We start from the raw sequence: 56,186 nt of genomic DNA on the forward strand, positions 1-56,186 counted from the left end.
GAAGTTCTTGTCCCGGTTGTTCACGGCCTTGAACTTGGATCCGTCGATGGCGACACAATCCCCCTTCAGCACCCCGATCCGGCGGCAGAGTTCGACGAACTGAGCACAGGTCCGCCGAATAGCGGGGCCGTTATTGCGGCGAAATTCGGCGATTGTCTTGTTGTCCGGGGCCAACCGCCCGGTCAGCCACATCACCTCGACGCTACGCACAGCCTCCCGCTCCAGTGCGCGGCTGGAGGGGCCGCGATTCAGATAACCGTAGATGAAGAGCTTCAACAGGACCGAGGGGTGATAACCTGGCCGCCCGGTCCGCGCCGGCGCCGTCCGATGGAAACCAATTTCCCCAAGATTGATCTCGTCCACGAAGAGGTCAATCACGCGGACCGGACTGTCCTCGTCGATCCAATCTTCCAGCCAGTCCGGAAAAAGCGTCGCCTGACTGCGATCCGCGCCCTCGATATATCCCGACATGCCCGCCTCCGGTCTTTGCCGAAAAGCATACAGCATCTGGGGTTTTCACACAGCCTCGGTTCACAGCAGCCATTCCCAACACAGACAGAGACCTATGGCTTGAGATGAGTGTGCCGATTTGCAACGCAAAGACCAAGTCTGTCTAACGCCCAATACCCCCAACTATCGATACACGGGCAAAAATGTCCCCGGATGCATGATGATGTCGAAATGCTGCATCCCCTTTTTCAGATCGAAACTGACCGAATGCCCGCCCTTGCGCAACAACTCGGCATAGTCCCGGCTCTGACGGATGAACTCAGGCGTGTCTCGGTCTGCCACGGTCACGTGATAGCGTGGGCCAGGCCGGGGCAGGTGACGGATCGGAGAGAGGTCGTTCACCTCGACCGGGGTCAGTTGTAGCGGATCGTTGACTGGCGTCAGGCTGATCGGTTCCAGATCGTAGACGCCGCTGATCAGGATCACATCGCGGACCCGCACTCCGGCACGGGCCAACGCATCGGCCGAACCCGCCATGACCATACTGACCAGATGAGCACCGGCACTGTGGCCGGACAGGGTGACGCGGGAGGGATCGAAGCCCAGGTTAAAGGCGTTCTCCGCCAGCCAAAGCAGGGCGTTGCGGCATTCCTCGATCATGTCGCCAATGCGCGCATCCGGGGCGAGCGTGTAGTTCAGAGTGGCAAAGGACTGCTCGGCCGCAACCAGCGCCGGGGCCATCACCGCCGATTCGCTCTGGCTGAGGGCCTGCCAGTAGCCGCCGTGGATAAAGACATGCAGCGGCGCACCTGCGCCTTTTGCGGGAAAGAAGTCCAGCACCTGCGTTGGGCTGGCGCCATAGGCCAGATTCTCTTTCACCTTCATCTGCGCCCGGTACTGTGCGCTGAGCGCGGCATAGCTGTCGACATAAGGGGTCAGGTCACCGCCGATCATCGACCGGGGCGAATACTCCTGATCCAGTTCGTCCTGAGTGAAACCCCGGTACAGCATCGCCTACTCCTGCTCGGTATACATCAGTTCGGTGCGCATATCGTAGAGATCATGGAAAAAGCGCAAATCCAAGGCCTTGCGCAGGAATGAAACGCCGCTGGACCCGCCGGTGCCGGGCTGGTTGCCGATCACCCGCTCGACCGCCGTGACGTGATCGAACCGCCAGCGCTGGAACAGCGATTCCACGTCCATCAGCTTTTCCGCCAGCGCGTAGAGGTCCCAATACCGGTCGGTGTCGCGATAGACCTGCACCCAGATTTTCACCACGCGCGCGTCACCGGAATAGGGTTGTGCAAAATCCCGCTCCAGCAGGTCCTGCGGCACGTCAAACCCTTGGCGCGCCAGCATAAACAGCACCTCGTCATAGAGGGACGGCTTGGTCAGCGCGGCGTTCAGCATCTCCATGACCTCAGAGTCATGTTCGTGCACTTTCAGGGTCGAGGCATCCTTGTTGCCCAGAATGAACTCGATCTGGCGATAGCCATAGCTTTGGAACCCCGACGAATTCCCCAGCGCCTGCCGGAAGGTCAGGTAATCGGCAGGCGTCATGGTCAGCAGCGTTTCCCATGCCGTGATCAACTGCCGCTGGATTGCCTTGACCCGATCGAGGTTCTTCATCGCCGGGCCGAACGCGTCCTGCTGCAGGAAGTGGCGTGTCTCGACCAGTTGATGGTGCATCAGTTTCAGCCACAGCTCGCTGACCTGATGGATGATGATGAACAGCATCTCATCGGGTTGGGCGGGGTCCTGAAAGGTTTTTTGCAGGTTCAGCAAGGTTTTGAGCTGCAGGAAGTCGCCATAGCTCTTGCGATGGGTCTGCGCGAAATCGGTGACCAAAGAATTCTCGATCCCGCGTTCCAAATACCTGTCTTTATCGCCCATGTGCTCCTCCAAACGCGCGGGTTCTTCCCTGTTTAGGGTCAAAACCCGCGCGGTGCCAGAGCGTTAGGTCCAGTCGAGCACCACCTTGCCGGACCGGCCCGATTTCATTGCGGCAAAGCCTTCGGTAAAATCGTCGATCTTCATCTGATGCGTGATAACCCGGCTGACATCCAGGCCGTTCTGCAACATGGCGATCATCTTGTACCAGGTCTCGAACATCTCGCGCCCATAAACGCCCTTGATGGTGATCGCCTTGAACACGATGCGCGACCAGTCGACCGGGGATTTCCCCGGCGGAATACCCAGCAAAGCAATCTTGCCGCCCATCACCAGTGCCTCGACCATCTGGTCCAGCGCAATTTGCGAGCCCGACATTTCCAGACCCACGTCGAAGCCTTCCTTCATACCCAGTTCGGTGATGACATCCTGCAACTCTTCTTTAGATACGTCGACGGTGCGCACGGTCGGCACCACATGTTCCGCCAGTTTCAGGCGATCCGGGTTTATATCGGTGATCACCACGTGCCGGGCGCCTGCGTGACGGGCGACGGCGGCAGCCATGATGCCGATGGGGCCTGCGCCGGTGATCAGTACATCCTCACCCAGCAAGTCGAAGCTGAGCGCGGTATGCACGGCGTTGCCCAGCGGGTCGAGGATAGCGCCGATCTCATCCGGCACGTCATCCGGCAAGGGCACCACGTTGAAGGCAGGCAGTTTCAGATATTGTGCAAAAGCCCCCTGTTCATTCACGCCGATGCCCCGCGTGCCGGGGTCCAGGTGGAACTTGCCCGCTCGGCTCTGGCGGCTGTCGGTTCCGATCAGATGCCCTTCGCCCGAGCAGCGCTGGCCGATCTCAAGCCCGGTCACGTTGCGCCCGATCTCGACGATCTCACCGGCGAATTCATGGCCGGTGATCATCGGGATTGGCACCGTGGCCGAGGCCCATTCGTCCCAGTTCCAGATATGGATATCTGTGCCGCAAATCCCGGTCTTGTTGACGCGGATCAGAACCTCTTCCGGGCCGATCTCGGGCACCGGGGCCTGAACCATCCAAAGGCCTTCTTCGGGTTTGGATTTCTCAAGTGCTTTCATGGTGTTGGGTCGCATGAGGTTACTCCCACAAATCGGTAGACAGATATTTCAAACCGCTGTCACACATCACAATCGCAACGCAGCCGCCTTTTTCCGACCCGCGCAACAGGTCGATGGCCGCAGCAAGGTTGGCACCCGCCGAAAAGCCCGCGAAAATGCCTTCGGTGCGGGCCAGCAATCGCGCGCTGTCCCGTGCTGCGTCACCCGAAACCGACAGATGCCCGGCCAAGTTCGTTCCGTTCAGGTGGACCAGATCGCCCATGGCATAGCCGCCGCCCTGAATTGGGTGATCGGGGTTGCTGATGGCTTCTCCGGCGATTGCGCGCGCGCCTTCGGGTTCGACCGCATAGCAGCGCACGCCCAACGGGGTCAGGTACTCTGCCGCTCCGGCCAGAGTGCCGCCGGACCCTGCAAAGTCGCAGAACGCCGTCACCGACCCGCCGGACTGGTTCCAGATTTCAGGCCCCGTGCCGGCGGCATGGGCTTTGGGGTTGCCGGAATGACCGAACTGGTCGGCGCGAAACGCGTTGCGTTCAGCGGTGATGCGCTGCGCGGCTTCATCCACCAAGGCCAGATCGGCCCCCGAAACCTCGCCGGGTTTGCTGCCCTCGGCTTGTGGGACGATCACAACCTCGGCCCCCAGGGCCCGCATCATGCGCGCGCGTTCGACCGAGTTTCCGGCGCTCATGACCGCGACGAAGGGGTGCCCCAGAATGCCGCAGACAATCGCCAGACCCGTGCCCATATTGCCCGAAGTCAGTTCAACAACCGTCTGCCCCGGGGCCAATGTGCCATCGGCCCGGGCCAGTTCGATGATGGACTTCGCGGCCCGGTCCTTTTTCGAAAACCCCGGCAGCAGGTAGTCCAGCTTGGCCAGAATACGCCCGTCCAGATCAAGCCGCCGGCATACGCGCGATAGCTCGACAAGCGGCGTGTCTCCGATTGCGTCGATGACAGAGGGCAGGATCAAGAGATCACTCCCAGCTCCTTGCCCACCTTGCCAAACGCGGCCAGTGCGCGGTCCAGTTCGTCCTTGGTCAGAGCCGCATTCATCTGTGTTCTGATCCGCGCCTGACCGCGCGGGACGACGGGGAAGAAAAAGCCCGAGACATAGACGCCCTCGTCAAACAATTTGGCGGCCATATCCTGTGCCAGTGTTGCTTCACCCAGCATCACCGGGATGATCGGGTGTTCGCCGGGCAACAGATCAAAGCCCAGCTCTTCCAGACCCGCGCGCCAGTATTTGGCATTGCCGAACAGTTGCGCGCGCAACATCTCGCCCTCTTCGACCAGACGGATCGCTTCCAGACCGGCAGCGACGATGGACGGCGGCAGCGAGTTCGAGAACAGATAGGGCCGCGCGCGCTGCCGCAGCAGATCGATCACTGGCTGCGGCCCGGCGATATAACCGCCGATTGCCCCCCCAAGTGCCTTGCCCAGAGTTCCCGTCAGAATGTCCACATCGACGCCGAAATGATCCGGCGTGCCCGCGCCGTTTGGCCCCATGAAACCGGTGGCGTGGCAGTCATCGACCATGACGATGGCGTCGTACTTGTCGGCCAGCTCGCGAATCTTCGGCAGGTTGGCCAGATAGCCATCCATCGAAAACACGCCGTCGGTGGCGATCATGATATGCCGCGCGCCATCCTCGCGCGCCTGTTTCAGCCAGGCTTCGAGGTCGTTCATGTCGTTGTTCATGTAGCGATAGCGCTTGGCCTTGCACAGCCGCACGCCGTCGATGATCGAGGCGTGGTTCAGGCTGTCCGAGATGATGGCATCCTCAGGCCCCAACAAAGGTTCGAACAAACCGCCATTGGCATCGAAACAGGCGGCGAACAGGATTGCGTCGTCTTTATTCAGGAATTGCGCCAGCTTCTGTTCCAGCTCGCGGTGGATGTCCTGCGTGCCGCAGATGAAGCGCACGCTTGCCATGCCGAACCCCTTGGGCTCCATCGCGCCCTTGGCAGCGTCGATCAGTGCCGGGTGATCGGCCAGACCCAGATAGTTGTTGGCGCACAGGTTGATCACCTGCTTGTCGCCCACCGTAATCTCACCGCCCTGGGGCGAGGTGATCATTCGTTCGCTTTTATACAGGCCCTCCGCCCGAATCTGGCCGAGCGTTTCGGTGACGTGGTTCAGGAAATCTTTAGGCATCGAATCCTCCTTGCGCGGGACATTGTCTATCATAGCGGAATAGATTCCGGAATACGGGAATTTTTATATTGCGGAATAAAATCCGAAATATTGGAAAAACAAGGGGTGCGTCTACTATGCGTCCCTAACTAGTTTTTATCATTTAGCTCTTTCTGAAATTCTTTAGAGGAATTGGTTAGCGGATAAGGCTCGTCAGGGGTGTCGACGCCAAGAAAAGCGCATAGTGGCTCCCAACCGCTCCCGGTTTCATAGGTCAGTAGCCGGTCGGCCGGAATTGTCTGGCGGACGGCGTCGGTATGTGCCTTGAACACGCGCGTTGCGTGGTCGCGGTCATTCAATTGGCCACCAAAGATATCCTGCGCAATGAACTTGCTGCACATTTCGGAAATAGCATTCAAATGCGGTTGATCGTGTTTGCCCCGCATTGTTGTCATGAACGGGCCAATCGTGGCCTGCACGCTGTCAAACCACGCGTTAGGGTCGCGGACACTCAGGATAACTTTGGCGTCGGGATAGTGCGTGGCCAGTTGCCGCCAATAGGCTGCGCCGGGCCAGTCGACCTGCGCGCGATACCCCTGGAACATGGCATCCCAATCCGACGGCTCGCCCCGCGCGGCGGCTTCCCACGCGGGCAGTTGACCGGGATTGTCCCGAACTTCGAACATGTGATGACAGGGGCCAAAGCCCAGCCGTTCCAAAGCGATTTTTAATGAATTGGTTCCCGTGCGGCCAAAACCGGCCCCTATGACTTCAAGCCCCATCCGAGTGCCCCCAATGGTTGAGAAAGCCCCAAGCTAGCACGGAATCGGTGGCTTTCCCAATTCCACGTCCGAACAGGTCAGGCGTTCTTAACGATCAGGAACACGCGCGCCGGGCTGTCGGCCACAATCGAATGGGCCACATCCGCCGCGTAGCGGGCCGTATCGCCCTGTTTCAGATCGCGGGACGCGCTGCCCGAGGTCACGCGGACCGCGCCCTCCAACACCGTCAGTTGTTCCCTGGCGCCGCGCGCATGGGGTTGGCTGGTCAGGGCGCCATCGGTGTCGAACTCGATATCATAGACCTCGTGCCCGCCGGCCTCTTCGGGCGGAGAGAGGATACGGATACGGCAGTTCTGGCCCATATTGTCGATGCTGGGCACCTCGACCTTGCGCAGGACCTCGATCTGATCCGCGGTGTTCGCCTCTTCCAGCAGGCCCGCGAAATCCACCTGCAGGGCGCGGGTCAGGTTCCACAGTGTCGAGATGGTGGGGCTGCTTTCGCCGCGTTCGATCTGGCTGACCATGGAACGGGACACGCCGCTGAGATTGGCCACGGCTTCAAGCGACAGACCCTTGGCCCGGCGCGCCTCTTTCAGGCGGGCGGGCAGGCGTGTCAGGATATCGTCAGTGTTGTCCGTCATGACGGAATTTCATGCGCCTTGCGATGATGGATGTCAATTCCAACCGTGACGGGACGTCTCATGGGACAGGTCTATGCTGCAGGTGCATACTGCTGCCGAATCCCGGAGGAGACTGACATGACTGATATCGTATTGCTGGACGGTGCCCGTACCGCAATTGGAACCTTTGGCGGCGCTCTGGCGTCAACCGCGCCCATCGACCTGGCGACCGTTGCCACCGAAGCCGCGCTGGAGCGGTCGGGAGTCGAGGGTGCGCAGATCGGGCATGTGGTGTTTGGGCATGTGATCAACACCGAGCCGCGTGACATGTACCTGTCGCGTGTTGCCGCGATGCAGGCGGGGATACCGAACGGGACGCCTGCGATGAATGTGAACCGGCTGTGTGGATCGGGCGCGCAGGCGATTGTTTCAGCGGTGCAGTCCCTGATGCTGGGCGACGCCGAGTTTGCCGTGGCAGGCGGGGCCGAGAGCATGTCGCGCAGCCCATACATCGTGCCGCAGGCGCGGTGGGGGGCGAAGATGGGCGATGTGTCCTCACTGGACATGATGCTGGGTGCGCTGAACTGCCCCTTTGGCACCGGCCATATGGGCGTGACGGCAGAGAATGTCGCTGATGAGCATCAGATCAGCCGCGCGCAGATGGACGAGTTTGCGATCACCAGCCAGACCCGCGCAGCAGCGGCGATCGAGGCGGGGTATTTCGACAGCCAGATCACGCCGGTGCAGGTCAAGGTCAAGAGGGACATGGTGGACTTCAAGGTCGACGAACACCCCAAGGCCACCACGGCCGAGGCGTTGGCCGGGTTGCGGCCGGTGTTCAAGAAAGACGGTCGTGTGACGGCGGGCAATGCCTCGGGCATCAATGACGGTGCGGCGGCGATGGTTCTGGCCACGGCAGAGGCGGCTGAGAAAGCCGGGTTGAAGCCCAAGGCGCGCATTCTGGGCTATGCCCATGCAGGTGTCCGCCCCGAGGTGATGGGGATCGGGCCGGTTCCGGCAGTGCGGAACCTGATGGACAAGACCGGCTTGTCGGTGGACGACTTCGATGTAATCGAAAGCAACGAGGCGTTTGCGGCGCAGGCTCTGGCGGTCAATCAGGAGCTTGGCTTGGATGCGGCAAAGGTGAACCCGAATGGCGGCGCAATTGCGTTGGGTCATCCGGTGGGGGCGACCGGCGCGATCATTACGCTGAAGGCGCTGTATGAACTGGAGCGCACTGGTGGGTCCAAAGGGTTGGTGACCATGTGCATCGGTGGCGGACAGGGGATTGCCATTGCCATCGAGCGGCTCTGAGCCGAAGCCGGGGCAGGGGGGCTGTCTGCCCCCCATCGCGCGGGGCGCGATTCCCCCCGAGGATATTTCTGGCCAGATGAAGCGGGCGGGATGGCTTTAGCTGAGCGCGTTGAGCAGCAGAACCAGCGCGGCGCCAACTGCGGCACCGATACCAGCGGGCAGAGCCGCAGACCAAAGAGGTGAAGTCGGGGGATCATCCTTCTGGGTCTGGGCGATCAGGGCGTTCTCGACCAACCCCGGCAGGCGGGGGCCGAAGCGGGCCAGAACCCAGGCGGTTTTGCCGAAGTCACGCAAGGCGGCACGCGGGCCGATGGATTGCTTGATGTAATCCTCGACCACGGGGCGGGCGACCTCCCAGATATTCGTATGTGGGTCAAGTGAGCGTGCGACGCCCTCGACCACCACCATCGTACGTTGCAGCAGGATCAGTTCCGTCCGGGTTTCCATGCCGAACCGTTCGGTGACCTCGAACAGGTAGTTCAGCAGGCGGCCCATCGAGATATTCGAAGCGTCCATGCCGAAGATCGGCTCACCCACTGCGCGCAGGGCGCGGGCGAATTCATCGACATCCTGATTGGCGGGGACATAGCCGGCCTCGAAATGCACCTCGGCCACGCGTTTGTAGTCGCGGCGGATGAAGCCGAAGAGGATCTCGGCATAAACCCGGCGGGTGTATTCATCGATATGGCCCATGATGCCGTAGTCATAGGCGATAATATCGCCATTGGCGGCGACCTTCAGGTTGCCCTGATGCATGTCGGCATGGAAATAGCCGTCGCGCAGCGCGTGCAGCAGGAACAGGCGCAGGACCCGTTCGGCCAGATCGCGGCGATTGTGACCTGCGGCATCAAGCGCTTCGTTTTCGCCCAGTGGAATCCCGTCGGCCCAGCTGAGTGTCATCACCCGTCGCGCCGACAGAGACCAGACCACAGGGGGCAGCCAGAACCCGGCGTCATCCTTGGTGTTGGCGGCGTATTCCGAGGCGGCGGCGCTTTCCAGACGCAGGTCCAGCTCGCCGCGCACGACGCCGTCGAAATGTTCGATCACTTCCATCGGGCGCAGGCGGCGCGCGCCGGGGGCGAACAACTGGGCGATGCGGGCGGCGAAATAGAATGCGTCTACGTCCTTGCGGAACGCGCGTTCGATGCCGGGGCGCAGAACCTTGACGGCGACATCCTCACCCGTGCTGGTCAGCTTGGCCTTGTGGACCTGTGCGATCGAGGCTGCGGCGATGGGTTCGCTGAACTCCGAGAACACCTCCTCCACCGGCTGGCCCAGTTCCTTGGACACTTCGGCCATTGCCTCGGCGCGCGAAAAGGGGGGCAGCTTGTCTTGCAGCACACGCAGCTGGGCGGCCAGTTCATTGCCGACCACGTCCGGTCGGGTCGAGAGCACCTGGCCGAACTTGATATAGGCCGGGCCCAGCGCCGTCAGCGCCCGGGTCGCGGGCGGCATGTCGGGGTCACCCTTGTAGCCCAGCCACTGAAACGGTTTGCCCAGGGCATGGGCCACGAAACGCAGGGCGCGGGGTGCTTCGAAGGCGTCCAGCACCACGTTCATGGCGCCTGTGCGTTCCAGGGTGGCGCCTGTGCGGATCAGGCGGATGATGTTGTGAGGGCCTCGCATGGATCAGATCTTCCAGCCGGAATGCAGCGCGGCGATACCCATGCTGAGGTTGCGGTATTTGGCGTTTTCGAACCCTGCGGTACGGACCATGTTCAGGAAGGTCTCCTGATCGGGGAACTTGCGGATCGATTCGACCAGATACTGATAGCTGTCATAATCATTGGCGATCAGCTTGCCCATGCGCGGGATGACGTTGAAGCTGTAGAGGTCATACAGCTTTTGCAGCCCGTCATTGGGCAGTTGGCTAAATTCCAGCACCATCAGGCGGCCGCCGGGTTTCAGAACGCGGAATGCTTCGTTCAGGGCTTCTTGCGGACGGGTAACGTTCCGGATGCCGAATGAGATCGTGTAGACGTCGAAAGTATTGTCCTCGAAGGGCAGGGACATTGCGTCGCCCACCACCCAGTTCAGGCTGTCGGACATCTGGTCAGCTTCGGCACGTTGGCGGCCTTCGACCAGCATCGGCTCGGTCAGGTCCAGCACGGTGGCATGGCCATAGCCGGCGCGTTTGAGAAAGCGAAATGAGATATCGCCCGTGCCGCCCGCCACATCCAGCAGGCGTTGACCGGGGCGTGGGGCCAGCCAATCCATCATCGCGTCTTTCCAGACCCGGTGGATGCCCATCGACATGACATCGTTCATCACGTCGTATTTCGAGGCGACCGAGTTGAACACGCCCTGCACACGCCCGGCCTTGTCGGCCTCGCGCACGGTTTCGAATCCGAAATGAGTGGTCTTGTCGCTGTTGTCGGACATGAAAGGATGCCTTTGCCTGAGTTGCTCATCCTTATAGGCCGCGCAGCCGGGAAGACAATCGCGCGAAAAGGTAGCAGGGGGCGGCGAATTGACAGATGCGCCACAGATTTTCCTTAGTCGCAGCCTATGACGGGATCAGATATTCCTGACCTTCGGAGATGTCCTGTTGGCAAGCCTTCTTGCAGCTTTGCTGTCCATTGTTTTGGTCTTCCTGTTTTTCGGCTGGCGGATCAGGGCTGTCTTTCGCACCGCGCAAAGGGTGTGGCGTGCCGATGGGCTGGGCGACAAGGTGGATGCGTTGGCCCGTCACTATCCGAATGACGTTGTTCACGAGGCGATGCTGCGCGCGGGCAGCGACCGGCCCGCGCAGCAAACGCTGACGCGCAGAACCTTTCGCACGGCACCCGGCGCGATTGTGGTGACGATTCTGGTTCTGGTCGCTTATTTCTATGTGGGGTTCGTTCGGCCCGATCTGGGCGAATTCGATGAGGCCATCCCGCTGCAGAACCCCGAAGCGATTGTGGCGGTCAAGCTCGCGTTGCTGGGTTTGGTGATCTACACACTGATCTTTCATCTTGCCAATGCCATCACGATTGATGGGAGTGAACTGGTCATGACAGGCCCGCTGTTTCAGCGGCGTCATTTTGATCTGACCAAACTGACCAGGATCAGCCTTCGGCACAGTGGGATTTATGTGTTGCGTTTTTCAGATGGGAAGACGGCGCGGATTTTGAAATATGTTACCGGACATGATGAAATGGTACAGGCATTTGAAAGCGCGCTGGCAACAAATCAGGAGAGTACATGCCAGAACTTCCCGAAGTCGAAACGGTCCGCCGCGGGCTGACGCCTGCGATGGAGGGTGTGGTGATCGAACGGGCGGATGTGAACCGTCCCGATCTGCGCTGGCCCTTCCCTGACCTTATGGCCGAACGGCTGACCGGGCGACGGGTCGACCGGCTGCGGCGGCGCTCGAAATACATTCTGGCCGATCTCAGCAGTGGGGAAACCTTGCTGATCCATCTGGGTATGTCCGGGCGGATGACGGTGTCGGGTGATCCGCTGGGGCAGTTCGTGCATGACCACCCGATGCCGGAAAAACATGACCACGTGGTGTTCCACATGGCCAATGGCGCGCGGGTGACCTTCAACGATCCGCGTCGGTTCGGCGCGATGGACCTGCTGCCGACCGCCACCGCCGAAGCGCACAAGCTGCTGTCGGTTCTGGGACCGGAACCGCTGGGCAATGACTTTCACGAACAGCACCTGATCGAGGCGTTCAAAGGCAAGAACACTCCGGTCAAGTCGGCGCTGCTGGATCAGGGAATCGTTGCCGGATTGGGCAATATCTATGTCTGCGAGGCGCTTTATCGCGCGGGCGTGTCGCCACGTCGCAAGGCGGGACAGATTTCTGAGGCGCGCGTTGCCGCACTGGTTCCGATCATCCGGCAGGTGCTGCAGGACGCCATCGAGGCAGGCGGATCATCGCTGCGCGATTTCCGCCAAGCCGATGGAGAACTTGGATATTTTCAGCACAGCTTTGACGTTTACGGACGCGAGGGCGAACCCTGCCGCACCGAGGGCTGCGGCGCGGTCATCAATAGAATCACCCAGTCCGGTCGCTCATCCTTCTATTGCGCGCAATGCCAAAGATAGCTTGATCCGACGAAATCGCGTGGTAAGGACTCATACCTGAACGGAACAACCGGAAGCTTACACCTCATGGCTTTTGAGACGATCATCGTCGAAATCGAAGACCACGTCGCCCTAATCAGACTCGACCGACCTGACGCGCTGAACGCGCTGAACACCCAACTGCTGGGTGAGCTGTGTGACGCGCTGGAAGATGCCGACAGGAATGACAAGGTGCGCTGCATCGTGATTACCGGCTCGGACAAGGCATTTGCCGCTGGCGCGGACATCAAAGAGATGTCCGAGATGAGCTATGTGGACGTGTTCAACATCAACCTGTTTGCAGATGCCAATGACCGGATCTGTGCGATCCGCAAACCTATCGTTGCTGCCGTTTCGGGCTATGCGCTGGGCGGCGGGTGCGAACTGGCGATGCTGTGCGATTTCATCATTGCCGCCGACACTGCCAAGTTCGGCCAGCCCGAGATCAACCTGGGTGTCATCGCCGGGTTGGGGGGCACGCAGCGCCTGACCCGCTTTGTCGGCAAGTCCAAGGCGATGGATATGAACCTGACCGGCCGTTTCATGGACGCCGAAGAGGCTGAACGCGCCGGTCTGGTCAGCCGGGTGGTTCCGGCCAAAAAGCTTGTGGAAGAAGCGATCGGCGCCGCCCAGAAGATCGCCGAGAAATCGCAGCTCAGCACGATGGCCGCCAAAGAGGCCGTCAACCGCAGCTATGAGGTTACGCTGAGCGAAGGCCTGTTGTTCGAACGCCGTGTCTTTCATTCCATGTTCGCGACCGAAGACCAGAAAGAAGGCATGGCCGCGTTCCAGGAAAAACGCGCCGCCCAGTTCCGCGACAAGTAATCCGCGCGCCGGGGACCGGGATCAGGCGGGCCTAGCCCGCCTTTTTCATGCCGGCCATGCCCTGTGAAAGAATCGGCTTGGCAAAGCGCGCAATCTTGGATAACTAGCGCCGCTATACATGCGCGTGCGGCCCGCTTGGCCCGACTCACACCCGTGATTTCTGATCCGGTGCGGACAATCCGTGACGCGTAACCGAATACAACCGTACCGAACGAAGGTCAGAAACACATGGCAAATTCGCCCCAGGCTAAAAAACGCGCGCGTCAGAACGACAAGCGTTTCGCAATCAACAAAGCGCGCCGTTCGCGCATCCGCACCTATCTGCGCAAAGTCGAAGAAGCGATCGCATCCGGCGACAAGGACGCAGCGACCGCAGCCCTGCGCGCAGCTCAGCCCGAACTGATGCGCGGCGTCACCAAAGGTGTCTTCCACAAGAACACCGCCTCGCGCAAAATGTCGCGCCTGTCGGCCCGGGTCAAAGCTCTGGGCTGAAACTTTGGTTGACCCAGGGTCAACAATTCACGACTGAATTGTTCATAAAAGCGTCACAATTCGTGGCGCTTTTTTTGTGCTGTTGCCGGAAAGCCGCGTCTTCACGAAGCCGAGAGATTCTTTCGGCCAAAGACCCGAGTCAATATCAGAGTTTCGTTGCCGTACGCCTTGGCCTCTTGTTACCACTAAGTCAGCGATTCACTCGCTTGGGGGGACAGGCTGTTTCATTGATCAAACTGACGGGCATCAGGATGATCGCGAAACGAATGTTGGCAAACGGGCAAGGCCCGTTTGTTGATCTGCTATAGGTTTTCGGGTGACCGAAGATCTGAGCCCTGTCTAAAAAAATGTTTGCGATGCGCAACCCTGCACACGGGGCGCCCTGTTTTTGGGTGTCCACCTGTCAGGCTGCGCTGAGTTTTGGGGACAGCCTCGCCAGATCCACGTGGTTTGGCGTGTGGGTATCCTATTGCGAGTGAAAAGCAAAATAACCGGGTAACCGGAACTGGGTAATTGGGTAATAAGGCCGTCAGGCCAATAAAGAATGGGATGCGTGAGGCGCTTGATGACACAAGAAAAATGGGGACAACTGCGTAACAAATTGCTCAAGGCGGTCGGCAAGAACAACTACACCACCTGGATCGAACCTCTTGAATTTCAAGAGCTGCAGGATGGGGTTGCGGTGTTCTCGGTACCGACGAACTTCATGGGCAACTATGTGAGCCAGAATTTTGCGGATCTCATTTTATATGAGATGAACACCGCCGGGGAATCAGTGCAGCGTCTGGCCTTTCGCGTCGCCGCCAATTCGCCGGTACGCCCGTCCAACGAACCCGCACCCGCGGTTGTTCAGGACACGCCGCAACCCCAATCTTTGTCGCAACAGGCCGAGTCGGCAAACGATGCCCTGGAATCGATGCAGGCCGCGCCATTGGATGCCCGTTTCACCTTTGACAGCTTTGTGGTCGGCAAGCCCAACGAACTGGCCCACGCCGCCGCGCGCCGTGTGTCCGAAGGCGGTCCCGTCACATTCAACCCGCTGGTTCTGTATGGCGGTGTCGGCCTGGGTAAAACCCACCTGATGCATGCCATCGCGTGGGAACTGAAAACCAAGCGGCCCGAGCTGAATGTCCTGTACCTGTCGGCGGAACAGTTCATGTACCGTTTTGTGCGGGCCCTGCGCGAACGTCGGATGATGGATTTCAAACACCTGTTCCGCTCGGTCGATGTGCTGATGGTCGATGACGTGCAGTTCATCGCCGGCAAGGATTCAACCCAGGAAGAGTTCTTTCACACCTTCAACGCGCTGGTGGACCAGAACAAGCAGATCATCATCTCGGCCGACCGCGCTCCGGGCGAAATCAAAGATCTGGAAGATCGCGTGAAGTCGCGCCTGCAATGCGGTCTGGTCGTTGACCTGCACCCGACCGATTACGAACTGCGTCTGGGTATCCTGCAGAACAAGGTGCAGCAGTACAGCAGCACCTATCCCGACCTGACTATTGCCGATGGTGTGCTGGAGTTTCTGGCTCATCGCATCTCGACTAATGTGCGCGTGCTCGAAGGTGCCCTGACCCGTCTGTTCGCTTTTGCCTCGCTGGTGGGGCGCGAGATCGACATGGAGCTGACCCAGGATTGTCTGGCTGACGTACTGCGCGCATCCGAGCGCAAGATCACGGTCGAAGAGATTCAGCGCAAAGTGTCGGACTATTACAACATCCGCCTGTCCGACATCATCGGCCCCAAGCGCCTGCGGTCTTATGCCCGCCCGCGTCAGGTGGCGATGTATCTGTGCAAGCAACTGACCAGCCGCTCGCTGCCCGAGATCGGCCGCCGCTTTGGCGGGCGTGACCACACCACGGTCATGCACGGCGTCAAGCGCATCGAAGAGCTGAAAACCACCGACGGCCAGATTGCCGAAGATGTGGAAATGCTGCGCCGCGCGCTGGAAGCCTGAGACTTACCTCAAGCCTCTCAGGAATTGCCCCGGACCTTTGCGCCCGGGGCTTTTTTGTGCGCAATTATCCACGGTTGCCGGTGAACTGTGCCCGCCGGGCCACGCGCCCCTTGACGCAATGGGTGTTCCAACCCAGAAAACCGTAAAAAATCCTTGTGCCTCAGGGTGGAACCGCTAACGTGCCAGTCCCGCCCATGTCGGTACGCAAGTCAGAGGAACTGAGGGTATGAAGATCAGCATCGAACGAGGCACCCTTCTTAAGGCCGTTTCCCAGGCCCAATCTGTTGTCGAACGTCGCAACACCATTCCCATACTTGCCAATGTGCTGATTGAGGCCGAAGGCGATCAGGCCATGTTCCGTGCCACCGATTTGGATATCGAAGTGGTCGACAAGGCCCCGGCGCAGGTGGAAAAGGCGGGCGCGACGACTGTCGCGGCGACGACCCTGCATGAGATCGTGCGCAAACTGCCCGATGGCGCGCTGGTGACCCTGAGCGCCGACAGCGCCGCAGGCCGTCTGACGGTTGAGGCGGGCCGGTCGAACTTCTCGCTGGCGACCTTGCCGAAAGAGGATTTCCCGGTAATGGCTTCGTCTGAGTATCAGTCGAACTTTACCGCCTCGGCGGCGCTGCTGCGGCGGTTGTTCGACAAATCGAAATTTGCCATCTCGACCGAAGAGACCCGATATTACCTGAACGGTGTCTACATGCATGTGGCTGATGGGTCCGAAGGCGGCAAAGTGCTGCGCTGTGTGGCCACCGATGGCCACCGTCTGGCCCGCATCGACGCCGATCTGCCGGATGGTGCGGCGGACATGCCGGGCGTGATCGTGCCGCGCAAAACCGTGGGTGAGCTGCGCAAACTGCTGGACGATGATGAGATGGACATCGCCGTTTCGGTCAGTGAAACCAAGGTGCGTTTCGCAACGCCTGACATCACGCTGACCTCGAAAGTGATCGACGGCACCTTCCCCGATTACACGCGGGTTATTCCGCAGGGCAACACCCGCCAGTTGGAGGTGGACGCCGCCGAATTTGCACAGGCTGTTGACCGCGTTGCCACCGTCTCGTCCGAACGCTCGCGCGCAGTCAAGCTGCAATTGGATTCGGACAAGCTGGTTCTGTCGGTCAACGCACCCGACAGTGGCGCTGCCGAGGAAGAACTGGCCGTGGCCTATGGTGATGAGCGGTTGGAGATTGGCTTTAACGCCAAGTACCTGTTGGAGATTGCCTCGCAGGTGGATCGCGAGAACGCGGTGTTCCTGTTCAACTCGGCCGGTGATCCGACCCTGATGCGCGAAGGCGGTGATCAGAGCGCTGTCTACGTGGTCATGCCGATGCGCGTCTGATCGCGCTGGCGCGCGATGCCTCCGGCGGGAGTATTATTCAAAAGATGAAGGGAGGGGTCATGGGATTGGCCCTGACCGAGCTTACGGTCTCGCATTTTCGGTCTCATATGCTGGCGCGGTTGTCCTTGGATGGGCGACCGGTGGCGATTCATGGGCCGAACGGGGCGGGGAAGACCAATATCCTTGAGGCGGTTTCCCTGTTTTCGCCCGGTCGCGGGATGCGGCGGGCCAGTGCGGCCGAGATGACCAGGAGGCCCGAGGCGCTGGGCTGGAAACTGTCCGGCTTGCTGAGCGCGCAGGGGCAGAACTATGAGATCGAAACCTGGTCCGAGGGCGGCGCCGCGCGTCAGGTTCGGATTGACGGCAAGGCGGCCAGCCAGATTGATCTGGGCAAATTGGCGCGGATAGTTTGGTTGATCCCGTCGATGGACCGGTTGTGGATCGAAGGGGCCGAGGGGCGGCGGCGGTTTCTGGATCGCATCGCGCTGAGTTTCGACCCCGCCCATGCCGAGGCATCTTTGACCTATGAGAAATCCATGCGCGAACGGAACCGCCTGCTGAAAGAACAGGTGCGCGATGCGCACTGGTATGCCGCACTTGAAGGGCAAATGGCCGAGACCGGTCATCGCATTCACGCAGCGCGTTTGGCGGCGTTGGATCACCTTCGTGCGGCGCAGGAGCAGGCGGAAACTGCTTTCCCTTCGGCTGATCTGGAACTGGTTCAGACCGAAGGGGAGATGCCGGAGACGGCCGAGGACCTGCGTGAGGCGCTGAACGAGAGTCGAGCTCGCGATCTGGCGGCGGGGCGTACTTTGGTCGGGCCGCATCGGTCTGATTTGTACGGGGTGTTCGCAGCCAAAAGGGTTCCGGCCAAGGACTGCTCGACCGGAGAGCAGAAGGCGCTGCTTGTGTCCCTGATCCTGTCAAACGCACGGGCGTTGGCGGGGATGGTGGGGGCACCTCCGATCGTGTTGTTGGATGAGGTGGCCGCGCATCTGGATGCGGGGCGGCGGGCGGCGCTTTATGATGAGATTTGCGCGCTGGGGGCACAGGCCTGGATGACGGGCACCGGGCCTGAACTGTTTGCGGAACTGGGAGAGCGAGCCCAAACGCTGGTCGTGACTGAAGGCGATGAGGGCTCGGTCGTGGCAACTTAGGCCGGTTCGCTGACTTTCCGTTCCCACAGGAAGCCGCGCATAACCTCATCGACCGGGGTTTTGGCCATGTGATTCACGTAGTTCGACATGGTTTTCTGCGCCAGACCTAGTACGACGTCCAGAACAGCGCGGTGCGAATAACCGGCATCGAAGAACGCCTGCAACTGATCCTCGGTCGGGTTGCCGCGGGTTTCCATCACTTGCAGGGTGAAGGTGCGCAGCGCCTCAAGCTTGGCCGAGGGCAGCGGGGTTTCGTTGCGCAGGGCCTCGGTGATCTCGTCCGAGACCTTCATCATCTTGGCGATGCCGGTGTGGGCGGGCACGCAGTAGTGGCACTCGTTTTCCACGTTGATGGTCTGCCAGACGACGGTTTTCTCATCATTGTCGAAATCGGTCTGCAGGAACAGGCCGTGCAGAAGCTGATAGCCTTCCAGATGCTGCGGGCTTTCGGCCATCACCTTGTGCAGGCCGGGCAGGCGACCAAAAGCGGCCTGAGATTTCTCGAGCAGCGGTTTGGACCCTTCGGGTGCTGTTTCGAGGTCATGAGACGGGAAATTGGCCATGTCGGAACTCCTGTTTCTGGCGCGATGAGTCGTATTTAGGGTTTCTTGAGTGATCGCTCAAGTATATATTTGAGCGGACGTTCAAGAACTGGTGAAGTTGATGCCCCGCAAACCCTCATATGACCGCGACGCGCTGATCGCGCAGGCCCGTGACATTTTCTGGCGTCACGGTTGGGCCGGGACGTCGCTGAAGGATCTGGAACGTGAGCTGAAACTGAAGCCGGGCAGTTTCTACGCGGCGTTCGGGTCGAAAGATGCGCTCTATGCGCTGGCGTTGGAGCGGTATGCGAGGGATGGGGTCGCAAACATGAAGGCGCTGGCGCAGGAAATGGGTCCGCTTGGTGCGCTCAAGGCGCAGCCGCATCGTGTGGTTGAGGCGTCGGGCCTGCCGACGAAAGCCTGCATGTTGGCGAAGACTTTTGCCGAATTGCAAGCCAAGGATCACGATCTGGCCGGACAGGCGCGCACCCATATGGTCGAAATGAAAACCTGTTTCGCAGATCTGTTTCGCCGGGCGCAAGAGGCCAAAGAGATTGGTCCCGGCTGCGACCCGGATCGCCTTGCAGCGCGCTATCAGTCCGACCTTCTAGGGCTGCGATTGTCGGCCGAACGAGATGATGTGAACGCCGCGGAAATCGCCGAGGATATCGCGGCAGATCTTGATCGGCTTTGATCCGCAAATAAAGCCGATCAGGACCACAAAATCTTGGGGGACCGCGTGACATTCCCCACCAGAAAACGTATAAGGTACCAAAATAATATAGGTACTAACGGCATGTCCGAAGACGCACAGGCACCACAGGAATACGGCGCTGATTCCATCAAAGTTCTCAAAGGTTTAGAGGCGGTTCGCAAGCGCCCGGGTATGTATATCGGTGACACGGACGATGGTTCGGGTCTGCACCATATGGTGTATGAGGTTGTCGACAACGGAATTGACGAGGCCCTGGCCGGTCATGCCGACCATGTGACCGTGAAAATCCACGCCGATTCCAGCGTCTCGGTCAGCGATAACGGCCGAGGAATTCCGGTGGACATTCACCCCGAAGAGGGCGTCTCGGCCGCCGAGGTCATCATGACCCAACTGCACGCGGGCGGTAAATTCGACAGCAACTCTTACAAGGTGTCGGGTGGTCTGCACGGTGTGGGTGTTTCGGTCGTGAATGCTCTGTCGGATTGGCTGGAACTGCGCATCTGGCGTGCGGGCAAGGAACATGTCGCACGCTTTGAGGGCGGTGAGACGGCGGAGCATCTGAAAGTCGTGGGCGAATGCGGGGATCGCACCGGGACCGAGGTGCGCTTTCTGGCCTCGACCGACACGTTTTCGAACCTGGAATACTCGTTTGAGACGCTGGAAAAGCGCCTGCGCGAGCTGGCCTTCCTGAACTCGGGCGTGCGGATCATCCTGATTGACGAACGCCCCGCTGAACGGTTGGAGACCGAGCTGTTCTATGAAGGCGGCGTCAAGGAATTCGTCAAATACCTCGACCGGTCCAAGACCCCGGCGATGCCCGAACCGATCTATATCAAGGGCGAACGCGACGATATCGGCGTCGAGATCGCGATGTGGTGGAATGACAGCTATCACGAGACGGTTTTGCCCTTTACCAACAACATCCCGCAGCGCGACGGCGGCACTCACGTGGCCGGCTTCCGCGGCGCCTTGACCCGGACAATCAACAACTATGCGCAGTCCAGCGGGATCGCGAAGAAGGAAAAGGTCAATTTCACGGGTGATGATGCGCGCGAAGGTCTGACCTGCGTGTTGTCGGTGAAAGTGCCTGACCCGAAATTCTCGTCCCAGACCAAGGACAAGCTTGTCAGCTCCGAGGTTCGCCCGGCGGTCGAAGGTCTGATGAATGAAAAGCTGGCCGAGTGGTTCGAAGAGAACCCGAACGAGGCCAAGGGCATCGTCGGCAAGATCATCGAGGCCGCTTTGGCACGTGAGGCCGCCCGCAAGGCCCGCGAACTGACCCGCCGCAAAACGGCGATGGATGTGAACTATCTGGCCGGGAAGCTGAAGGATTGTTCCGAGAAAGACCCGTCCAAGACCGAAGTCTTCCTGGTCGAGGGGGACTCGGCCGGTGGCTCTGCCCAGACGGGCCGGGACCGGCTGACACAGGCTGTTTTGCCCCTGCGCGGCAAGATCCTGAACGTCGAACGTGCCCGGTTCGATCGGATGCTGTCGTCTCAGGAGATCGGCAATCTGGTGATGGCGCTGGGCACCGGCATTGGCCGCGATGAGTTCAACATCGAGAAGTTGCGCTACCACAAGATCGTCATCATGACCGACGCGGATGTGGATGGCGCGCATATTCGGACGCTGCTGCTGACTTTCTTCTATCGGCAGATGCCGGAGCTGATCGAGGGCGGGTATCTCTATATCGCGCAGCCGCCGCTTTATAAAGTTTCCCGTGGTAAATCAGAGGTTTATCTGAAGGACCAGGCCGCGCTGGATGATTATCTGATCAACCAGGGCGTCGAGGGCGCGGTGCTGAAACTGGGCTCGGGCGAGGAAATCATCGGTCAGGACCTGACCCGTGTGGTCGACGAGGCGCGCCAGTTGAAACGCGTTCTGGACGCCTTCCCGACCCATTACCCGCGTCACATTCTGGAACAGGCCGCCGTCGCGGGGGCCTTCGTACCCGGCGCGGTGGACGCCGACCTGCAAGGCGTGGCGGACAAGGTTGCCGCCCGTCTGGACCTGATCGCGCTGGAATACGAGCGCGGCTGGCAAGGCCGCATCACGCAGGACCACGGTATCCGCCTGGCCCGTATCCTGCGCGGGGTCGAAGAGGTGCGCACACTGGACGGCCCGATGCTGCGCTCCGGTGAGGCGCGTAAGACCGGCAGCTTCACTCAAAGCCTGCAAGAGGTCTACAACACCCCCGCCACGCTGGTCCGTCGTGACCGCAGTCAAGTGATCCACGGTCCGCTGGACCTGTTGCGCGCAATTCTTGACGAAGGTGAAAAAGGCCTGTCTTTACAACGGTATAAAGGTTTGGGTGAGATGAACCCGGATCAGTTGTGGGAAACCACGCTGGACCCGGACGCCCGCACGCTGCTGCAGGTGCGCGTGGACGATATGGTCGAGGCGGATGATCTGTTCACCAAGCTGATGGGCGACGTGGTGGAACCACGCCGCGAATTCATCCAGCAAAATGCACTGAGTGTCGAGAATCTGGATTTCTAGCCCGTTGTAGTTTCAGACTAACGTATCTTCAGATAAAGGTTGAAATTTTCCAACCAGAATGCACTTTTGATTGAGCAAGAGTGCTTCAAAGTTGACGAAATCGCACGGCATAAACCATCAATTGAGTAGGTCTCTTGAAAAGCGCAAAGTTATGGGCAAATCGCGCAATGTTATAGGCAAATGTCGCGAAAAATTATGGGCGAAGACATCCGAATTTTCTGAATGAAATCAAAGATTGAGATGCAGCGTTGTGGGCACACCTACACCCGTTGTAGCTTTCGATGCACTGGACCATCCCGGCCTCAATTACGCCATCAAAGGGGTTGGCGCCGCGGAAGCCGGGGTGATGCAAGGGTACCCGGATGTCATTCGCGGTTACTGCTATACTGTGCTTGGCCTGCACTCGCGCGATTGGAGGCAAGCCTGTTCGCGCAGAAGCTCAAAGAAGCATTTCGGCAAGATTTATCAGCCTATTGGGTTTGCAACCATCTTGAGAATGCAGCGGCGCAGTCTTGGAACGCGGCATTGCGCGGGCGGACCAGAAAATAGCCGTAGTCCTGCAGCGCGTGCTGAGACAATCGGAACAGCTTCTTCTCTTCCATCTCCCTTTCGATCAGCGTGTCCATCAGAGCGATCCCCTGACCATCAGTGACCGCCTGAACCCGCACGTTGGGGTCAGGGATGATCAGTGTGTCCCGTCGGGTCTGATGCGGCAGCCCCGCGGCATTCAGCCAGTCTGTCCAAGCATCGCTGTCGTCATGATCACGCAGCAGCGTAAAGGTTGAAGCCGCTTGTTCCCAGCCGAGCCGCTCCACCGTTTCCAGTGCTGCAGCGTTGCCTGCGGGAAAAGCCGGGCACGGCAGGAATGGCGTAACGTCGCCATCCCCCCAGTGCCCACTTCCCCAGCGGATTGCGATATCAACGCCTTGGGCTTCCAGATCGAATAGCCGGATCATTGGCTGCAGCCGCAGCTGGATATCCGGATAGTCCTGCATGAAGGACATCAGTCGGGGAGAAAGCCAGCGGGCGGCGAAATAGGTGGAAACACCCACCGTCAAGGTTCTGCTGGACAGCCCCTTGAGAGCCAGGATTTCGGCCTCGATTACTTCATAGTGGCTTTGGCAAGCCGCCAGCAGCTTGAGCCCGCCTGGCGTCAGCTCTACCCCGCGGGCGCCGCGCTGAAACAGGTCCAATCCCAGATCCATCTCAAGCGTTTTCACCTGATAGCTGACCGCGCCTTTGGTCATGTTCAGCGCCTCGGCTGCATCGGAAAAACTCCGGTAGCGGGCGATCTCGGCAAAAAGGCGCAGGCTGTCATGGTGGCGGAATTCTACGGGCATGGCCAGAGCGTATAAATTTCTTGAACGCACAGGGCAAATAAAATCGATTGTTGAACTGGCAATTTCCTAAAATATGGACTTGGCAACACTGTCGGGGAGGCATTCCGTTGGGAAAAATGAACGCCCAGACCCATATTGCCCAACGCGGCAAGCCGCGCAGGGGTCGGCTGACGCGTCACAATGCGCCGGAAGCAACACCGGTGTATCAGCGCCGCAAAATCCCTGCGTACGGCCTGCTGGACGAGACCGCACTTCAGCGCATCGAAGCCCAGGCTGACTGGATTCTGGAACACATCGGCATTGAATTCCGCAGCGACGGCACGGCGCTGACGCTCTTTGCCGAAGCCGGAGCCCGTGTCGATGGGGTCCGGGTCCGCTTTGCGCCGGGCCATGTCCGGCAGCTTTGCGAAACCGCCCCCGCTGAATTTCAGCTTCACGGCCGCGATCCTGCCCGCACAGTCACCTTGGGTGGAGACAATCTGGTGCTGATGCCTGGCTATGGCTCACCCTTTGTCAGCGATCTGGACCAGGGCCGCCGCTATGCCACGCTGGAGGACTTCGGGAACTTCGTAAAGCTTGCCCATATGTCGCCCGCACTGCATCATTCCGGCGGCACCGTGGTTGAGCCGACGGATATCCCGGTGAACAAGCGCCATCTGGACATGATGCTGGCGCATCTGACCCTGTCGGACAAACCGTTCATGGGCGGCGTCACCTCGGCGCAAGCCGCGCAGGACAGTGTCGAAATGGCCCGGCTGGCATTTGGTGCAGAGTTTCTGGACCACAACGCGGTGATGCAGGCCAATATCAATGTCAATTCGCCGCTGATCTATGACGAGGTGATGTCGGCTTCCTTGCGCATCTATGCTGAGGCCAACCAATGTGTCTGCATTTCACCTGCCATCTTTGCTGGCGCCATGGGGCCGCTCTCGCCCGCCGCCACCGCCGCCCAAACCCTGGCTGAGGCGATGGCCGGCATTGCCCTGACGCAATTGGTGCGCCCCGGCTGCCCGGTGATTTTCGGCAGCTTCCACTCCTCGATGAACCTGCGCACCGGCGCGCTTACCTTCGGCTCTCCGGAAGCCAACCTCACCACCATGGCACTTAGCCAGCTGGGCCGCAGGCTGGGAGTGCCGGTACGCTCGGGTGGCGGCCAGGTCACGGCTTCCAATGCCGCCGATGGCCAGGCCATGCAGGACAGCACTGGTGCGATGTGGGCAACGCTCCTGTCCGGCGGGCATCAGGTCTGGCACGCGGCGGGCTGGCTTGAAGGCGGGCTGGTGATGTCCTACGAGAAATTTGTGATGGATCTCGACCATTGCGGCGCCATGCTGAAGATGCTGCAGGGGTTCGGCACCGATGACGAGGCCTTTGGCCGTGATGCCTACGGCGAGGCAGGACCGGGCGAAAACTTCCTCTCTACCAGCCACACCCTGCGCCATTACACCACCGCCAACTTCGAGCCGCAGGTACCCGAGGCAGGCCCCTATGAAACCTGGGATGAGAACGGCCGCCTGACCTCTGACCAGCGTGCTGCGGCCCGTTGGCGGCAGATGCTGGCGGAATATGTGCCGCCGGGAATGCCTGAAGCCACCCGCACAGCCCTGAATGAATTCGTGGCGGAGCGCAAGACCGCCATGCCCGACGAATGGTATTGAGAAAGGACCGTGAAACATGACCGAAGAACTAAGCCGCACCTCGGCGCTTGCCTCCCGCCATACCGCTCTGGGCTCGGGGCTGGAGGACTGGAACGGCATGGGTACTGCCTGGACCTACAGCACCGACCCCAACGAAGAGCACGATGCAGTGCGCGAGCGTGCTGGCATGTTCGACATGTCGCCGCTGAAGAAGATCTTTGTCCGCGGCAAGGACGCGCAGGCCGTGCTGGATCATCTGACCACCCGCGACCTGTCCAAAGTACCGCCGGGAAAATCCGCCTACCTCTGTGTGCTGACCGAAGAGGGTGGAATTGCCGACGACGCCATTGTCTCGAACAACGGAGGCGATGAATGGATGATCGTGCATGGCTCAGGCGATACCATGGCGCTGCTCGCTGCTTCCGCCCAAAACCGCGACGTCTGGCTGGATTTTACCGACGACCTGCACGACGTTTCGGTCCAAGGCCCCGCCGCGCTGGAAATTCTGAACGTCCATTGCGATATCGACCTCGCTGCCCTCGGCTACTTCGAGCACGCCCCTGCCATTCTGTTCGGCCACCCATGCCGGATCTCGCGGACAGGTTACTCTGGGGAGCGCGGCTATGAAGTATTTGCAGACGCCGCAGTGATCACTGATATCTGGGACAAACTGGCAGATGCCGGCGTGATGCCGTGCTCCTTCACCGCACTCGACAAAGTGCGGATCGAGGCCGGGTTGCTGTTCTACGGCTATGACATGACCGAGGAACACACCCCTTGGGAGGTCGGCCTCGGCTTCACAGTCAGCACGACCAAGGACAACTTCCGCGGCAAGGGTGCGCTAATGGCGGCGAAAGGCCGGGAGACAATTTCGAATGTCAGCCTCGACATTGATCATCCGGATATGGTGGAAGGCGGTGAGGCCTTGCTGCTGGATGGTGAAAAGATCGGAGTAATCAACAGCCCCTGCTTTTCACACCGGATGGGCAAATCACTGGCGCTGTCACATGTCCGCCCAGGGATCGCCGTTGGTACGATTCTGCAACTGAAAAGCGAGACTCTTCAAACTGCCGCAACAGTGGTTGGCAGCCCGGTCTACGACCCGCAAAAAAAACGGACTCATCAGTAACCCGGAGAAAGACATGCAGCAGGTGGACGCGAGAGATATTGCACTAATCACCACTCATGTCCGCCTTTCAGCAATTTGGACACCAAAGGTGGTTGTTTGAGCTTCCGCGCCCTCCTGAAAGAGCCGAAACGACCAGCCCTAGTCTTTCGGTGGACGATACGCATTCATATCAACTTGCCTACCTGCGAGATACTGCTCGCGGATGGTGAACTTCTATATTTGCCGGAGCCGGTCAGGGGACATTCCTGAACTTGCACCCAGACCGAAGGGGTCTTATGCGCCGACAGATGAGCGCGCAGGTCGGCCACGTCCGGTGCAGTACCGGACAAGATGAATGCAGCAATGACTTCTCCCCATTTCTCGTCCGGCATGCCGACCACAGCCACTTGCGCCACGTTCGGGCGGGTCGCCAGAACGGCTTCGATCTCGGCCGGGAAATGGTTTTCACCGCCGCAGGTAATCATGTCCTTGACCCAGCCTGTCGCTCGCACAAAGCCCTGTGTAAGTTCGACGGAGGGCGCCTCGAATTGAGGCACCCTCCAGTTCCGTTCTTTAACAGCAGCAGGACGAAGTGGTTTCGCATTCCGACTTGGGTTCGGATGCACCACCGCAGCTTGATTTGGACGATGTGTCGCCACAGCTTGTTTGGGGCGACGTGTCACCGCAACAACTGGCTGGCACCGGATCTGGGTCCGGCTTTCCGCCACAGCTCAACGCAGTTCCGCCTACGCCGTCATTTGGGCTACAACACTCTGGGGCTGCTTGCTCGGCGGGTTCCTCACTGACCACACCAGCCAGAGTGTCGGTGATAGACCGCACCTGCGCATAGCCAGTCCGCATCAAGAAGGTTGGCGCACGTCCATTGGATTTCATGCCCACGATGAAGAAGTTCTTGTCGATGTGCGACAGTTCCTTCACGCCATGTTTCGGCACTGACCCACAGGAGTGCAGGTTTGGGTCGATCATCGGTGACAGAATGTGCGGTGCTTCTACGACATCATCCAGATCGAGCCGAAGCTCTCGCAGCATATCTACCAAACCGACCCTGGCTTCGATCCGGGTCAAGACAAGGGGCATCAAACGGGCAGCATTCCCCAAGCTTCAGGCAAGACGTTGGCGCCCAGATAAACTCAGGTTTTTTCGTTCATTGAACGATCCACGCGCTCGCACCACGCGGAACGAACCCGCCATTCAATTGTCGATATTGAATGGCGGGTTCCGGATCTTCGGCTACGGTTCTGGATGGGCTTCACCCGTGTTGTGAAGTGTCCCACCAATGCGGTTGCGTGAATGGCGGGATCGCCACGGTCTTGCCACTCAGTTTCTCGACTGATCCTTCCGTCAACTCAAGCGCCATCCACGCCTCTGGTGCCGTCATCAGGTCCGGGTATGGCGTCTGCTTGTCGGTCGGGACAAACCCATATCTGGGGTAAAAAGTCGGGACACCCAGCACGAACACTGCATCCGCCCCGACGGATTTGAGATGCTCAATGCCCGTCTCCATGATCTCCTTCCCAATGCCGTGGCCCTGATACCTAGGCAACACCCCGCAAGGTGCTAGCAGATAGCATTTCGTTTCGGGGTGGTTCGAGAAAACAAAGGGTGTGAACAGCACGTTACCCACGGTCTTCCCGTCGCGTTCGGCACTGATAGAAATCGTGTCCGATAAGACGAGGAAGTCTTTGGCGAGCTGAGCGATATCGTCGCCTTCTTCTGTTCCAAAAGCCACCCGGTGGACTTCAATAACAGCGTCAGTGTTTACTTGGTTCATAGGTTTTTCCTATCTTTGGTTCATTTGGGCGCGAACGGATTTGATCCCCAACGCGGAGGCGCGGTAGGGGCTACCGTTCTTTGAACGGATAAAGCGCTTTTTCAGCAGACGTTGGAAAACACTGAGGGTGCAGTCGGACAGCACATAACCGTCACGTGTGTAACAGGTGACGTCATGGACTTTGCCGTTTTTCAGGCGCTCAAAGTGGATCGCCCCGCCAAGGGCGAGTTCGTGCAAAACACGTTGCTCGTGCTTTGAGATATTCATTGGGATGTCTCGATTTTACGAAAGTACAACAAAAGGACACTCAGCATTGCGCGTGAGTGTGCCCATCAATGTTGGTGTTCCTGAATTTGGGTCGCCAGGAACGGGCGTTAGGCCCGGGTCTCTTTCATAAAATCTCCGTTGGTTGAGGCGTACCGCCTCATACGTTTGGCGCACATAGGCCTTCAAGCGAGACGGGTCAATATCTCTTAAGTTCCGAGTGCCTCATTTTAGGCAGCCGTTCCTCCGCCTCTCGCACGCGCCAGCACCCAATCGATACCCCGTAAAAAGTCGTCGATTGTTAACCGGTTGTTTTCACCGCTTGACGCGGAGAGGACAAAGCCATGCGTGTAGTCGACGAGAAGGTGCAAAAGCACATCATTCTTATCACCACCATCAAGTTCTCGCGTACAGGCCCGCAGCTTATCAGTGATGTCCAGCAGGTCTTTGCTGATGAGTGTGACATCTTCCAGAACTGCACGCAGCAGATTGGCGTTCGGCAAAGCGCGACGATAGTAGGCCTCTAGTATGGTGCGCGCCGTTGCGCTTGCTTCTTTTTCAACGATGCTCTGAAGCGAATTCGCAAAGGCCAGTTCAACCAGGTCGGCCAGCAGCTTTCGCTTGCTACCAGAATGGTAGGCTATCGCCATCGGGGTGACTTTTAGCTTGTTCGCCAGCACTCGAAACGAAAGCGCATCCGCGCCCTGCTTTTGAACAATGGGTAACGCAGTTTGCAGGATAAGCTGTTTTGACAGACGTTCTTCTGATTTTTTGGGCCGCCCGGCGGTCGGTGCATAGGTCATGCATTTTTCACCTTGTACACCAGATCGACCATACCCGAAGAAAAAGGGGTGGCAGAGATCAGTTCAAGATCAACGTCGCCGTCCGTATCGCCAAAAATACGGATGCCATCACCCAGTAGAATGGGAACCAACGTAATCTTCATGTCTTGTACAAATCCGGCGTGAAGGAACGATCGGATGATCGCACCGCCATCGACATACACCCGTTCATACCCGCGCTTGCGAAAGATCTCCCATAACTCTGTTGGGCTTGCTGCCGAGAACTCTATTTTGTGCTGTAGATGTTCAGGTATGTCCTGTCGGGTCATGGAGCGGCTGAGTACCACGACGGGTTTCTCATATGGCCATTCGCCAAATCCAAGGACAGTTCGCAACGATCCGGTTCCCATAACAAGGGCATCAACACTGTCCATAAACTCGATGAATCCGTGGTCTTCGTTTTCAGCAGGCTGCTTGTTCAACCAATCGAGCGAGTGGTCTTTTCTGGCGACGAAACCGTCGAGGCTCATGGCCATCATGATGTGCCCGGTTGGCATGGCGTCCTCCGTTTTGTAATAATTATACTATGTATAATTATTTAGAGCAAAGCTCTCGGATTATTCAATTCAGACGCGACGCTTCAAGGAGGAAACTGGACATTTACTCACTCAACAACCCAGGTGAATTGAGCTTGATGCGCAAATCCCGGCTTTCCACGAGTGACAACTTTGTGCAAAAAGGCCGCCTTGCGCCCGAGCAGTCATTGCTGGCGCAGCATTTGCGCGCCGGCGCATCACGTCCATTGCGGCAATATCGTACGCGTCAGCGAGGCCTGCATTCAGAGTGTCGCATTGCCTATGTTTGAAACTGCCTTTTCGGCGCGCTCGGGCTTTGTGGCCCTGCGAAGACCTGAACTCAATTTGGTCAACGACCGATCTGAGCCATTGTATCCTGCACCGCGTAATATCTTTGAGCATTGGGCGGATGCGTCCCTAGAAAACGATCACCAGGATCAGGAACTCGTGCGAAGTACAGCGCACCTGTGAGCGGATCATAGCCCGCATTGTAGGCTATTACTGTGCCCAGCTGATCAGCTTCCAATTCAAAGTTCTTTGAATAGCTGCGACCGCCAACAAAGGCTCCAAGATCTTGTGCTGCAGAAATGTCATTCGGCCCAGATCCTGCAATTGTCGCCAGACCCGCCAAAATTACCGCACCAGCCGCCGCATTTTGGGCCCTTCGCGCCAAATGTCCTTGAATGTGGTGAGCGGCCTCATGCGCCATAACAAATGCAAGCTCATCGGTATTGTTCACATTCCGTGTCAGCGCCTGTGTCATTGTGATAACGGGACGTCCCGACTTGCTTAAACTCTGATACGCGTTTGAAGGTGCTTTTTTGTTTGGATCAATGCGGATCAAAAAATCGCAATTCACTCCCTGAGTTCGGCGGCGACATTCACGCTCTGCAACGGGCTCAATTCGAGAGGCGACCTGGCGGAATCTTACTTCTGCATGCTGCGAACTGACCGGGGCACTCGCGCGACCGGGATCTGGGATAGGTGCCGATTGTGGAGGCGCGGTTGACACGCATCCCGCCAGCAACAAAACGGCAAATACCGAGGCAACCTGCTTCATTCCTACGCCTTTCTACCTTTTTAGAGAGCCGACATAGACCCCGTAGGCGCCGATAAACCAACACCCAAGCCCGAATCTTAGGGCCTTTGAAAATTGATATTCAATAACAGAGGAGGTTGGCCGTAGTCGCACCCCGATTCCGCAGCGGCCAAAAATGGTAGACCCCATGAATAGTGTTGGGCTGAACGACTGGTTGTGCCGTTCGGGAGTCACGCAATCATACTTTTGGGTATGACTTTGGTTGGCAGGGATTTCCAATGCCCATAGTCACACTCAAAAGTACGATTGTATCCAAATTCTGCGGTCTACTTGATCGCCGATCACTGGACGGGCGTTGGCGGATGAATTGGAAATCTCTCGCAGCACGCTTTAGCGCGACATGGCAGAGGTTAATGCACTGCGCATTCCCATCACCGGCGAGGCTGAAATTGGGTATGTGCTTGATGACGGTTCCGATATGCCGCCTTTGATGCTGACGGCGGATGAGTTGGAAGCAGCAGCGCTTGGTGCAGCCTGGGTGGCATCCGAGGTGGACCCGTCGCTGGCCCGCGCTGCCCTCGATCTGGTGTCAAAACTCTCAACAGTCATCCCAAAGGAACTGCGCCCTGTGGTATTGGACGGGAGTTCCCAACCGATCCAGACACGCGCCAGGGTATCGGAGCGGTTCGACGGCGCGTTGCTGCGCCATGCGATCCGCGAGAGGTATCGATTGCAACTCATCTACACAGACCGCGATGGCAACACGACTGACCGGATCGTCCGGCCACTCCTGATCGCCTTTCTGGGTCGAACGCGCTACCATCGTTGGATGGTGTGAACCCAAAGAAGACTACAGACACTTCAAGACCGAAAGGGTCGAGGAACTCAAAGTGCTCGGGCAGAAGTACCCGGGGCGGCGCGCGGCGCGTCTCAAAGAATGGGAGCAGGCAATTGCTCGACGGTAAGCTCCGCACCGGCGGCTCAACCGGACCTTTGTGCAATACCCGTTCAAAGATGCCCCCCAAAGCACTTCGGCTAAGCAACGGCTCGGCTGCAACGCGTCGGATTTTGTGAGAGCGCCCAAGTACATCCAAATGCTGTGGGGTGCGCGAATGCCAGCTTTCACCTCAGTCGGAATCCATTTCCAGGGATTTACACGCGGGATTTTCGACGCTGCAAGACAGGATATAGGATAGCCGCCGCAACCAGAGCGATCGGAACCAACGATAGCGGGCGGGTAAAGAATTGTCATCTCCCAGTTCGATATCTGCATGGATCTGCGGAAATTGACCTCAAGGATAGGACCCAGGATCAGCGCGATCACAAACGGGGCTGCGGGGTAGCGCCAGCGTTCCATGAAGAAGCCGATGAAACCAAAAGCCAGCGCAAGACCGACATCGAACATGTTGCTGCCGCCGGCACCATAAGCGACGCTCATTTTTTCAGGCTTTTCCGGATATTCCGCCAGTGCTGGCGTTGCAGCGACAATCGCGCCCAAGGCTACAGGCGGTGCAGCGTTCTTCATCGATTAAAACTTATTTCCTCCTGGTTGATTGGGTGTTGTATTGGAATCTTGCCGCCACATGCTTCTTGTTCCGTTGGACGGCTGTCTAATGCTGTGCTTAGGTGACGATCTCCCTTATCGCCGTCAAAGCTTGGGCAACTTCTTGTTTGGTATTGTAGTGATACATTGAGATGCGAATGCAGTCCGGCAAATTTAGCGGGTTAAGCACATTGCTGTAACGGTCTGCCTTGCGCGTGTGGGTGCGTATCCCCTGATTTTTCAGGGTCGCAACAACGACGGGCGATTCTACATCTTTGATCACGAAAGATACCAATCCCTCGCGCGCCGGGTTATCTGCACCGGGCAAGATGGTCACGCCGTCCATGTCCCGAAGTTCAGGAAGATTGCCTGTCCCGTTACTCAGTCATTTGTCAGATCAGATTCATAACTATGAATCGCTTTGCCAGCAGCCTCGATGCGCTTTCCAGGATCGATTTCTTCCGAAACCTCTCCACCCAACCAATCGAAATAGGCAACGACGTCCGAAATCGCTGCAAATGCACCTGCGTCGCGTGTATCCGAGCTGCATTTAGGGCCAGAGCATAATTGGCCGCCCTTCGCAGCGCTTCGTCCCATGCGCCCGTCGTGGCCCAGTGTCGCCGTTCAATGTCCTTCGAACTAATGACCGGAGGCAGCATTTGACCTGAAACTTACAAATTGACCAAACAGACAATTCTTCTTCTTTTCTGGGGCATTTAAGTTTGTGCTGCACCGAAAGATCCAAGCGCAACCTTAGTCAGCGCACAATCCCGGCGCAGACATCAAACACTAAAATTACATATCGAAATTCGCGAAGTTGATGCGCTTAGTACGGGTATAGAAATGCTCTTGAGCTGATTGACAGACCAGAAATCGACTTGAAGGTGAGCCCGCACCGTTAGCCGCGAGAACTTCTGGGTTAATCTTGCAGACCTATGCGCGAATGCCGCACAAGATTGGGGGCTAACACACTTGAATTTCCTGTGTGAAATCAATGATGGGAATGCAGTGTTGGGACGGCACCTACGCCCGGTGTGACGGACCCATGTGCAAGCACGGGTTTTCCTTTGAGGTGCAGGCAAAGTTATAAAGGGCAGACCCGCACCCTGTGGTGCTGGCCTTTGGTTCGGTTTCGCACTCCGGTCGAAATCTATGGAACTCCGGCGGTATACGCCCTGCCGGTTAAGTCTTGAGGCGGCCGCAGTGCGTTTCAGTGGCACTGCGAGGGGCGTGGGGTAAGGTCCGAAAGCCGCGTGGTTTGGCACTATATTTCCGCCTATGCAGGTAATATCGGAACATTCTTCTGATCTGCACGGTGGTAAATCCGCCACAAACCTCATATGAACAACGCCACGAGTTCATCAGGCAGAAAAACAGTCCCGTGTTCGACCTACCCGCGCAGCGCGCGCATCTCTCCGAAAAGTATGACCTGGCCCCGTCGCCCGAGCTTGCCGAAAGCATGAGCGACATCTACGACCGCATGTCCCGCGTGGTTTCGCCCGTGGATTGGGCGATCTATGCGCCTTACGTGAAGGCGATCAACGACCTGAAGGCCGAGCGGAACGCGGTCATTCTGGGCCATAACTACATGACGCCCGAAATCTACCACGGCATTTCCGATTTCGGCGGCGACAGCCTGCAACTGGCGATCAAGGCGACCGAGGTCGAGGCGGATGTGATCGTGCAATGCGGTGTGCATTTCATGGCCGAGACATCCAAGATTCTCAGCCCCCGGAAAACGGTGTTGATGCCGGATATGGAGGCCGGGTGCTCGTTGGCGGAATCGATCACCGCTGAAGGCATCGAGGAAATGCGCCGCCGCTACCCCGGCGCGCCGGTGGTGTCCTATGTGAATACCACGGCCGAGGTCAAAGCGGCCTCTGACATCTGCTGCACCTCGTCCAACGCGGCGCAGATTGTTGCTGCGCAAGACAGTGACACGGTCATCATGACCCCGGACCAGTATCTGGCGCAGAACGTGGCCCGCGACGTGCCGCAGAAGAACGTGGTCTGGTGGGAAGGCTCGTGCATCGTACACGAACAGTACAGCGCCAAGGATTTGCGCGATTTCCGCGAATGGAACCCGGGCACGCGGCTGATCGCGCATCCCGAATGCACGCCGGATGTTGTGGCCGAGGCCGATTTCTCGGGCTCGACCAGCGGCATCATCAAATACGTCACCGATGAAAAGCCGGAAAAGGCGCTGCTGATCACCGAATGTTCGATGGCGTCGAACATCGCCGATCAGTTGCCCGAGGTCGAATTTGTCGGCCCCTGCAACATGTGCCCCTACATGAAGAAGATCACGCTGGAAAAAGTGCTGTTCGCGCTGGATACCATGACCGGACAGGTCGAGGTCGACGCCGCGGTGGCCGACAAGGCGCGCCTGTCGGTGCAACGCATGATCGACCTGTCGCGTAAACTGGGTATTTGATCGACGACATGCAAACCGTTGACACGCCGCGTGTGGTCATCATCGGGGCCGGGCTGGCGGCGGTTTATACCGCGCTGAAACTGGCCCCTTGCCCGGTTGTGATGATCTCGCCCGAACCGTTGGGGTCCGGCGCCAGCTCGGCCTGGGCGCAGGGCGGTGTCGCGGCAGCGATGGCGCGCACGGATAGCCCCGAAGCCCATGCCGAGGACACCATGCGCGCGGGCGCCGGGTCGGTCCTGCGCGAGGTGGCCGAGTTCGTCACCCAGGTCGCGCCGGAGCATATCCTGGACCTGTCCGACCTTGGCACCGGATTCGACCGCACCGCCGATGGTGGGTTCGTACAATCGCGCGAGGCGGCGCATTCGGCGGCGCGGGTGGTACGGGTCAAGGGCGATCAGGCCGGGTCCGAGATCATGCGTGCGCTGATCGAGGAGTTGCGCCAGACCCCTTCGGTTCAGGTAATCGAAGGCGCGCAGGCTGTCGGGCTGGAAAGCGATGGCGCGCAGGTCACCGGCGTTTACCTGACCCATGCTGACACGGCCACATCTCCAAACGTTCTATTGCGCGGCGCGGCGCATGTTCTGGCCACTGGCGGCTCGTCAGGCCTCTATGCTCAAACCACCAATCCGGCGCGTATCCGCGGGCAGGGGATCGGCATGGCCGCCCGTGCCGGTGCGCGGATTGCCGATGCAGAATTCGTGCAGTTTCACCCCACTGCAATCGATGTGGGTGAAGACCCGACACCATTGGCGACTGAGGCGCTGCGCGGCGAAGGGGCTATTCTGATCGACCGTGACGGTCATCGGTTCATGCCGGACATTCACCCCGACGCCGAACTGGCCCCGCGCGACACGGTTGCGCGCGCCGTCTACCAGCAAGCACAGGCGGGCAGGAGACCCGCTTTGGACACGCGCCAAGCCATCGGGGCCGAGATCGAGGCGCAATTTCCCGCCGTGACCGAGGCCTGTCTGCGCAATGGTGTTGATCCTGCACGCGACGCCATTCCGGTGACCGCTTCGGCGCATTATCACATGGGTGGGGTTGAAACTGATCTGGCAGGGCGCAGTTCGCTGACGGGGCTTTGGGTTTGCGGTGAGGCGGCCTCGACCGGGTTGCATGGGGCGAACCGTCTGGCCTCGAACGGATTGCTTGAGGCGCTGGTGTTCGCCCGCTCCTGCGCGCGCGACATTGCGGATGTGGTGACCAAGCAGGAGGCGCCCGATGTTGATGTCCAACTGACCCCCAGCGACGAAGCCGCGTTGGATCAGGATGTGGCTGCCCTGCGCCGCACCATGACGGAACATGTCGGCGTGGTGCGCGACGAAACGGGTCTGCGTCGCGCCCTGACGCAGATCGCCGCGCTTGAGGCCAAGCACGCCGGGTCCGAGGTCTTCCACAACATGACCGCCACGGCCACGTTGATCGCCGCCGCCGCTTTGCTGCGCGAGGAAAGCCGCGGTGCGCATTACCGATCCGATTTCCCGGACCTTATTCCCGGCCCCGGCCAACGCTCGACCCTGACCCTGACCGAGGCGTTGGCCCTGCGGGACCGCATTGCAAAGGATGCAGCATGAATTACCCGGCTTTGCCCGACATGATCCTGGAACCCATGGTGCGCGCGGCGCTGATGGAGGATCTGGGCGCCAATGGCGATATCACCACCCTGACCGTGATCCCGGCGGGTGCCACCTATAACGCCCGACTGAACGCGCGTGAGGATGCGGTGGTTTCAGGAATGCAGATCGCCGCGCTTGCATTCCGGCTGGTCGATTCGGCGTTGCAGGTCACCACACATTTGGTTGACGGCCAGCGCTGCACCAAGGGCGACACGCTGATGGAAATCAAAGGCAGCGCGGCCTCGATCCTGTCGGGCGAGCGGGTGGCGCTGAACTTTGCCGGGCGCATGACCGGTGTGGCGACCGCAACGGCGGCGCTGGTGGCCGAGACCGAAGGCACCAAGGCGCGGATTACCTGCACCCGCAAGACCACACCCGGCCTGCGCATTGTTGAAAAACAGGCGGTGCTGCATGGTGGCGGCTTCAATCACCGTTTCTCGCTGTCGGATGCACTCCTGATTAAGGACAACCACATCGCCGCCGCCGGTGGGGTGCGGGCGGTGCTCGAGGCCACCAAGGCCCGCGCCTCGCACATGATGAAGGTTGAAATCGAAGTGGACACGCTGGAGCAACTGGCCGAGGTGCTTGAGGTCGGTGGGGCCGATGTGGTGCTGCTGGACAACATGCCGCCCGAGACCCTGAAACAGGCGGTCGCGCTGGTGGATGGCCGGATCGTGACCGAAGCCTCGGGCAATATCAGCCGTGATACGGTGGCTGCCGTGGCGGCGACCGGGGTGGATTACATCTCGTCCGGCGCGCTGACCCATTCTTACCGCACCATTGATTTCGGGCTGGACTTCTAGGCGTTTCAGCCCGAACAAAAGTGGCGCGCGCCTGCAAAACGTGACACACCCTAGGCCTGAAAGATGTTCAGGTCAGGATGCAGGCATGAAGGACGTTCCCGAAGTGGTCGAGGGGTATCCAAGGCGGTCGCTTGCCGTGGCCTTTGCAATCGGCATCGCGTTGGTGATCATCCTGTCGGTGTTCCTGTATATGTCGCGCGAAACCGGCAACCGCATTGGCGAGATGCGGCAGGCCTGGCACAGCTATTCGGTTGAAACCACGCCGCGCGGCTATTGGATTTCCGACATTCGTGCGGATTTCGGCTATGGCGGTCTGATTCACAATTTCAAGAACTATGTGCTGCGGCAAGACCCGGAATACGGTCCGATCCTGCGCCAGCAATCGGCCCGCTTGCTGGGAACGATTCAGGCCTATCGCAACTCGGGCCCGTCGCAGGTGGAACTGGACGCCTTACGGCAAATCGAAGACGTTGCATTGGAATATACCGGCAATATTCCCCTGATCGAGGAGGGCATTGCAGCGGGCCAGACCGCCGAACAGATCGACACCCGCGTCCGGGTCGATGACAGCGGCGCGCTGGCGGCCTTGACGACGCTTGAAAACCTGTGGGTCGAAGAGCGGGACCGCAGCCTCTCGGGCATGGTGCGGGCGTTTTCGGATGGCGAGCGGCTGGTGCGCAACTTCTCGGTTCTGCTCGTGGGGTTGGTTGTTCTTGTCGGTGTGATCGCCATCCTGACCACCTTGCTGATCACCAACATCCTGCGCACCAACCGGCGCCTGAAAGCGGAACTGACCCTGCGTGAACAGGTCGAACTGGCCGAGCGGAAACTGGCCCGTGCGGTTGAACAAAGCCCGACCTCGATCCTGATCACCGATACCGATCTGAATATCGAATACGCCAACCGCAAGTTCTTCGAACTCAGCGGGTACACGGCCGACGAGGTCTATGGTCATACGCCCAAAATGCTGCAATCGGGCTATTCCGGGCAGGGGGTCTACAAGGACTTGATGGGGCGGTTGAAACAAGGTCAAAGCTGGTACGGCGTGTTTCGAAACCTGCGCAAGGATGGCGCGCATTACTGGGTCTCGACGGCGATCTTCCCGCTGGTGGATCAGAACGGATCTGTCACCCATTACATCGGAATCGGCGAAGATATCACCGAGACCCGCCGCACCCGCGAACAGTTCGCCCAGGTGCAGAAGATGGAGGCGGTCAGCATCCTTGCAGGCTCGGTCGCGCATGATTTCAACAATGTGTTGATGAGCGTCATCGGCAATGCCGATCTGATCGAACTGGATGCCGACGGGAACGAGGACGTTCAGACCTCGGTCAGTCATATCCGCATCGCGGCACGGCGGGCACAGGCGCTGGTGCGCAAGATGCTGACATTCGCCCGCCAGCGTCCCCGCAACCCGCAGCGCGGCGATCTGGTCAAAGCCACGCAGGAAGCGCTGGGGCTGATCAAGGTCTCGGCCCCGCCCAGCATTGAGACCCGCTTTGACATCGAGATCGACGCGGCCTTTTCTGACTTCGACACCACCCTGTTTTTCCAGACACTGCTGAACCTGTGCCACAATGCGTTTGAGGCGATGGGTGACCAGCCCGGCGAGGTGGTGCTGCGGATCAGTCGGGCGGATGACGACGCGCTTGATGATTTACCCGACGAGGCGATCGGCGTGATTCGTCTGGATGTCACTGACACCGGGCCGGGGATGAGCGACGAGGTACGGCAAAAAGTGTTCGAGCCGTTTTTCTCGACCAAACCGGTGGGCAAGGGCACCGGTCTGGGGCTGACCATCGTGCATAACAGTGTCGAGGAATCCCACGGCCGGGTCGAATTGCACTCGGAGCCCGGCAAGGGCACCCGGTTCAGCCTGTTTTACCCGATGATGCCCGCGCTAAGCCCCGAACAGCAGGCCGAGCTTCGCGCGGTGACAGGGGATGAACATGTGCTGTTGGTCGATGATGATGAAAACGTTCTGTATGTCACGCGCCGGTTGCTGACCCGCTATGGCTATCGGGTCGAGGCCTATTCTGATCCGCAACGGGCGCTGGAGGCGTTCCGTGCAGCGCCCGAGAGCTATGATGTCATTTTGACGGACCTGATGATGCCGGGGCTGACCGGCACCGATCTGATCAGTGCGGCGCGGACCCTGCGCCCCGATATCCCGACCATTTTGGTCAGCAGCTACTTTGACGATGCGGAAACGCCCGATGACGGAGACTCGACCGTACGCGTTCAGAAACCCGTTGATGTCCAAAGCCTTGCGCGCATTATCCGCACGTCATTGAACCAGGTATTGAAACAAAATTTAACATCTCTTCACAGACCTTAACCTGGATCAAATCGCCACGAAACAACTGCCCCTTATGGTTCGCCCAGCCGGTTCTCGGTCAACCCGTGTGATCGGATTAGCGAAAAAGGGGCTTTCAGATGATGACCAAAGCCAGAACATGGGTCTCGGCGCTGTCGACAGTTTCGCTGCTGACGATGGGTGTCGCTTACCCGGTACACCAGGCCCAGGCGGATGAGCCGGGTCCGGTAGAAGCCATAGAGTTTGACGTAGCCAAGGCGGCGCTTGGCAAACGTTTGTTTTTTGATCCGCGACTGTCCGGCGATACCGAGCTGTCCTGCGCCAGCTGCCACCAGCCGGAATTGGGCTTTACCGACGGGCAGGCCCTGTCGGACGCCTATGCAGGCAGCCTGCATTTCCGCAACGTGCCGACGCTTATCAACAGTGCCAAGCGCGCGGCCTGGTTTCATGACGGGCGCATCGGCACCAACCTGAATGACGTGACCCGCGAAAGTATCACCGAGACCTATTCGATGAACATGGACATGCGTCTGATGCAGGAACGCATCAAGCAGGACCCGGTCTATGTCGAAATGTTCGAAGCCGCCGGATTTGGCGAGCCTTCGAACGGCGGTGTCCGCAACGCGATCCCGGAATATCTGAAAACCCTGATTTCGCGTGGTGCGCCGTTCGATAGCGGCGAGATGTCGGATGAGGCTACGGCGGGCTATGAGCTGTTCAAGGCCAGCGGCTGTAACTCCTGCCACGCGGGTGAGCGGTTCACTGATGACCTGCCGCATAATATTGGCGTCGGCGACAACCCGGACATCTGGGCGGACCCGGAACGGCACATCACCTTCGTGACCATGATGAAGTTCCTTGGCGTCGAGAACTACATGAACCTGCGCGCCGATCCCGGAGCGTATATCCGCACGCACACTGCCGACACGTTCGGCACCTTCATGACCCCCACGCTGCGCGAGCTGACCTATACCGCGCCGTATATGCACAACGGCTCGATTGCGACGCTCGAGGATGTGGTGGCCTTCTATAACGCCGGTGGCGGCGACGATGAAAACAAGGATCCGCGCATCAAGCCGCTTGGCCTCAACGAGACCGAGCAGGCGCAGCTGGTGGCTTTCCTCAAGGCGCTGTCCGGCGAGCCGCTGACCGGTCCCGACTTCGTCGCCGAGGGTATCGATACGGACTATGCGCCGATCGAAAACTGGCAAGACGCGACAAACTGAGGAGTGGACCCATGAAAGACCTTAAGTCTTACCTTTCAGGTACAATCGCCACCGCTGCTCTGGTTGCCGCCCTTGGTTCGCAAGCCTTTGCGGAAACCAGCATGGAGATTGAGGCCGGTATCGGCGGGGCAGACCCCGACCCGGATGCGCCGCTGGTGGCGCTGGGTGAGCCCCCAATTCCGCTGGACAACCCCCAGACCGAGGCCAAGATCGAACTGGGCAAGATGCTGTTCTTCGATCCGCGTCTGGGCGGTAACCCGTCGACACCCTGCTCGGCCTGTCACATGCCGGATGTGGGCTGGGACGTCGAAGCGCCGATCTCGTTCGGCTATCCGGGCACAACCCACTGGCGCAACAGCCAGACCATCGTGAACTCGGCCTATTACGGCAAGCTGTTCTGGGCAGGCTCGTCCAAGAGCCTTGAAAGCCAGGCCAAATCCGCTGCAGGCGGTGCGGTTGCCGGCAACGGTGAGGCCGACATGATGGAGGCGCGTCTGGCCTTTGTCCCTGAGTATGTCGAACGCTTCAACGATGTCTTCGGCGATCAATGGCCGCGCATCAGCAACGCTTGGCGGGCCATTGCCGCGTTTGAACGCACGATTGTGCAAACCGACACGCCCTTCGACACCTATCTGCGCGGGGATGATGCGGCGCTGACCGAGGAACAGAAACGCGGGCTGGAACTTTTCACCGGCAAGGCGCAATGTTCCGAATGCCACAACGGCGCGCTGCTGTCGGATGAGAAATACTACAACACCGGCGTACCCGCCTATGATGGTTGGCAGGACGATGGCCTGGCGCAGGTCACCTTCCGGTATGAGCTCTATGCCAAAGGCTCGACCGAAGAGTTCTATCGCCACACCAAGGACGATCCCGGCTTCTATTTCCGTACCAAGGAAAAGGCCGACAAGGGCAAGTTCCGCACACCTTCGTTGCGCTACACCCTCTATACCGAACCCTACATGCATAACGGCATGCTGGAGACGCTTGGGGATGTGGTCGAATTCTACAACCAGGGCGGTGGCGAGAATGAGTTCTCAGCCAATAAATCCCAGCTGATCCAACCCCTTGGTCTGAACGACCAGGAGAAGTCGGATCTGGTGGCCTTCCTGAAATCCCTGTCCGGCGACGAGATTCTGATCGAAGAACCCGATCTGCCGGATTACCAGCCGCTACCTGCGGTTGCAGCAGAGGAGTAAGCGTCATGACAGATCATAACGCAACCGGATGCAGCTGTTCGGGCGAGGCCAAAAAGGCCTGCACCGTGAACCGCCGCCAGTTCCTGTTCGCCTCGGGCGCAACAACCTTTGCCGTGATGGTGGCCATGCCCACCCGCCACGGTCAGGCCGAACAGGTGCCTGCCCTAGTGTCGACCTATCCGCGCAAGCTGATCGGTAAACTGTCCGAGCTGGAACAGGATGTTCCGGTCGAATTCTACTACCCGGATGAGGGCGACTATTCGGACTCGATCCTGGTCAAGACCGGTGTGGAAAGTGGCGGTGGCATCGGTTCGCAGCGGGACGTGGTGGCGTTCAACCTGACGTGTACGCATCAGGGCGGATCGCTCTACGACACCTATAAGGCGGATCACAAGGTGCTGGGTCCGTGCCCGCTGCACCTGTCGACCTATGACGTGACCCGGCACGGCATTCTCGTGTCCGGTCAGGCGTATCAGTCGTTGCCGCAGGTCCTGTTGGAACTCGATGGTGACGATATCTACGCCGTTGGCATGTTCGGCCTGATCTACGGCCGCTACGACAACCTGATTGCATAAGGGAAACGGAATCATGGCAACCCCGTATTACGTACCCGAAACCAACGTCCCACTGCCGCCCAAAGGCGCCGAGGTCATCTCGACCGCCTGCGACTATTGCATCGTGGCCTGTGGTTACAAAGTCTACCGCTGGCCTGTGACGGCCAAACCCGGTGGCCCCACTGCGGACGAGAATGCCTTTGGTGAGGACTTCCCCGTTGCACCGCTGGGCGCATGGGTCGCGCCGAACCAGCACAATATCGTCCTGCACAAAGGTCAGCCGCATCACGTGGTGATTATCCCTGACAAGGACACGCAATACGTCAACACCGACGGCGACAGCTCCTTGCGCGGCGGCTGCATCGCGCAGAAATGCTATAACCCGCAGACCCCGACGCGCGACCGTCTGAAAACCCCGCTGATGCGGATCTATGGCACCTTGATGCCGGTTCCGTGGGATCTGGCGCTGGATGTGGCGGCCGAGGTGGGCAACCATGTCATCGCCAAACATGGCACCAATGCCTATGGCGTAAAAACCTACAGCTACCAGTATATCGAGAACACCTATGCGATCTCGAAATACGCGCTGCGCCATATCAACACCGCGAACTTCACCTTCCATGACACGCCGTCCGACGTGACCTCGACCCCCGGGTTCCGGGATGCGGGCTTTGACAACTTCGGCCCCTCCTACGAAGACTGGCGCGATGCGGAAACCCTGCTGGTCTGCGGAACCGACCCCTATGAGACCAAGACCATCCTCTATACCCAGTGGATGATGAAGGGGATGCAGAACGGTCAGAAAGAGATCTATCTGATCCCGCGCCGCTCTGCCGGTGTGGCCCATGCGGAAAAGATGGGCGGTCTGCATATCGACGTTCTGCCCGGCACTGACCTTCTGGTCGTCAACGCCATTGCCCGCGTCATCGTGGAAAATGGCTGGGAAGACAGCGACTGGATCCAGAAATGGGTCAACAACAAGTGGGAAAGCTCGTCCGGCTTCGGTCAGGGCACAAGGAATACGCCATGGCAGTGGCGCACGACCTGGGGCAAGTTCCAGACCAAAGGTTTTGAAGACTGGAAAGAGTGGCTGCTGTCGCAAGACGAATTCTCGCCCGAGAACGCCGCAGCCATGGCCGAGATCGACGTGCAAAAGATCTATACGGCTGCCGAATGGCTTGCCAAACCCAAGGCGGATGGCTCGCGCCCGAAAACCTCGATCATGATCGAGAAAGGGTTCTACTGGTCCAACAACACCGGCAACACACAGGCGATTTCCGCGCTGGGCATCATCTGTGGCTGTGGCGGTCGTCCGGGTCAGGTCATTGGCCGGGCCGGTGGTCACCAGCGGGGCGGCGTGAAGGGCGGGAAATACCCGCGCAACAAATCGCCCGAGAAACTGCCCGGTCGCCGTCGCCGCGCCATGGATACCGACCGGTATCTGATCGCAGGCCATACCCGTATGGCCCACGTGATCGGCACCACCTGGATCCAGTCCATGTGCGGCAGCCAGCAACTGGCTGACAAGTTCGAGGAACTGACCGTCCGCAACCCGCACCAGATCGCCAGCTTCGACAAACAAGAGATGATCGATACGCTGAAGGCCCGCGCCGACAGCGGCGGTATGGTGGTGATCAATCAGGACATCTATCTGCAGGACCCGATCGGCAACCGCTACGCCGACATCGTGTTCCCCGCAGCGACCTGGGGTGAAGAAGACTTCCTGCGCGCCAACGGCGAACGCCGTCTGCGCCTGTACCAGAAGTTCTATGATGCCCCCGGTGCGGCCAAGCCCGACTGGTGGATCATCGCGCAACTGGCACAGCGGATGGGCTTTGACGGGTTCGACTGGCAGAACTCGAACGAGGTCGCGGAAGAGGCCGTGCGCTTTACCCGCGGGTCGCGCAAGGACTTCCACGCAGTTCACCGTCTGGCCAAGAAAGAGGGCAAGACTCTGCACCAGAAGGTCCGCGAATTCGGCACCGATGGTGTGCAATGCCCGGTCATGCTGGATGCCGATGGGGTCACGCTGATTGAAACCAAACGTCTGCACGACACAACCCGCGAACTGCCCGACACCGGTGCGGCTGGTGCGGATGTGTTCAACAAGAAGCTGACGCATTTCAACAGCCAGACCGGCAAGTGCAACATCCAGAAATCGCCGTGGAATCTGTTCTCGGACTATTGGGAATGGCTGAAACCGAACAAGGAAGAAGGCGAGCTTTGGGCCACATCCGGCCGGATCAACGAACGCTGGCAGTCCGGCTTTGACGACCGCCGCCGTCCGTATATCGTGCAGCGCTGGCCCGAGAACTGGGTTGAAATTCACCCCGATGATGCGGCCGAGCGCGGCATCGAAAGCGGTGACTATGTGATGGTCTATTCGGAACGGGTTCCGGGCAACAAGACTACGCTGCTGGGTGTGGAAGACGATGACTTCCAGTTCTCGAAACTGATGGAGAACGGGCATATCGAACTGACCAAAGCGGCGATCACTGCCGTGGCCATGGTCACGCCCGCCATCAAGAAAAGCGTCGTCTACATGGACTTCCTGCACATGCAGCAGCCTGCGAATGCGCTTGAGGGCCGGATCGTCGACTGGATCAGCGGCAACTACAACTACAAGATGGGCGTTGCCAAGCTGCGCAAACTGGGGCCGAGCCCCTACAAGACCTCGTTCCGCACGATGTCCTTTGCTCCGCGCGACATTGCCTGATGGCTTTCCGGGGGGCGGTCGCCATGCCGCCCCTTGGGTCTGGTCCCACTGCAGAAGGGACCACCTGGAAGGCAGGCTTCGGTTGGGAAACCTGTCTTCCACTTTCACCCAACCTGTCCCAACGCAAAACATGGCAGACCCGATATGACACTGAAATCTGATACCGCCCTGCGCGATGAGGCCGCTGGCCTGTTTTCCGAATATGCGAAATCCGACTATGACGTGATCCGCCTGCGCGCCATTCAGGCCCTGACCGCCATTGGTGCCGCCAACAGCCCCGCGCTGGTTGAGGCGCTGTTGGACGATGACGAAGACGTCCGTCAGGACGCAGCTCAGGCGCTGGGCGCGCTGGGAGTGCAAGACGCCGCGCCGCAACTGCTGGAAAACCTGATCCACGATCCCTGTGGCGAGGTGAAACTGGCCTGCGTCACCGCCTTGGCCGAGTTGAAATCCGAAGACGCAGCCCCCTATCTGCGCACCCTCGTCACCGGACGCGGGGAGGATATCACATGGGACGAGGATGAACTGCATCAGGACGAATGGGACGACTGGCTGGACACTCAGATCGCCGCCATCAAGGCGCTGGGTCGCATGGGCGACGCGGCGGCAATTGAACCCATCGTCATGGCGCTGATGGACGAAGACGGGCAGGAACTGGGTGATGTCGCCTGCGAGGCGCTGGGCCGGATCGGCCATCCAGCGGTGCCGACGCTGGGCGTGTTCACCCAATCCGCGAACCGCCGCCTGCGCCACCGCGCCCTGCGGACGCTGGCCACCATCGGCGGGGCCGCGGCCGAAGCGATCCTGCGCAAAGCCGTCACTGACACGGACGGGGCCGTGCGCCTGATCGCCTATGAGGCACTGATGCCAAACGACCCTGCGCTGGTGGAACAGGCGCTGACCGACGCGATCGATGACATCCGCATCGCGGCGCTGAACCAGTCCGACTTTTCCGAACCTGACCTACTGGACCGCATGATGCGCGACCCCGGTGCCAAGGTGCAGCTGGCGCTGCTCGACCGGCTGGACCGCAGCACGCCGATAGCGGACCAAGAAGATCTGCGCTGGCAGGTGCTGGATTTCCTCGCCACCGGCCAGCAACCCGAAGTGTCCGCTCAGGCGCTGGGCCTGCTGGCGGCGCTGGCCCCGGAACTGGTGGCCGACCGTCTGAACGCGCTGTTTTCGGTCGATGCTGATGACCTTAAGGCCGAGCGCATCCAATGGGCCATCGTTGACGCGCTGGCGACCTCGCCCCTGCGCGAGGCAGCGGAATGGCTGCAACGCGCCTGCCGCGCGCCGTTCCGGTCGGTGCGGCTCAAGGCCGTGGCCTCGCTGGCGATGATCGTCACCGATGCCGACCGCCCGCATGTGAACCAGCAGCAGGGCCGCGAATTGCTGCTGTCCTTTGCGCTGGCCCCGATGCCTGTGGCCGCCGAGGCCCCCCCCGAGGAAGAGACCCCGCAAACCGACATCGCCGCGCTGGAAGAGGCCGGGCTGGATGTCTCGGATGGCAGCGAGAACGGCCCCACCTCCAGCCTCGGCGCGATCCTCGGCCACGACGCCATTGCAGCGGAAATGACACAGGAAGCGCAAGAGGATGAGGTGCAACCGCTGACCCCGCGCGAACAGGCGCTGCTGGCCAAGGCCACCCGCCACCCAAAGCGCCGCCGCGTCGCGCTCGATGACAATGCAGAAGCGCTGGAGCGGGAAACCCGCCTATCCGCCATCCGCCTGCTGGGTGAGGTGCCGGGGATGCAGATCATGCTTGCCCAGATCGCGCAGGATCCCGAGACCGAGATCGCGCAACAGGCTTTCTCGGCACTGGCTGCAGCGGTCACCCGCAACGGAGTGGAGCTGGAACAGAATCAACTGGTCGATCTGATCACCAAGGGCTTGTCGCACACCGACTCGTCCCTCTCACTGCAGGCGCTGAAGCTGCTGCAACAGGCTGGTCTGCTGCCGCAGGACAGCTTGCGCAGCAAGCTGCGGGCGATGGTAAGAACCGGCGATACCGCCTTCCGCATCGACGCCATGCATATCCTGACCTCATGGGATGGCACGCCAGACGTGGCGCGCAGCCTGCTGGACGATGTCTCGGCCCCGGTGCGGCAGGCAGCGATGCGGCTGTTGTCGGAAACCGCGCCGGATCAGGCCGGTGCCGCCATCGTGCCCTTCCTGATGGCCAACCCCGAACAGCGAATCGTGACCTATGTCAATGACAGCACGCCTGCGGTGGTGTCCATTGGCCGCCAATTGCTGACCGAACTGCGCGACGAAGACCGCCGCGCGCAATGGCCGGTGATGATCAGTGCATTGGCCGACCTGCTGGGGGGAACCCCTCGGGCGGCCTGAACCCCGGAGGGACAGATGAACATATCGCTGAAACTGACTGCGGCGATCCTGGCGGGGGCGATGGCCTTTGGCCCCGCCGCACAGGCCGACGACCTGCCCGAGGTCGCGGTGGTGCACCAGATCATCGACCTCAACGCCGATACCCCGGCCCATGCGTTTCGGTTCGAACCCAAGTTCCTGCAGGTCCCCGCGGGCGCAACCGTGCGCTTCAGGGGTTCGACCGGGCGGCATACCGTGACCGCCATCACCCGCATGATCCCCGTCGGTGCCCGCAGCTTTGAGATTCGCGGCAAGCCCGAGATGGACCTGACCTTCGAGAAAGAGGGTGTCTATGGCATCCGCTGCCGCGTGCATGGCCGTCACGGCATGGTCATGCTGCTGGTGGTGGGCGACCCCAGCTCGAACCTCGAAGAGGCCAAGGCATACCTGCCCAAGCTGGGTGAGGCCGAGCAGGCCGGTTTCGAAGAACTCTTCGCCTATATGGAGGCCCAAAATGGCTGATGGATGCGCCTGCGATCGGCACGCTCATATGTACCTGACGGTGTCTGAGGCTCTGACCCGGGGTCTGGCTGTGGCGGATCCGGTTACCGGTACCGAGACCCTGCCGCTGATCGACGCCATCGGCAGGGTGCTGGCCGAGGATTGCACCAGCAAGGTCGACATGCCGACTTTCGACAATTCGGCCATGGATGGCTATGCGGTGCGGACCGCGGATCTGGGCGATGGCCCGATGTTCAACCTGCCCGTCGCCGGGCGCGTGGCGGCTGGGGATAGCGGCGCCCATGATGCGCCTGCCGGCTCTGCTCTGCGGATTTTCACCGGTGCTCCGGTACCGGCAGATTTCGACGCCGTGTTGATGCAGGAGGATTGTGACGCCACTGCTGACGGCATCCGCTTTGACCGCCGCCCCAAGCCCGGCCAGCACATCCGCCGCGCCGGTGAGGACCTGAAGGCCGGTACCCCGATCCTGCGGCGCGGATGTGAGATCACTGCGCGCGAGGCCGCCGCGCTGGCCTCGGCCGGGTATGGCGAGGTCAAGGTGTCTCGCAAGATCAAGGTCACGATCTTTTCGACCGGCAGCGAGCTGCGCCAGCCCGGTGAGGCGTTAGGCCCCGGTCAGATCTACAACTCGAACCGTTACATGCTGCGGGCGCTGCTGGACAAGCCGTGGATCGAACTGACCGACAGAGGCCCGGTTGAAGACAATCCTGACCGGCTGGAGAAGGTTCTGCGCGAAGCCTGCGATACTTCAGATCTGATCGTCACAACCGGCGGCGTATCGGTCGGCGACGAAGATCACATGCCGCGTCTGTTTGCCGAAATCGGTGGCCAGCCCGATGTAATGAAGGTGGCAATGAAGCCGGGCAAACCGATCATGTTTGGCCGCCGGGGCAATGGGCTTTATGTCGGGCTGCCGGGCAATCCGGTCTCGGCCTATGTAACCTGGCAGATCATCGGATCGCACATGATGGCGCGCCGGGCCGGTCTGCACCACGCCCCGCACACGCCGGAACAGGCGGTTCTGGCGGAACCGCTGGAGCGTCGCGCCGGACGTCAGGAATACCGGCCCGTTGTGATCGAGGGTACATCGCCCGACGGCACCCCCCGGCTGCGCCTGATGGCACCGTCCTATAGCGGCCGGGTCGCGTTGCTGGCGCAGGCGGATGGCCTGGCCATCATTCCGGCCGAAACCGAGACGCTACCGCAAGGCCACGGGTTGCAGTTCCTGCGGTTCTGACGCTGCTGAACAGGTCAGCCACGTTCTTGCATGAAACGGTCAGCAGCAGCTACGACTGTTCCGCGCCAGCTCAACACGCCCGCCTGGATCTGATTATGGTTAAAGAACATATCCTTGTCGTCGATGATGACCCGCAGATTACGTCCTTTCTGCAGCGCTACCTTGAAAAGCAGGGGTGCCGGGTCAGCTGTGCCGCAGACGGCAATGCGATGGACGCTGTTCTGAACACCTCCGAGATCGACCTGATCCTGCTGGATATCGGTCTGCCCGGTCGCAACGGGTTCGACATCACGCGCGAGTTGCGGGTCAGTTCCAACATTCCGATCATCGTTCTTTCGGGCCGGGATGAGATCTTTGACCGGGTTGTCGGGTTGGAGTTCGGGGCCGATGACTACATCACCAAACCGTTTGAGGCGCGCGAGGTGCTGGCCCGCATCCGCACCGTTCTGCGCCGCGCCCGCCCCGAAGAGAAAGGCGCCAATGGGGCCGAGACGTCTCGGGTCAGGTTCGGCGATTGGGTGCTGAATGTGAATGAACGCACCCTGATGGCAACCGGAGCGTCCGAGGCGACGCCTCTGACGACCACGGAGTTCGATGTGTTGCTGGCTTTTGTGACGAACCCGCACATGGTGTTCTCACGCGATCAGTTGCTGGACAAGGCGCGCGGGCGCGAGACCATCGTGGGTGATCGAACCATCGACGTGCATGTGGCACGGCTGCGCAAGAAGATCGAGCCCGACCCTTCCGCGCCGACCTTCATCAAGACGGTGCATGGCATCGGTTATTGCTTTGCCGCCAATGTGCGCAAAATCCCGACCTAGCTCAAATCCTTGAACATATAGGTTGTGGGCTCCAGCCGGTCCTCGAACGGGTTGCGGCAATAGTTCGGAATCTCTCCGGCGATCTGAAACCCCAGGTTTTGGTACAGGATGCGAGACGGATCAGAGCTGCGCGTATCCAGCACCAGCAGCGTCCGGCCCAGTTGGATTGCGCGGTCCTGCAGCGCGGCCATCAGGGCGCCCCCAAGCCCCCGACGCCGGGCCTTTGGGTGCACCAGCAGCTTGGCCACATCGGCGCGATGTGGCTGATTGGGCATTGTTGCCGGGATCAATTGCACCGTGCCCAAGACACGCCCGCTGTTGCGGGCCACGAACAGCTCCAGCGCGCCGGTCTGCAGGTCCGGCCGCACCCGGTTCTGCCAATAGGCGCGGGCCTGATCCGGCGTGAACGGATGGATGAACCCGATGCTGGCACCGTCCTGCACGCAGGCGTGCAGGATATCCGTCAGGTCCTTCAATGCGTTGTCAAATCCGCTGTCGTCCAGACGCGAGATCATATCAGCACCAGCAAGTATCGCGCACCTCGGGCGGGCGCTGTCTCGAACCGGGTCGGACCGGATAGATGATAGCGCAGGCAATCGCCGCCATTCAGATCATGCGCGACCCCGTCCACCGTCAGCGTAAGGGCGCCGTCCAGCATGATCAGGTGATGTTCCTGCCCGGGCTTGGGCGGCGTTTCATAGGTGATCACCGTGCCGGGCGGCAGATGACCTTCCAGAACCTCGGCGCTGAGACCGGCAGCCGGTGGAGACACCGAGCGGCGGGTAAACCCGGTTTCGGGATCGCGCCATTCCGGTTGCCGTTCAAAGGGCACGCGCGGGTCGAAACTGTCCTCGACCATCATCAGCAGCCGGGACATCGGCAGGCCATAGGCCGCACACAACCGACCCAGCGTTTCCGCGGTGGGGCTGACATCCCCCTTCTCCATCCGCGAGAGGGTGGCGCGGCTGACACCGCTATGCTCGGCCAATTGGTCCAGCGACCAACCATGACCCCGGCGCAGTTCGCTCAGACGGTTGGCAAGGCGATTTGAGAGATCGTCCAGCATAGCTCATATATGAGAAAAGCGTTCATTTTCGGGATTATTGTTGAAAAATAAATGTTGCGCAACAAGAAAGGGCGCAGAAACCGCTGCGCCCTGTCCAATGCTCGGGGTTATTCTGTCTAAGTCAGTTCCAGCCAACCTCGTTGAAGATTTTTTGCGCCTCGGGCAGGTTCTTGGCAACCTCGGACAGGTTCACGTCATCTGCCTTGAACTCACCCAGCGCCTTGACCGAGTCCACAAGTTCCACACCTTCGACCGCCGGGAATTCGTCATTGCCGGCCGAGAAATACTTCTGGGCCGAGTCGCTGGCCAGATATTCCAGGAACAGGATCGCGTTTTCCTTGTTCGGTGCATTCGCGGCCACACCCGCGCCCGACAGGTTCATATGCGCGCCGGTGCTGTCCTGGTTGGGGAAGACCCAGCCGATCGAGTCGATGTCGGCGGACACGCCTTTGACGTCCTTGCGGATGGCGCGGGCAAAGTAATAGGTGTTCGACACGGCGATGTCGCACTCACCCGAAACGATGCCACGCAGCTGATCGGTGTCGCCGCCCTGCGGGTCGCGCGCCATGTTGGCGACGATGCCTTCGGCCCAGTCCTTGGCGGCCTCGGGGCCTTCGTGGGTGATGATCGAGGCCAGCAGAGTCTGGTTATAGGTGTTGCTGGACGACCGGATACAGATCAGGCCCTTGTATTCCGGCTTGGCCAGATCGGCATAGGTGGCTGGCGGATTGGCCACGTTTTCCTTGTCGAAAAAGATGATGCGGCCGCGCTGGGAAAAGCCGAACCACTCATTATCGGTGTCCTGCAGATTGGCGGGGATACGCTCTTCCAGAAGAGCACTGTCGACCGATTGCAGAATGCCCGCATTCTTGGCGCGCGCCAGGCGCGAGGTGTCGACGGTCAGCAGGATATCGGCGGGCGAGTTCGCCCCTTCGGCTTCCATCCGGGCGATCAGCTCATCGGCCTTGCCTTCGATGCGGTTGATGGTGATGCCGGTGGCCTTTTCGAAATCACCGTACAGGTTTTCGTCGGTGTCGTAATGGCGCGAGGAATAGAGGTTCAGTTCCCCCTCGGCAGCGGCGGAGGTTGCAATCAGGGCCGTCAGTGCGGCGGCAACGCAGGTAGAGGATTTCAGCATCATGTCTCCCAACTTTGAAAGCTGTGGCAGAATATTTCTGACTGAAACGGTCAATGATACGATTTTGAAGGGGATGCAAGGAAATCCGACAAATTTAGTTGGTCAAATAGTCGCTGCCGGATGGCGCCGGGTTCGCAAACCGTTTGCGGCGGACCTGGATAATGGCAGCCCAAAAATACGTTCTGTGAATTGTGCAAAAGCCTTCCTTTTGTGAAAGGAAGTCTAGGAGAGGCCAAGTGCACCAACGCGAATCTGGCCCAGGTTTTGTATTTACCAAGATACGTAAACTTTATGGTAAACCCGCACGACCCCGGATTTCAGACATAAATTCGTCACATTCATTTATAAGGGATACTATATGTAGTGGGTTGGCAACGTCGCGTGTTGGACGTTCAACGAGTAAGAAAGTGGTGTGACGTGAGTATTGAGTTTTTTGTTCCGGCCTGTGCAGCGTCAGGCGCTTTGTACCCGCAGGGGCTTGATCAAGGTTGCCCCGGATTGAACGCTGCTTTGCACCTTGCGGTCAAAAGCTTACCTTTGGATCTTGTGACTGAGCCTCCGCCTGAGGTGAACTTTTCCGAGAAAGCCAACGAAGCACTTTTGTTGGCAGGCCAGATATCCCAACGCATAACCAAGTCAAAAGGCATTCTTTTCGTGCGGGAATCTGAAGATGCACCAATACGGGTGGGTTGACCCGCAATCGACCGTCTCCGATCCGTGCGATCGGGGAGTGAATTAACGAGTGTTTGAGACTAAATAGGGTAACGATCATGAAGAACCTTCTGGCAATTGCGCTAACCATCCTTCCCGGCCTGAGCTGGTCGATGACGGAAGAGCAAGACATCGCAAATTGGAAAACCGCATGTGTTACCGCTGGCGGCGAACACTTTGTGGATTTTGTTCGCGCAGGTAACGCAGAGCGGACGCCGCATGTGATATATGTTTGTGAGCGTGCAAACGGGACGCAGGCTGTCAGAATTGTTCCTGCGGTACCGTTGCTCAATACGCCCAGGGGCTAAGTCCTGATTGAAGACCGGAGGAGGAGCCGCAATACAATACGGCCCTGCGGTCTTGTGGCTTATTCAGCTGGGGCTGTCCGCCCGGATGCCAGCGCAATTTGCTTCAGCCCGCAGGCTCCGAAAAGAGCGGCGCCGAACATTTCACAGGTTTCCTCGGCAAGAGTGACGTAGCGCCCATTTTCCATTTCATGAAACCACATAAAGGCCGCGATCATCTCGAGCCCAAGCGCGCCGCCCAAATAGACGGCTACCGCAAGAATGAGATACCGCCGTGGCGCGGGGTCCATGCCGTAGGCCACGAAGCGAAAGCCAAGCAGCATGAGCAGAACGACAACTGTGATGCCGTAGACAACCCATTCCCACGCAAAGAACCCGGTGCCGTCAAAACTCCTGGTGAAATACGCGCCAACTGGTTCGTGTACCTGGGCCGCGTCGTCAAACGCTGCGAAGAATATGATTGCCGCAAAGCCAAGCCAATGCCAGCGCCACCGGTCCTTGACAGCAAAAGCCTGAGTTGCCGCCAGAAAAATAAAGACGCTCGAAACAACGAGGAGCGTGAAGTTTACAAATGTCGGCACGTTCGCTTCTTCACCGACCCAAAAAATCTCGAAAGCAAGCCGCCCAAATTCGCTATCGGTGTTCGATAAAATTTGAGCAAGGGCCGCCAGCGCCGAAGTTGGAAGAATAACTGCGGCTGAATAAATCAAGTATCGGTTAGGAGTTGGCAAAAAAGGTACGTGAAACATGTCTACATTAATTCTTATCTCAAATTCTTTAACTCACCCCAACCAGCTTAAAAGCAGAATTCCATCTGTACAGTGCATTGCCGGCACAAAGTGAGTGCCAAGTTGATATTGGCCATCAGCCAAAGTCAATCGTTCTCCTGAATCCCCATTGTTTCCATTTTGACGAAAAACCGGTTCAGCGAACCGAATTCACTGCGTCTATCATTGCCCGGACAGGTGACCCAATCTACGCGCGAAGCGTTTAGGTGGCTCGGTTCACGTTAAAGACGTTCAGACTTTTGTTTTGCAAACGCAGTATCCCGGCGTGGACAAAAGGGGCAGGCAATTTACCCGCCCCGGCAAAATGTCTTTTACTCGCTCGTGGTTAGATCTTTTGTCAGGTAGTAGGCTGCCGCGGCAGCTCCCCCGCCAAATATGAACATTGCAAGGAACACCGGACCCAAACCACCCTTCATACTTATGAGTCCGGGGTCAGTGCGCAGATAGATTAGGTAGTCACCGAAGCGTATGTGTCCAAAATCCCAGTCCGACTGAAAGTAGTAACTCATCGGTAATGCAAAAATCACACCACAAATAACCGGCAGAATCACCTTGCCTTTGGGGTTCAGGTTTTTCAGGTCGAACCCCATTTCCATCTTAGCCATCCGCGCTCTCTTTTTTTATTAAACTACAACAACTTACAGTTACATCTGTAGGGCGTCCTATTAGAGTAATTTCTGCGATCAATTGGGGTCTGGGAAACAATCATTAGTTGTTTCCCGGCTGCCACTATCCCCACATGCCCGGCCCTATGGCGCGCTTCACGGCTTTGGATTCCGCAGGTCCGGCCCTATGGCCTGTTGGTGCTGATCGCTTGAAAAAGGTGGTGCGAACCTAGCCCTGCGGCTGATGGCCCGGCTTTCGCACCGCCGCGAAATAGCAGGTACGCCGCTCCGGCCCCATTGTTGGGGGCTGGACGAACAAGATGCCAGTGCTCGGGAGTATCTGCTTGGTCCGCACGACCGGCATTCCAACAAAAAAAACCGCACCCGAGGGTGCGGTTTCTCTAAACGGCTCTGTGCAGTTCTCAGCCCTGACGAGCTTTGAACTTGCGCTGCGTCTTGTTGATCACGTAGACGCGGCCTTTGCGACGCACAATCCGGCAGTCGCGGTGCCGGTTCTTGAGCGAGCGGAGCGAGTTCTTGACCTTCATTGGTCTGTCTCCAATCTGCGGCGCCTTCATCAAAGACGTGGCCAGCGCCTGGGTTAGCGGGTGTCCCGGTACCCCGGAACAGCGAAACGATGGTGGGCGGTACAAGGATCGAACTTGTGACCCCTTCGATGTCAACGAAGTGCTCTACCGCTGAGCTAACCGCCCACTTAAACCTTTGCGTTGCCCTGCCCCATAACGAAATGGGGCGCGGAACTCCGCGCCGGTAGCGGGGTCTATAAAAGGAGTCGCAGAGGGGTTCAAGGGGTTTGGTAGAACTATTTTCCGGTCTATGTTGAAACCGAACAAGGAGTCATCATGCAGAATACGCCCTATGTATTGGATATGCCCGCCAGCCGCACGTCCTGCGTGGTGTTTTCCTCTCCGCATAGTGGTCGGAACTACCCTGAATCGATGCTCAATCGCACGGTTCTGAGCGAGAATGTGATTCGATCCTCGGAAGATGCCTTTGTAGATCAGCTGTTTGCCGCAGCGGCCGATTTTGGCGCGCCGATGATCTCGGCAGTGATGCCGCGCGCCTATCTGGACCTGAACCGCAGCGCCGAGGAGCTGGACCCGGCGCTGATTCAGGGCGCGCGCCGGTCCGGGCATAACCCGCGCGTGGCCTCGGGGTTGGGGGTGATTCCCCGCGTGGTCGCCAACGGGCGTGCGATTTACCGCGGCAAGCTGACGATGGATGAGGCCCGCCTGCGCATCGACACCTGCTGGCGGCCCTATCACGCTCGCATCAAATCCCTGCTCGCCGAATCGCATGATGCATTCGGGCAGGCGATTCTGGTCGATTGCCATTCGATGCCGCATGAAGCCGTTGCCATGGTCAGCAACCCACGAACCAGACGACCGGATGTGGTTCTGGGTGACAGGTTCGGGGCGTCGGCTTCGGTTGATGTGGTAGACCGGATCGAAGCGGCCTTTGTTGCCGCCGGACTGAACGTGGCGCGCAACACGCCCTTTGCCGGGGCTTACGTCACCCAGACCTATGGCCGCCCCACCCGTGATCAGCACGCGGTGCAGATCGAAATCGACCGGGCGCTGTATATGGACGAGGTCCGAATCGAGCCGAATGAGAACTTTGCCGCGTTTCATGGGATATTGCGCGAAGTCATCCGGGACATCACCGGTATCGGCGAGGAAACCTTACGTCTGGCCGCCGAGTGACCTCAGCGCAGGGCCCGGCCCTTTACAATCGCATCGCTGCCGAAACGACGCCGGATTTCATCGGTGGCCCGCTCAGCTTGTGACCTTTGGGTGGCGCCGGGGTCCAGCAGGTCGCCGG

57 protein-coding genes and 1 tRNA gene (1 of these 58 running past the window's edge) are annotated in these 56,186 nt (G+C 59.4%); 29 read left to right on the top strand and 29 right to left on the bottom strand.

The genetic code is table 11. From position 1 onward, the window contains the following. The 8 genes from ACOQFT_RS01120 to ACOQFT_RS01155 form a co-directional block, all read right to left on the bottom strand. A partial coding sequence (locus ACOQFT_RS01120; protein ID WP_421596232.1) for a transposase occupies window positions 1–471 on the bottom strand: 471 nt, incomplete at its 3' end. Between the two features lie 162 nt (window positions 472–633). Continuing rightward, a complete protein-coding gene (locus ACOQFT_RS01125; protein ID WP_421596233.1) occupies window positions 634–1,461 on the bottom strand; it encodes an alpha/beta hydrolase in 828 nt (275 codons plus the stop codon). 3 nt (window positions 1,462–1,464) lie between these two features. After that, window positions 1,465–2,343 (bottom strand): tryptophan 2,3-dioxygenase, encoded by an 879-nt coding sequence (locus ACOQFT_RS01130; protein ID WP_421596234.1) that lies wholly within the window; start codon window positions 2,341–2,343, stop codon window positions 1,465–1,467. 63 nt (window positions 2,344–2,406) lie between these two features. Next, window positions 2,407–3,435, bottom strand: a complete 1,029-nt coding sequence (gene tdh / locus ACOQFT_RS01135) for an L-threonine 3-dehydrogenase (protein ID WP_421596292.1) — start codon at window positions 3,433–3,435, stop codon at window positions 2,407–2,409. A 19-nt stretch (window positions 3,436–3,454) separates the two neighbouring features. Further along, window positions 3,455–4,405 (bottom strand): PLP-dependent cysteine synthase family protein, encoded by a 951-nt coding sequence (locus ACOQFT_RS01140; RefSeq protein ID WP_421596235.1) that lies wholly within the window; start codon window positions 4,403–4,405, stop codon window positions 3,455–3,457. Further along, entirely contained in the window at window positions 4,402–5,589 is a 1,188-nt protein-coding gene (locus ACOQFT_RS01145; protein WP_421596236.1) for a glycine C-acetyltransferase, read from the bottom strand. The genes ACOQFT_RS01140 and ACOQFT_RS01145 overlap by 4 nt, the downstream gene beginning before the upstream one ends. A 128-nt stretch (window positions 5,590–5,717) precedes the next feature. Then, on the bottom strand, window positions 5,718–6,350 hold the full coding sequence (locus tag ACOQFT_RS01150) for a sulfotransferase family protein (protein ID WP_421596237.1): 633 nt from the start codon (window positions 6,348–6,350) through the stop codon (window positions 5,718–5,720). 77 nt (window positions 6,351–6,427) lie between these two features. Beyond that, window positions 6,428–6,991 (bottom strand): helix-turn-helix domain-containing protein, encoded by a 564-nt coding sequence (locus ACOQFT_RS01155; RefSeq protein WP_421596238.1) that lies wholly within the window; start codon window positions 6,989–6,991, stop codon window positions 6,428–6,430. Between the two features lie 117 nt (window positions 6,992–7,108). On the opposite strand from ACOQFT_RS01155, the gene ACOQFT_RS01160 reads away from it, so the two are divergent. Beyond that, a complete protein-coding gene (locus tag ACOQFT_RS01160) occupies window positions 7,109–8,284 on the top strand; it encodes an acetyl-CoA C-acyltransferase family protein (RefSeq protein ID WP_421596239.1) in 1,176 nt (391 codons plus the stop codon). A 96-nt stretch (window positions 8,285–8,380) separates the two neighbouring features. Here ACOQFT_RS01160 and ubiB read toward each other — a convergent pair whose 3' ends face one another. Beyond that, on the bottom strand, window positions 8,381–9,910 hold the full coding sequence (gene ubiB, locus ACOQFT_RS01165; protein ID WP_421596240.1) for a 2-polyprenylphenol 6-hydroxylase: 1,530 nt from the start codon (window positions 9,908–9,910) through the stop codon (window positions 8,381–8,383). Window positions 9,911–9,913: 3 nt separating this feature from the next. Beyond that, a complete protein-coding gene (gene ubiE, locus ACOQFT_RS01170; RefSeq protein ID WP_170447308.1) occupies window positions 9,914–10,666 on the bottom strand; it encodes a bifunctional demethylmenaquinone methyltransferase/2-methoxy-6-polyprenyl-1,4-benzoquinol methylase UbiE in 753 nt (250 codons plus the stop codon). A gap of 166 nt (window positions 10,667–10,832) precedes the next feature. Here ubiE and ACOQFT_RS01175 point away from each other — a divergent pair, with 166 nt between their 5' ends. From ACOQFT_RS01175 to recF, 7 genes are all read left to right on the top strand, one after another. Continuing rightward, on the top strand, window positions 10,833–11,513 hold the full coding sequence (locus ACOQFT_RS01175) for a hypothetical protein (RefSeq protein ID WP_421596241.1): 681 nt from the start codon (window positions 10,833–10,835) through the stop codon (window positions 11,511–11,513). Continuing rightward, window positions 11,471–12,322 carry a bifunctional DNA-formamidopyrimidine glycosylase/DNA-(apurinic or apyrimidinic site) lyase gene (gene mutM / locus ACOQFT_RS01180; protein WP_421596242.1) on the top strand — a complete coding sequence of 284 codons (852 nt, stop codon included), beginning with the start codon at window positions 11,471–11,473 and terminating at the stop codon, window positions 12,320–12,322. The genes ACOQFT_RS01175 and mutM overlap by 43 nt, the downstream gene beginning before the upstream one ends. A gap of 66 nt (window positions 12,323–12,388) precedes the next feature. Continuing rightward, on the top strand, window positions 12,389–13,165 hold the full coding sequence (locus tag ACOQFT_RS01185) for an enoyl-CoA hydratase (RefSeq protein WP_421596243.1): 777 nt from the start codon (window positions 12,389–12,391) through the stop codon (window positions 13,163–13,165). 228 nt (window positions 13,166–13,393) lie between these two features. Beyond that, a complete protein-coding gene (gene rpsT / locus ACOQFT_RS01190; RefSeq protein WP_058282200.1) occupies window positions 13,394–13,657 on the top strand; it encodes a 30S ribosomal protein S20 in 264 nt (87 codons plus the stop codon). Between the two features lie 565 nt (window positions 13,658–14,222). Next, window positions 14,223–15,614 (top strand): chromosomal replication initiator protein DnaA, encoded by a 1,392-nt coding sequence (gene dnaA, locus ACOQFT_RS01195; RefSeq protein ID WP_170447300.1) that lies wholly within the window; start codon window positions 14,223–14,225, stop codon window positions 15,612–15,614. Window positions 15,615–15,840: 226 nt separating this feature from the next. After that, window positions 15,841–16,962: a DNA polymerase III subunit beta gene (dnaN, locus tag ACOQFT_RS01200; RefSeq protein ID WP_421596244.1), complete on the top strand. Its 1,122-nt coding sequence runs from the start codon at window positions 15,841–15,843 to the stop codon at window positions 16,960–16,962. A gap of 59 nt (window positions 16,963–17,021) precedes the next feature. Continuing rightward, on the top strand, window positions 17,022–18,119 hold the full coding sequence (gene recF / locus ACOQFT_RS01205; protein WP_421596245.1) for a DNA replication/repair protein RecF: 1,098 nt from the start codon (window positions 17,022–17,024) through the stop codon (window positions 18,117–18,119). Here recF and ACOQFT_RS01210 read toward each other — a convergent pair. Further along, window positions 18,116–18,682, bottom strand: a complete 567-nt coding sequence (locus tag ACOQFT_RS01210) for a carboxymuconolactone decarboxylase family protein (protein WP_421596246.1) — start codon at window positions 18,680–18,682, stop codon at window positions 18,116–18,118. The two genes, recF and ACOQFT_RS01210, sit on opposite strands and share 4 nt — an antisense overlap. 100 nt (window positions 18,683–18,782) lie before the next feature. Here ACOQFT_RS01210 and ACOQFT_RS01215 point away from each other — a divergent pair, with 100 nt between their 5' ends. Both ACOQFT_RS01215 and gyrB read left to right on the top strand, forming a co-directional pair. After that, window positions 18,783–19,355, top strand: coding sequence for a TetR/AcrR family transcriptional regulator (locus ACOQFT_RS01215; protein ID WP_421596247.1), 573 nt, complete (start codon window positions 18,783–18,785; stop codon window positions 19,353–19,355). A gap of 102 nt (window positions 19,356–19,457) precedes the next feature. After that, window positions 19,458–21,875, top strand: coding sequence for a DNA topoisomerase (ATP-hydrolyzing) subunit B (gene gyrB, locus ACOQFT_RS01220; RefSeq protein ID WP_421596248.1), 2,418 nt, complete (start codon window positions 19,458–19,460; stop codon window positions 21,873–21,875). Between the two features lie 470 nt (window positions 21,876–22,345). On the opposite strand, the gene ACOQFT_RS01225 is transcribed toward gyrB, so the two are convergent. Then, entirely contained in the window at window positions 22,346–23,215 is an 870-nt protein-coding gene (locus tag ACOQFT_RS01225) for a LysR substrate-binding domain-containing protein (RefSeq protein ID WP_421596249.1), read from the bottom strand. A gap of 116 nt (window positions 23,216–23,331) precedes the next feature. Between ACOQFT_RS01225 and ACOQFT_RS01230 the strand changes: the two genes are divergently transcribed. Further along, on the top strand, window positions 23,332–24,873 hold the full coding sequence (locus ACOQFT_RS01230) for a trimethylamine methyltransferase family protein (protein WP_421596250.1): 1,542 nt from the start codon (window positions 23,332–23,334) through the stop codon (window positions 24,871–24,873). 16 nt (window positions 24,874–24,889) lie between these two features. Then, a complete protein-coding gene (locus ACOQFT_RS01235) occupies window positions 24,890–25,981 on the top strand; it encodes an aminomethyltransferase family protein (protein WP_421596251.1) in 1,092 nt (363 codons plus the stop codon). Window positions 25,982–26,145: 164 nt separating this feature from the next. On the opposite strand, the gene ACOQFT_RS01240 is transcribed toward ACOQFT_RS01235, so the two are convergent. The 7 genes from ACOQFT_RS01240 to ACOQFT_RS01270 all read right to left on the bottom strand — a co-directional run bounded on the left by ACOQFT_RS01240 (window position 26,146) and on the right by ACOQFT_RS01270 (window position 30,433). Next, a complete protein-coding gene (locus tag ACOQFT_RS01240; protein ID WP_421596252.1) occupies window positions 26,146–26,517 on the bottom strand; it encodes an AMP-binding enzyme in 372 nt (123 codons plus the stop codon). 16 nt (window positions 26,518–26,533) lie between these two features. Further along, on the bottom strand, window positions 26,534–27,058 hold the full coding sequence (locus ACOQFT_RS01245) for a hypothetical protein (RefSeq protein ID WP_421596253.1): 525 nt from the start codon (window positions 27,056–27,058) through the stop codon (window positions 26,534–26,536). 172 nt (window positions 27,059–27,230) lie between these two features. Continuing rightward, window positions 27,231–27,752, bottom strand: coding sequence for a GNAT family N-acetyltransferase (locus ACOQFT_RS01250; RefSeq protein WP_421596254.1), 522 nt, complete (start codon window positions 27,750–27,752; stop codon window positions 27,231–27,233). A 9-nt stretch (window positions 27,753–27,761) separates the two neighbouring features. Further along, window positions 27,762–28,019: a YjhX family toxin gene (locus ACOQFT_RS01255; protein WP_421596255.1), complete on the bottom strand. Its 258-nt coding sequence runs from the start codon at window positions 28,017–28,019 to the stop codon at window positions 27,762–27,764. Window positions 28,020–28,246: 227 nt separating this feature from the next. Beyond that, window positions 28,247–28,819, bottom strand: a complete 573-nt coding sequence (locus ACOQFT_RS01260) for a TetR/AcrR family transcriptional regulator (protein ID WP_421596256.1) — start codon at window positions 28,817–28,819, stop codon at window positions 28,247–28,249. Next, window positions 28,816–29,355, bottom strand: coding sequence for a dihydrofolate reductase family protein (locus ACOQFT_RS01265; protein ID WP_421596257.1), 540 nt, complete (start codon window positions 29,353–29,355; stop codon window positions 28,816–28,818). Before ACOQFT_RS01265 ends, ACOQFT_RS01260 begins: the two co-directional genes overlap by 4 nt. Window positions 29,356–29,722: 367 nt before the next feature. After that, window positions 29,723–30,433, bottom strand: a complete 711-nt coding sequence (locus ACOQFT_RS01270) for a M48 family metalloprotease (RefSeq protein WP_421596258.1) — start codon at window positions 30,431–30,433, stop codon at window positions 29,723–29,725. A 379-nt stretch (window positions 30,434–30,812) separates the two neighbouring features. On the opposite strand from ACOQFT_RS01270, the gene ACOQFT_RS01275 reads away from it, so the two are divergent. After that, on the top strand, window positions 30,813–31,250 hold the full coding sequence (locus ACOQFT_RS01275; RefSeq protein ID WP_421596259.1) for a helix-turn-helix transcriptional regulator: 438 nt from the start codon (window positions 30,813–30,815) through the stop codon (window positions 31,248–31,250). 12 nt (window positions 31,251–31,262) lie between these two features. Here the strand turns inward: ACOQFT_RS01275 and ACOQFT_RS01280 are convergent, their stop codons facing one another. Then, window positions 31,263–31,937 carry a hypothetical protein gene (locus ACOQFT_RS01280; RefSeq protein ID WP_421596260.1) on the bottom strand — a complete coding sequence of 225 codons (675 nt, stop codon included), beginning with the start codon at window positions 31,935–31,937 and terminating at the stop codon, window positions 31,263–31,265. A 97-nt stretch (window positions 31,938–32,034) separates the two neighbouring features. Continuing rightward, window positions 32,035–32,301 carry an aminotransferase class V-fold PLP-dependent enzyme gene (locus ACOQFT_RS01285; protein ID WP_421596261.1) on the bottom strand — a complete coding sequence of 89 codons (267 nt, stop codon included), beginning with the start codon at window positions 32,299–32,301 and terminating at the stop codon, window positions 32,035–32,037. Between the two features lie 1,035 nt (window positions 32,302–33,336). Here ACOQFT_RS01285 and nadA point away from each other — a divergent pair. The 12 genes from nadA to ACOQFT_RS01345 all read left to right on the top strand — a co-directional run bounded on the left by nadA (window position 33,337) and on the right by ACOQFT_RS01345 (window position 49,731). Beyond that, on the top strand, window positions 33,337–34,389 hold the full coding sequence (gene nadA, locus ACOQFT_RS01290) for a quinolinate synthase NadA (protein WP_421596262.1): 1,053 nt from the start codon (window positions 33,337–33,339) through the stop codon (window positions 34,387–34,389). Between the two features lie 8 nt (window positions 34,390–34,397). Then, window positions 34,398–35,963: an L-aspartate oxidase gene (locus ACOQFT_RS01295; protein ID WP_421596263.1), complete on the top strand. Its 1,566-nt coding sequence runs from the start codon at window positions 34,398–34,400 to the stop codon at window positions 35,961–35,963. Continuing rightward, window positions 35,960–36,808, top strand: coding sequence for a carboxylating nicotinate-nucleotide diphosphorylase (gene nadC / locus ACOQFT_RS01300; RefSeq protein WP_421596264.1), 849 nt, complete (start codon window positions 35,960–35,962; stop codon window positions 36,806–36,808). The genes ACOQFT_RS01295 and nadC overlap by 4 nt, the downstream gene beginning before the upstream one ends. Window positions 36,809–36,893: 85 nt before the next feature. Then, window positions 36,894–39,146, top strand: a complete 2,253-nt coding sequence (locus tag ACOQFT_RS01305) for a hybrid sensor histidine kinase/response regulator (protein ID WP_421596265.1) — start codon at window positions 36,894–36,896, stop codon at window positions 39,144–39,146. 98 nt (window positions 39,147–39,244) lie between these two features. Beyond that, window positions 39,245–40,351, top strand: a complete 1,107-nt coding sequence (locus ACOQFT_RS01310; RefSeq protein ID WP_421596266.1) for a cytochrome-c peroxidase — start codon at window positions 39,245–39,247, stop codon at window positions 40,349–40,351. A gap of 11 nt (window positions 40,352–40,362) precedes the next feature. Next, complete coding sequence (locus ACOQFT_RS01315; protein WP_421596267.1) at window positions 40,363–41,550, top strand: cytochrome-c peroxidase; 1,188 nt, start codon at window positions 40,363–40,365, stop codon at window positions 41,548–41,550. 5 nt (window positions 41,551–41,555) lie between these two features. Continuing rightward, on the top strand, window positions 41,556–42,125 hold the full coding sequence (locus ACOQFT_RS01320; protein WP_421596268.1) for an arsenate reductase (azurin) small subunit: 570 nt from the start codon (window positions 41,556–41,558) through the stop codon (window positions 42,123–42,125). 13 nt (window positions 42,126–42,138) lie between these two features. Beyond that, entirely contained in the window at window positions 42,139–44,820 is a 2,682-nt protein-coding gene (locus ACOQFT_RS01325; RefSeq protein WP_421596269.1) for an arsenate reductase (azurin) large subunit, read from the top strand. Between the two features lie 144 nt (window positions 44,821–44,964). After that, window positions 44,965–47,172, top strand: coding sequence for a HEAT repeat domain-containing protein (locus ACOQFT_RS01330; RefSeq protein ID WP_421596270.1), 2,208 nt, complete (start codon window positions 44,965–44,967; stop codon window positions 47,170–47,172). Between the two features lie 15 nt (window positions 47,173–47,187). After that, window positions 47,188–47,673: a plastocyanin/azurin family copper-binding protein gene (locus tag ACOQFT_RS01335; protein WP_421596271.1), complete on the top strand. Its 486-nt coding sequence runs from the start codon at window positions 47,188–47,190 to the stop codon at window positions 47,671–47,673. After that, a complete protein-coding gene (gene glp, locus ACOQFT_RS01340) occupies window positions 47,666–48,910 on the top strand; it encodes a gephyrin-like molybdotransferase Glp (protein ID WP_421596272.1) in 1,245 nt (414 codons plus the stop codon). Before ACOQFT_RS01335 ends, glp begins: the two co-directional genes overlap by 8 nt. A 95-nt stretch (window positions 48,911–49,005) precedes the next feature. Continuing rightward, entirely contained in the window at window positions 49,006–49,731 is a 726-nt protein-coding gene (locus tag ACOQFT_RS01345) for a response regulator (protein ID WP_421596273.1), read from the top strand. On the opposite strand, the gene ACOQFT_RS01350 is transcribed toward ACOQFT_RS01345, so the two are convergent. From ACOQFT_RS01350 to ACOQFT_RS01360, 3 genes are all read right to left on the bottom strand, one after another. Further along, entirely contained in the window at window positions 49,728–50,246 is a 519-nt protein-coding gene (locus ACOQFT_RS01350) for a GNAT family N-acetyltransferase (RefSeq protein WP_421596274.1), read from the bottom strand. The genes ACOQFT_RS01345 and ACOQFT_RS01350 overlap by 4 nt on opposite strands. After that, the gene (locus ACOQFT_RS01355; protein WP_421596275.1) at window positions 50,243–50,797 is read right to left on the bottom strand and encodes a helix-turn-helix domain-containing protein; all 555 of its coding nucleotides are present in this window, start codon (window positions 50,795–50,797) and stop codon (window positions 50,243–50,245) included. The genes ACOQFT_RS01350 and ACOQFT_RS01355 overlap by 4 nt, the downstream gene beginning before the upstream one ends. 121 nt (window positions 50,798–50,918) lie before the next feature. After that, entirely contained in the window at window positions 50,919–51,935 is a 1,017-nt protein-coding gene (locus tag ACOQFT_RS01360; RefSeq protein ID WP_421596276.1) for a Fe(3+) ABC transporter substrate-binding protein, read from the bottom strand. A gap of 1 nt (window position 51,936) precedes the next feature. Here ACOQFT_RS01360 and ACOQFT_RS01365 point away from each other — a divergent pair, with 1 nt between their 5' ends. The 3 genes from ACOQFT_RS01365 (at window position 51,937) to ACOQFT_RS01375 (ending at window position 52,954) form a co-directional block, all read left to right on the top strand. Continuing rightward, window positions 51,937–52,149 (top strand): hypothetical protein, encoded by a 213-nt coding sequence (locus tag ACOQFT_RS01365; protein WP_421596277.1) that lies wholly within the window; start codon window positions 51,937–51,939, stop codon window positions 52,147–52,149. Window positions 52,150–52,352: 203 nt separating this feature from the next. Further along, on the top strand, window positions 52,353–52,628 hold the full coding sequence (locus ACOQFT_RS01370; RefSeq protein ID WP_421596278.1) for a hypothetical protein: 276 nt from the start codon (window positions 52,353–52,355) through the stop codon (window positions 52,626–52,628). 77 nt (window positions 52,629–52,705) lie between these two features. Further along, the gene (locus ACOQFT_RS01375) at window positions 52,706–52,954 is read left to right on the top strand and encodes a hypothetical protein (RefSeq protein ID WP_421596279.1); all 249 of its coding nucleotides are present in this window, start codon (window positions 52,706–52,708) and stop codon (window positions 52,952–52,954) included. 59 nt (window positions 52,955–53,013) lie between these two features. Here ACOQFT_RS01375 and ACOQFT_RS01380 read toward each other — a convergent pair whose 3' ends face one another. The 4 genes from ACOQFT_RS01380 to ACOQFT_RS01395 form a co-directional block, all read right to left on the bottom strand. Next, entirely contained in the window at window positions 53,014–53,700 is a 687-nt protein-coding gene (locus tag ACOQFT_RS01380; RefSeq protein ID WP_421596280.1) for a hypothetical protein, read from the bottom strand. Between the two features lie 350 nt (window positions 53,701–54,050). Beyond that, window positions 54,051–54,344 carry a hypothetical protein gene (locus ACOQFT_RS01385; RefSeq protein WP_421596281.1) on the bottom strand — a complete coding sequence of 98 codons (294 nt, stop codon included), beginning with the start codon at window positions 54,342–54,344 and terminating at the stop codon, window positions 54,051–54,053. 422 nt (window positions 54,345–54,766) lie between these two features. Then, window positions 54,767–54,892, bottom strand: a complete 126-nt coding sequence (gene ykgO, locus ACOQFT_RS01390; protein WP_008755722.1) for a type B 50S ribosomal protein L36 — start codon at window positions 54,890–54,892, stop codon at window positions 54,767–54,769. A 90-nt stretch (window positions 54,893–54,982) separates the two neighbouring features. Further along, window positions 54,983–55,057, bottom strand: a tRNA-Val gene (locus ACOQFT_RS01395). Window positions 55,058–55,207: 150 nt separating this feature from the next. Between ACOQFT_RS01395 and ACOQFT_RS01400 the strand changes: the two genes are divergently transcribed. Next, complete coding sequence (locus tag ACOQFT_RS01400) at window positions 55,208–56,068, top strand: N-formylglutamate amidohydrolase (RefSeq protein ID WP_421596282.1); 861 nt, start codon at window positions 55,208–55,210, stop codon at window positions 56,066–56,068. 2 nt (window positions 56,069–56,070) lie between these two features. Here ACOQFT_RS01400 and ACOQFT_RS01405 read toward each other — a convergent pair whose 3' ends face one another. Continuing rightward, window positions 56,071–56,186 carry the final stretch of a DNA polymerase IV gene (locus ACOQFT_RS01405; protein WP_421596283.1) on the bottom strand. Its footprint extends 1,138 nt past the window's final position, so 116 of the gene's 1,254 nt are visible here — the last part of the coding sequence; its start codon lies beyond the right edge, outside the window; the stop codon is at window positions 56,071–56,073.

The sequence above is a fragment of the Ruegeria sp. MALMAid1280 genome, from assembly GCF_049195285.1.
Taxonomy (GTDB): domain Bacteria; phylum Pseudomonadota; class Alphaproteobacteria; order Rhodobacterales; family Rhodobacteraceae; genus Ruegeria.

Excerpts from the sequence above, each read along its gene's own strand:
- ACOQFT_RS01125 (WP_421596233.1), bottom strand. The coding sequence starts at position 1,461 with ATGCTGTACCGGGGTTTCACTCAGGACGAACTGGATCAGGAGTATTCG.
- ACOQFT_RS01130 (WP_421596234.1), bottom strand. The coding sequence starts at position 2,343 with ATGGGCGATAAAGACAGGTATTTGGAACGCGGGATCGAGAATTCTTTG.
- tdh (WP_421596292.1), bottom strand. The coding sequence starts at position 3,435 with ATGAAAGCACTTGAGAAATCCAAACCCGAAGAAGGCCTTTGGATGGTT.
- ACOQFT_RS01145 (WP_421596236.1), bottom strand. The coding sequence starts at position 5,589 with ATGCCTAAAGATTTCCTGAACCACGTCACCGAAACGCTCGGCCAGATT.
- ACOQFT_RS01150 (WP_421596237.1), bottom strand. The coding sequence starts at position 6,350 with ATGGGGCTTGAAGTCATAGGGGCCGGTTTTGGCCGCACGGGAACCAAT.
- ACOQFT_RS01155 (WP_421596238.1), bottom strand. The coding sequence starts at position 6,991 with ATGACGGACAACACTGACGATATCCTGACACGCCTGCCCGCCCGCCTG.
- ACOQFT_RS01160 (WP_421596239.1), top strand. The coding sequence starts at position 7,109 with ATGACTGATATCGTATTGCTGGACGGTGCCCGTACCGCAATTGGAACC.
- ubiB (WP_421596240.1), bottom strand. The coding sequence starts at position 9,910 with ATGCGAGGCCCTCACAACATCATCCGCCTGATCCGCACAGGCGCCACC.
- ubiE (WP_170447308.1), bottom strand. The coding sequence starts at position 10,666 with ATGTCCGACAACAGCGACAAGACCACTCATTTCGGATTCGAAACCGTG.
- mutM (WP_421596242.1), top strand. The coding sequence starts at position 11,471 with ATGCCAGAACTTCCCGAAGTCGAAACGGTCCGCCGCGGGCTGACGCCT.
- ACOQFT_RS01185 (WP_421596243.1), top strand. The coding sequence starts at position 12,389 with ATGGCTTTTGAGACGATCATCGTCGAAATCGAAGACCACGTCGCCCTA.
- rpsT (WP_058282200.1), top strand. The coding sequence starts at position 13,394 with ATGGCAAATTCGCCCCAGGCTAAAAAACGCGCGCGTCAGAACGACAAG.
- dnaA (WP_170447300.1), top strand. The coding sequence starts at position 14,223 with ATGACACAAGAAAAATGGGGACAACTGCGTAACAAATTGCTCAAGGCG.
- dnaN (WP_421596244.1), top strand. The coding sequence starts at position 15,841 with ATGAAGATCAGCATCGAACGAGGCACCCTTCTTAAGGCCGTTTCCCAG.
- recF (WP_421596245.1), top strand. The coding sequence starts at position 17,022 with ATGGGATTGGCCCTGACCGAGCTTACGGTCTCGCATTTTCGGTCTCAT.
- ACOQFT_RS01210 (WP_421596246.1), bottom strand. The coding sequence starts at position 18,682 with ATGGCCAATTTCCCGTCTCATGACCTCGAAACAGCACCCGAAGGGTCC.
- ACOQFT_RS01215 (WP_421596247.1), top strand. The coding sequence starts at position 18,783 with ATGCCCCGCAAACCCTCATATGACCGCGACGCGCTGATCGCGCAGGCC.
- gyrB (WP_421596248.1), top strand. The coding sequence starts at position 19,458 with ATGTCCGAAGACGCACAGGCACCACAGGAATACGGCGCTGATTCCATC.
- ACOQFT_RS01225 (WP_421596249.1), bottom strand. The coding sequence starts at position 23,215 with ATGCCCGTAGAATTCCGCCACCATGACAGCCTGCGCCTTTTTGCCGAG.
- ACOQFT_RS01230 (WP_421596250.1), top strand. The coding sequence starts at position 23,332 with ATGAACGCCCAGACCCATATTGCCCAACGCGGCAAGCCGCGCAGGGGT.
- ACOQFT_RS01235 (WP_421596251.1), top strand. The coding sequence starts at position 24,890 with ATGACCGAAGAACTAAGCCGCACCTCGGCGCTTGCCTCCCGCCATACC.
- ACOQFT_RS01245 (WP_421596253.1), bottom strand. The coding sequence starts at position 27,058 with ATGCCCCTTGTCTTGACCCGGATCGAAGCCAGGGTCGGTTTGGTAGAT.
- ACOQFT_RS01250 (WP_421596254.1), bottom strand. The coding sequence starts at position 27,752 with ATGAACCAAGTAAACACTGACGCTGTTATTGAAGTCCACCGGGTGGCT.
- ACOQFT_RS01255 (WP_421596255.1), bottom strand. The coding sequence starts at position 28,019 with ATGAATATCTCAAAGCACGAGCAACGTGTTTTGCACGAACTCGCCCTT.
- ACOQFT_RS01260 (WP_421596256.1), bottom strand. The coding sequence starts at position 28,819 with ATGACCTATGCACCGACCGCCGGGCGGCCCAAAAAATCAGAAGAACGT.
- ACOQFT_RS01265 (WP_421596257.1), bottom strand. The coding sequence starts at position 29,355 with ATGCCAACCGGGCACATCATGATGGCCATGAGCCTCGACGGTTTCGTC.
- ACOQFT_RS01270 (WP_421596258.1), bottom strand. The coding sequence starts at position 30,433 with ATGAAGCAGGTTGCCTCGGTATTTGCCGTTTTGTTGCTGGCGGGATGC.
- ACOQFT_RS01275 (WP_421596259.1), top strand. The coding sequence starts at position 30,813 with ATGGCAGAGGTTAATGCACTGCGCATTCCCATCACCGGCGAGGCTGAA.
- ACOQFT_RS01280 (WP_421596260.1), bottom strand. The coding sequence starts at position 31,937 with ATGAAGAACGCTGCACCGCCTGTAGCCTTGGGCGCGATTGTCGCTGCA.
- ACOQFT_RS01285 (WP_421596261.1), bottom strand. The coding sequence starts at position 32,301 with ATGGACGGCGTGACCATCTTGCCCGGTGCAGATAACCCGGCGCGCGAG.
- ACOQFT_RS01295 (WP_421596263.1), top strand. The coding sequence starts at position 34,398 with ATGCAAACCGTTGACACGCCGCGTGTGGTCATCATCGGGGCCGGGCTG.
- nadC (WP_421596264.1), top strand. The coding sequence starts at position 35,960 with ATGAATTACCCGGCTTTGCCCGACATGATCCTGGAACCCATGGTGCGC.
- ACOQFT_RS01305 (WP_421596265.1), top strand. The coding sequence starts at position 36,894 with ATGAAGGACGTTCCCGAAGTGGTCGAGGGGTATCCAAGGCGGTCGCTT.
- ACOQFT_RS01310 (WP_421596266.1), top strand. The coding sequence starts at position 39,245 with ATGATGACCAAAGCCAGAACATGGGTCTCGGCGCTGTCGACAGTTTCG.
- ACOQFT_RS01315 (WP_421596267.1), top strand. The coding sequence starts at position 40,363 with ATGAAAGACCTTAAGTCTTACCTTTCAGGTACAATCGCCACCGCTGCT.
- ACOQFT_RS01320 (WP_421596268.1), top strand. The coding sequence starts at position 41,556 with ATGACAGATCATAACGCAACCGGATGCAGCTGTTCGGGCGAGGCCAAA.
- ACOQFT_RS01325 (WP_421596269.1), top strand. The coding sequence starts at position 42,139 with ATGGCAACCCCGTATTACGTACCCGAAACCAACGTCCCACTGCCGCCC.
- ACOQFT_RS01330 (WP_421596270.1), top strand. The coding sequence starts at position 44,965 with ATGACACTGAAATCTGATACCGCCCTGCGCGATGAGGCCGCTGGCCTG.
- ACOQFT_RS01335 (WP_421596271.1), top strand. The coding sequence starts at position 47,188 with ATGAACATATCGCTGAAACTGACTGCGGCGATCCTGGCGGGGGCGATG.
- glp (WP_421596272.1), top strand. The coding sequence starts at position 47,666 with ATGGCTGATGGATGCGCCTGCGATCGGCACGCTCATATGTACCTGACG.
- ACOQFT_RS01345 (WP_421596273.1), top strand. The coding sequence starts at position 49,006 with ATGGTTAAAGAACATATCCTTGTCGTCGATGATGACCCGCAGATTACG.
- ACOQFT_RS01350 (WP_421596274.1), bottom strand. The coding sequence starts at position 50,246 with ATGATCTCGCGTCTGGACGACAGCGGATTTGACAACGCATTGAAGGAC.
- ACOQFT_RS01355 (WP_421596275.1), bottom strand. The coding sequence starts at position 50,797 with ATGCTGGACGATCTCTCAAATCGCCTTGCCAACCGTCTGAGCGAACTG.
- ACOQFT_RS01360 (WP_421596276.1), bottom strand. The coding sequence starts at position 51,935 with ATGCTGAAATCCTCTACCTGCGTTGCCGCCGCACTGACGGCCCTGATT.
- ACOQFT_RS01365 (WP_421596277.1), top strand. The coding sequence starts at position 51,937 with ATGTCTCCCAACTTTGAAAGCTGTGGCAGAATATTTCTGACTGAAACG.
- ACOQFT_RS01375 (WP_421596279.1), top strand. The coding sequence starts at position 52,706 with ATGAAGAACCTTCTGGCAATTGCGCTAACCATCCTTCCCGGCCTGAGC.
- ACOQFT_RS01380 (WP_421596280.1), bottom strand. The coding sequence starts at position 53,700 with ATGTTTCACGTACCTTTTTTGCCAACTCCTAACCGATACTTGATTTAT.
- ACOQFT_RS01385 (WP_421596281.1), bottom strand. The coding sequence starts at position 54,344 with ATGGCTAAGATGGAAATGGGGTTCGACCTGAAAAACCTGAACCCCAAA.
- ykgO (WP_008755722.1), bottom strand. The coding sequence starts at position 54,892 with ATGAAGGTCAAGAACTCGCTCCGCTCGCTCAAGAACCGGCACCGCGAC.
- ACOQFT_RS01400 (WP_421596282.1), top strand. The coding sequence starts at position 55,208 with ATGCAGAATACGCCCTATGTATTGGATATGCCCGCCAGCCGCACGTCC.